The organism is Pelomicrobium sp. P1 (assembly GCF_052805615.1).
Genome location: NZ_JBRBEM010000018.1, coordinates 1 through 54,344 on the forward strand (window position 1 = coordinate 1; position 54,344 = coordinate 54,344).

58 protein-coding genes and 1 other RNA gene are annotated in these 54,344 nt (G+C 68.0%); 43 read left to right on the forward strand and 16 right to left on the reverse strand.

Translation table 11 applies throughout. The features are described 5' to 3' along the window. The first annotated feature begins 233 nt into the window (after window positions 1–233). Genes ACUVYZ_RS15435 through ACUVYZ_RS15445 form a run of 3 tightly spaced genes read left to right on the forward strand, consistent with a single transcriptional unit; the run spans window position 234 to window position 2,106 of the window. A complete protein-coding gene (locus tag ACUVYZ_RS15435; protein WP_439935336.1) occupies window positions 234–1,229 on the forward strand; it encodes a biotin--[acetyl-CoA-carboxylase] ligase in 996 nt (331 codons plus the stop codon). Next, window positions 1,226–1,963 (forward strand): type III pantothenate kinase, encoded by a 738-nt coding sequence (locus tag ACUVYZ_RS15440; protein WP_439935337.1) that lies wholly within the window; start codon window positions 1,226–1,228, stop codon window positions 1,961–1,963. Before ACUVYZ_RS15435 ends, ACUVYZ_RS15440 begins: the two co-directional genes overlap by 4 nt. After that, window positions 1,960–2,106 carry a hypothetical protein gene (locus tag ACUVYZ_RS15445; RefSeq protein ID WP_439935338.1) on the forward strand — a complete coding sequence of 49 codons (147 nt, stop codon included), beginning with the start codon at window positions 1,960–1,962 and terminating at the stop codon, window positions 2,104–2,106. The genes ACUVYZ_RS15440 and ACUVYZ_RS15445 overlap by 4 nt, the downstream gene beginning before the upstream one ends. Window positions 2,107–2,190: 84 nt before the next feature. On the opposite strand, the gene rfaE2 is transcribed toward ACUVYZ_RS15445, so the two are convergent. The 5 genes from rfaE2 to ACUVYZ_RS15470 form a co-directional block, all read right to left on the reverse strand. Then, a complete protein-coding gene (gene rfaE2, locus ACUVYZ_RS15450; RefSeq protein ID WP_439935339.1) occupies window positions 2,191–2,682 on the reverse strand; it encodes a D-glycero-beta-D-manno-heptose 1-phosphate adenylyltransferase in 492 nt (163 codons plus the stop codon). Window positions 2,683–2,709: 27 nt separating this feature from the next. Continuing rightward, on the reverse strand, window positions 2,710–3,276 hold the full coding sequence (locus tag ACUVYZ_RS15455; RefSeq protein WP_439935340.1) for a BON domain-containing protein: 567 nt from the start codon (window positions 3,274–3,276) through the stop codon (window positions 2,710–2,712). A 3-nt stretch (window positions 3,277–3,279) separates the two neighbouring features. Beyond that, a complete protein-coding gene (locus tag ACUVYZ_RS15460) occupies window positions 3,280–3,870 on the reverse strand; it encodes a phosphoheptose isomerase (RefSeq protein WP_439935341.1) in 591 nt (196 codons plus the stop codon). Between the two features lie 69 nt (window positions 3,871–3,939). Next, window positions 3,940–4,284: a YraN family protein gene (locus ACUVYZ_RS15465; RefSeq protein WP_439935342.1), complete on the reverse strand. Its 345-nt coding sequence runs from the start codon at window positions 4,282–4,284 to the stop codon at window positions 3,940–3,942. Next, entirely contained in the window at window positions 4,281–5,432 is a 1,152-nt protein-coding gene (locus tag ACUVYZ_RS15470) for a penicillin-binding protein activator (RefSeq protein WP_439935343.1), read from the reverse strand. The genes ACUVYZ_RS15465 and ACUVYZ_RS15470 overlap by 4 nt, the downstream gene beginning before the upstream one ends. Between ACUVYZ_RS15470 and rsmI the strand changes: the two genes are divergently transcribed. Together rsmI and pyrC are read left to right on the forward strand one after the other, a co-directional pair. Continuing rightward, complete coding sequence (rsmI, locus tag ACUVYZ_RS15475; protein ID WP_439935344.1) at window positions 5,427–6,299, forward strand: 16S rRNA (cytidine(1402)-2'-O)-methyltransferase; 873 nt, start codon at window positions 5,427–5,429, stop codon at window positions 6,297–6,299. The genes ACUVYZ_RS15470 and rsmI overlap by 6 nt on opposite strands. 70 nt (window positions 6,300–6,369) lie before the next feature. Then, the gene (gene pyrC / locus ACUVYZ_RS15480; protein ID WP_439935345.1) at window positions 6,370–7,410 is read left to right on the forward strand and encodes a dihydroorotase; all 1,041 of its coding nucleotides are present in this window, start codon (window positions 6,370–6,372) and stop codon (window positions 7,408–7,410) included. A gap of 44 nt (window positions 7,411–7,454) precedes the next feature. On the opposite strand, the gene ACUVYZ_RS15485 is transcribed toward pyrC, so the two are convergent. Next, window positions 7,455–7,967 (reverse strand): DUF1269 domain-containing protein, encoded by a 513-nt coding sequence (locus tag ACUVYZ_RS15485; RefSeq protein ID WP_439935346.1) that lies wholly within the window; start codon window positions 7,965–7,967, stop codon window positions 7,455–7,457. Between the two features lie 120 nt (window positions 7,968–8,087). Between ACUVYZ_RS15485 and rnpB the strand changes: the two genes are divergently transcribed. The 19 genes from rnpB (at window position 8,088) to ACUVYZ_RS15580 (ending at window position 28,223) form a co-directional block, all read left to right on the forward strand. After that, window positions 8,088–8,655: RNase P RNA component class A (gene rnpB / locus ACUVYZ_RS15490), an RNA gene on the forward strand. A gap of 252 nt (window positions 8,656–8,907) precedes the next feature. Next, complete coding sequence (mraZ, locus tag ACUVYZ_RS15495; RefSeq protein ID WP_439935347.1) at window positions 8,908–9,354, forward strand: division/cell wall cluster transcriptional repressor MraZ; 447 nt, start codon at window positions 8,908–8,910, stop codon at window positions 9,352–9,354. Then, entirely contained in the window at window positions 9,351–10,280 is a 930-nt protein-coding gene (rsmH, locus tag ACUVYZ_RS15500; RefSeq protein WP_439935348.1) for a 16S rRNA (cytosine(1402)-N(4))-methyltransferase RsmH, read from the forward strand. The genes mraZ and rsmH overlap by 4 nt, the downstream gene beginning before the upstream one ends. A 97-nt stretch (window positions 10,281–10,377) precedes the next feature. Beyond that, entirely contained in the window at window positions 10,378–10,665 is a 288-nt protein-coding gene (ftsL, locus tag ACUVYZ_RS15505) for a cell division protein FtsL (RefSeq protein WP_439935349.1), read from the forward strand. Further along, window positions 10,662–12,398 carry a peptidoglycan D,D-transpeptidase FtsI family protein gene (locus ACUVYZ_RS15510; protein ID WP_439935350.1) on the forward strand — a complete coding sequence of 579 codons (1,737 nt, stop codon included), beginning with the start codon at window positions 10,662–10,664 and terminating at the stop codon, window positions 12,396–12,398. Before ftsL ends, ACUVYZ_RS15510 begins: the two co-directional genes overlap by 4 nt. Continuing rightward, window positions 12,395–13,954: a UDP-N-acetylmuramoyl-L-alanyl-D-glutamate--2,6-diaminopimelate ligase gene (locus tag ACUVYZ_RS15515; protein ID WP_439935351.1), complete on the forward strand. Its 1,560-nt coding sequence runs from the start codon at window positions 12,395–12,397 to the stop codon at window positions 13,952–13,954. Before ACUVYZ_RS15510 ends, ACUVYZ_RS15515 begins: the two co-directional genes overlap by 4 nt. Beyond that, the gene (locus ACUVYZ_RS15520; RefSeq protein WP_439935352.1) at window positions 13,951–15,330 is read left to right on the forward strand and encodes a UDP-N-acetylmuramoyl-tripeptide--D-alanyl-D-alanine ligase; all 1,380 of its coding nucleotides are present in this window, start codon (window positions 13,951–13,953) and stop codon (window positions 15,328–15,330) included. Before ACUVYZ_RS15515 ends, ACUVYZ_RS15520 begins: the two co-directional genes overlap by 4 nt. Window positions 15,331–15,332: 2 nt before the next feature. Next, window positions 15,333–16,418: a phospho-N-acetylmuramoyl-pentapeptide-transferase gene (mraY, locus tag ACUVYZ_RS15525; protein WP_439935353.1), complete on the forward strand. Its 1,086-nt coding sequence runs from the start codon at window positions 15,333–15,335 to the stop codon at window positions 16,416–16,418. Between the two features lie 324 nt (window positions 16,419–16,742). Then, the gene (gene murD / locus ACUVYZ_RS15530; RefSeq protein ID WP_439935354.1) at window positions 16,743–18,134 is read left to right on the forward strand and encodes a UDP-N-acetylmuramoyl-L-alanine--D-glutamate ligase; all 1,392 of its coding nucleotides are present in this window, start codon (window positions 16,743–16,745) and stop codon (window positions 18,132–18,134) included. Continuing rightward, window positions 18,131–19,294 (forward strand): putative lipid II flippase FtsW, encoded by a 1,164-nt coding sequence (ftsW, locus tag ACUVYZ_RS15535; RefSeq protein ID WP_439935355.1) that lies wholly within the window; start codon window positions 18,131–18,133, stop codon window positions 19,292–19,294. The genes murD and ftsW overlap by 4 nt, the downstream gene beginning before the upstream one ends. Further along, complete coding sequence (gene murG / locus ACUVYZ_RS15540) at window positions 19,291–20,403, forward strand: undecaprenyldiphospho-muramoylpentapeptide beta-N-acetylglucosaminyltransferase (protein ID WP_439935356.1); 1,113 nt, start codon at window positions 19,291–19,293, stop codon at window positions 20,401–20,403. The genes ftsW and murG overlap by 4 nt, the downstream gene beginning before the upstream one ends. Beyond that, entirely contained in the window at window positions 20,400–21,821 is a 1,422-nt protein-coding gene (gene murC, locus ACUVYZ_RS15545; RefSeq protein ID WP_439935357.1) for a UDP-N-acetylmuramate--L-alanine ligase, read from the forward strand. Before murG ends, murC begins: the two co-directional genes overlap by 4 nt. A gap of 13 nt (window positions 21,822–21,834) precedes the next feature. Continuing rightward, window positions 21,835–22,776, forward strand: a complete 942-nt coding sequence (gene murB, locus ACUVYZ_RS15550) for a UDP-N-acetylmuramate dehydrogenase (protein ID WP_439935358.1) — start codon at window positions 21,835–21,837, stop codon at window positions 22,774–22,776. A gap of 17 nt (window positions 22,777–22,793) precedes the next feature. Further along, window positions 22,794–23,711 (forward strand): D-alanine--D-alanine ligase, encoded by a 918-nt coding sequence (locus ACUVYZ_RS15555; RefSeq protein ID WP_439935359.1) that lies wholly within the window; start codon window positions 22,794–22,796, stop codon window positions 23,709–23,711. Then, window positions 23,701–24,420 carry a cell division protein FtsQ/DivIB gene (locus ACUVYZ_RS15560; protein WP_439935360.1) on the forward strand — a complete coding sequence of 240 codons (720 nt, stop codon included), beginning with the start codon at window positions 23,701–23,703 and terminating at the stop codon, window positions 24,418–24,420. The genes ACUVYZ_RS15555 and ACUVYZ_RS15560 overlap by 11 nt, the downstream gene beginning before the upstream one ends. Window positions 24,421–24,450: 30 nt before the next feature. Next, entirely contained in the window at window positions 24,451–25,752 is a 1,302-nt protein-coding gene (ftsA, locus tag ACUVYZ_RS15565; protein ID WP_439935361.1) for a cell division protein FtsA, read from the forward strand. A gap of 86 nt (window positions 25,753–25,838) precedes the next feature. Further along, on the forward strand, window positions 25,839–26,993 hold the full coding sequence (ftsZ, locus tag ACUVYZ_RS15570) for a cell division protein FtsZ (RefSeq protein ID WP_439935362.1): 1,155 nt from the start codon (window positions 25,839–25,841) through the stop codon (window positions 26,991–26,993). 93 nt (window positions 26,994–27,086) lie between these two features. Next, entirely contained in the window at window positions 27,087–27,998 is a 912-nt protein-coding gene (lpxC, locus tag ACUVYZ_RS15575; protein ID WP_439935363.1) for a UDP-3-O-acyl-N-acetylglucosamine deacetylase, read from the forward strand. A 39-nt stretch (window positions 27,999–28,037) separates the two neighbouring features. Next, window positions 28,038–28,223, forward strand: coding sequence for a hypothetical protein (locus ACUVYZ_RS15580; protein WP_439935365.1), 186 nt, complete (start codon window positions 28,038–28,040; stop codon window positions 28,221–28,223). A 37-nt stretch (window positions 28,224–28,260) separates the two neighbouring features. Here the strand turns inward: ACUVYZ_RS15580 and ACUVYZ_RS15585 are convergent, their stop codons facing one another. Further along, window positions 28,261–28,707 carry a DciA family protein gene (locus ACUVYZ_RS15585; RefSeq protein ID WP_439935366.1) on the reverse strand — a complete coding sequence of 149 codons (447 nt, stop codon included), beginning with the start codon at window positions 28,705–28,707 and terminating at the stop codon, window positions 28,261–28,263. An 18-nt stretch (window positions 28,708–28,725) separates the two neighbouring features. Between ACUVYZ_RS15585 and ACUVYZ_RS15590 the strand changes: the two genes are divergently transcribed. The 4 genes from ACUVYZ_RS15590 (at window position 28,726) to ACUVYZ_RS15605 (ending at window position 34,674) form a co-directional block, all read left to right on the forward strand. Further along, window positions 28,726–29,640, forward strand: coding sequence for a M23 family metallopeptidase (locus ACUVYZ_RS15590; RefSeq protein ID WP_439935367.1), 915 nt, complete (start codon window positions 28,726–28,728; stop codon window positions 29,638–29,640). A 112-nt stretch (window positions 29,641–29,752) separates the two neighbouring features. Beyond that, window positions 29,753–32,509: a preprotein translocase subunit SecA gene (gene secA / locus ACUVYZ_RS15595; RefSeq protein ID WP_439935368.1), complete on the forward strand. Its 2,757-nt coding sequence runs from the start codon at window positions 29,753–29,755 to the stop codon at window positions 32,507–32,509. 51 nt (window positions 32,510–32,560) lie between these two features. Further along, complete coding sequence (gene argJ / locus ACUVYZ_RS15600; protein WP_439935369.1) at window positions 32,561–33,784, forward strand: bifunctional glutamate N-acetyltransferase/amino-acid acetyltransferase ArgJ; 1,224 nt, start codon at window positions 32,561–32,563, stop codon at window positions 33,782–33,784. Between the two features lie 8 nt (window positions 33,785–33,792). Further along, on the forward strand, window positions 33,793–34,674 hold the full coding sequence (locus tag ACUVYZ_RS15605; RefSeq protein WP_439935370.1) for an ATP-binding protein: 882 nt from the start codon (window positions 33,793–33,795) through the stop codon (window positions 34,672–34,674). On the opposite strand, the gene ACUVYZ_RS15610 is transcribed toward ACUVYZ_RS15605, so the two are convergent. The 8 genes from ACUVYZ_RS15610 to ACUVYZ_RS15645 all read right to left on the reverse strand — a co-directional run bounded on the left by ACUVYZ_RS15610 (window position 34,655) and on the right by ACUVYZ_RS15645 (window position 41,870). Continuing rightward, entirely contained in the window at window positions 34,655–35,656 is a 1,002-nt protein-coding gene (locus tag ACUVYZ_RS15610) for a Nudix family hydrolase (protein WP_439935409.1), read from the reverse strand. The genes ACUVYZ_RS15605 and ACUVYZ_RS15610 overlap by 20 nt on opposite strands. 20 nt (window positions 35,657–35,676) lie before the next feature. Beyond that, a complete protein-coding gene (locus ACUVYZ_RS15615; RefSeq protein ID WP_439935371.1) occupies window positions 35,677–35,880 on the reverse strand; it encodes a DNA gyrase inhibitor YacG in 204 nt (67 codons plus the stop codon). A gap of 15 nt (window positions 35,881–35,895) precedes the next feature. Then, window positions 35,896–36,651 carry a cell division protein ZapD gene (gene zapD / locus ACUVYZ_RS15620; RefSeq protein ID WP_439935372.1) on the reverse strand — a complete coding sequence of 252 codons (756 nt, stop codon included), beginning with the start codon at window positions 36,649–36,651 and terminating at the stop codon, window positions 35,896–35,898. A gap of 50 nt (window positions 36,652–36,701) precedes the next feature. After that, the gene (gene coaE, locus ACUVYZ_RS15625) at window positions 36,702–37,325 is read right to left on the reverse strand and encodes a dephospho-CoA kinase (protein ID WP_439935410.1); all 624 of its coding nucleotides are present in this window, start codon (window positions 37,323–37,325) and stop codon (window positions 36,702–36,704) included. Beyond that, the gene (locus tag ACUVYZ_RS15630) at window positions 37,322–38,176 is read right to left on the reverse strand and encodes a prepilin peptidase (RefSeq protein ID WP_439935373.1); all 855 of its coding nucleotides are present in this window, start codon (window positions 38,174–38,176) and stop codon (window positions 37,322–37,324) included. The genes coaE and ACUVYZ_RS15630 overlap by 4 nt, the downstream gene beginning before the upstream one ends. A 66-nt stretch (window positions 38,177–38,242) precedes the next feature. Next, the gene (locus tag ACUVYZ_RS15635) at window positions 38,243–39,469 is read right to left on the reverse strand and encodes a type II secretion system F family protein (RefSeq protein ID WP_439935374.1); all 1,227 of its coding nucleotides are present in this window, start codon (window positions 39,467–39,469) and stop codon (window positions 38,243–38,245) included. Between the two features lie 151 nt (window positions 39,470–39,620). Continuing rightward, window positions 39,621–40,943 carry an HlyC/CorC family transporter gene (locus ACUVYZ_RS15640; RefSeq protein WP_439935375.1) on the reverse strand — a complete coding sequence of 441 codons (1,323 nt, stop codon included), beginning with the start codon at window positions 40,941–40,943 and terminating at the stop codon, window positions 39,621–39,623. Window positions 40,944–41,039: 96 nt separating this feature from the next. Continuing rightward, window positions 41,040–41,870: a cytochrome C assembly family protein gene (locus ACUVYZ_RS15645; protein ID WP_439935376.1), complete on the reverse strand. Its 831-nt coding sequence runs from the start codon at window positions 41,868–41,870 to the stop codon at window positions 41,040–41,042. A gap of 82 nt (window positions 41,871–41,952) precedes the next feature. Between ACUVYZ_RS15645 and ffh the strand changes: the two genes are divergently transcribed. The 5 genes from ffh to rplS all read left to right on the forward strand — a co-directional run bounded on the left by ffh (window position 41,953) and on the right by rplS (window position 45,360). Next, window positions 41,953–43,299 (forward strand): signal recognition particle protein, encoded by a 1,347-nt coding sequence (gene ffh / locus ACUVYZ_RS15650; RefSeq protein ID WP_439935377.1) that lies wholly within the window; start codon window positions 41,953–41,955, stop codon window positions 43,297–43,299. Window positions 43,300–43,388: 89 nt separating this feature from the next. Beyond that, a complete protein-coding gene (gene rpsP / locus ACUVYZ_RS15655) occupies window positions 43,389–43,646 on the forward strand; it encodes a 30S ribosomal protein S16 (RefSeq protein WP_439935378.1) in 258 nt (85 codons plus the stop codon). Further along, entirely contained in the window at window positions 43,624–44,148 is a 525-nt protein-coding gene (gene rimM / locus ACUVYZ_RS15660) for a ribosome maturation factor RimM (RefSeq protein ID WP_439935379.1), read from the forward strand. Before rpsP ends, rimM begins: the two co-directional genes overlap by 23 nt. 52 nt (window positions 44,149–44,200) lie before the next feature. Further along, window positions 44,201–44,977: a tRNA (guanosine(37)-N1)-methyltransferase TrmD gene (trmD, locus tag ACUVYZ_RS15665; RefSeq protein WP_439935380.1), complete on the forward strand. Its 777-nt coding sequence runs from the start codon at window positions 44,201–44,203 to the stop codon at window positions 44,975–44,977. Window positions 44,978–44,979: 2 nt separating this feature from the next. Further along, a complete protein-coding gene (gene rplS, locus ACUVYZ_RS15670; protein WP_439935381.1) occupies window positions 44,980–45,360 on the forward strand; it encodes a 50S ribosomal protein L19 in 381 nt (126 codons plus the stop codon). Between the two features lie 112 nt (window positions 45,361–45,472). Here the strand turns inward: rplS and ACUVYZ_RS15675 are convergent, their stop codons facing one another. Further along, window positions 45,473–46,228, reverse strand: a complete 756-nt coding sequence (locus ACUVYZ_RS15675) for a GntR family transcriptional regulator (RefSeq protein ID WP_439935382.1) — start codon at window positions 46,226–46,228, stop codon at window positions 45,473–45,475. A 186-nt stretch (window positions 46,229–46,414) separates the two neighbouring features. On the opposite strand from ACUVYZ_RS15675, the gene ACUVYZ_RS15680 reads away from it, so the two are divergent. The 10 genes from ACUVYZ_RS15680 (at window position 46,415) to ACUVYZ_RS15725 (ending at window position 54,303) form a co-directional block, all read left to right on the forward strand. After that, window positions 46,415–46,696 (forward strand): UxaA family hydrolase, encoded by a 282-nt coding sequence (locus tag ACUVYZ_RS15680; protein ID WP_439935383.1) that lies wholly within the window; start codon window positions 46,415–46,417, stop codon window positions 46,694–46,696. Between the two features lie 21 nt (window positions 46,697–46,717). Continuing rightward, the gene (locus ACUVYZ_RS15685) at window positions 46,718–47,893 is read left to right on the forward strand and encodes a UxaA family hydrolase (RefSeq protein ID WP_439935384.1); all 1,176 of its coding nucleotides are present in this window, start codon (window positions 46,718–46,720) and stop codon (window positions 47,891–47,893) included. A gap of 157 nt (window positions 47,894–48,050) precedes the next feature. Further along, window positions 48,051–49,013 (forward strand): tripartite tricarboxylate transporter substrate binding protein, encoded by a 963-nt coding sequence (locus tag ACUVYZ_RS15690; RefSeq protein WP_439935385.1) that lies wholly within the window; start codon window positions 48,051–48,053, stop codon window positions 49,011–49,013. A gap of 58 nt (window positions 49,014–49,071) precedes the next feature. After that, window positions 49,072–50,592: a tripartite tricarboxylate transporter permease gene (locus tag ACUVYZ_RS15695; RefSeq protein WP_439935386.1), complete on the forward strand. Its 1,521-nt coding sequence runs from the start codon at window positions 49,072–49,074 to the stop codon at window positions 50,590–50,592. Window positions 50,593–50,599: 7 nt separating this feature from the next. Further along, a complete protein-coding gene (locus tag ACUVYZ_RS15700; RefSeq protein WP_439935387.1) occupies window positions 50,600–51,046 on the forward strand; it encodes a tripartite tricarboxylate transporter TctB family protein in 447 nt (148 codons plus the stop codon). 53 nt (window positions 51,047–51,099) lie between these two features. After that, complete coding sequence (locus ACUVYZ_RS15705; protein ID WP_439935411.1) at window positions 51,100–51,816, forward strand: succinate dehydrogenase/fumarate reductase iron-sulfur subunit; 717 nt, start codon at window positions 51,100–51,102, stop codon at window positions 51,814–51,816. Continuing rightward, window positions 51,813–52,154 carry a succinate dehydrogenase gene (locus tag ACUVYZ_RS15710; protein ID WP_439935388.1) on the forward strand — a complete coding sequence of 114 codons (342 nt, stop codon included), beginning with the start codon at window positions 51,813–51,815 and terminating at the stop codon, window positions 52,152–52,154. The genes ACUVYZ_RS15705 and ACUVYZ_RS15710 overlap by 4 nt, the downstream gene beginning before the upstream one ends. A gap of 8 nt (window positions 52,155–52,162) precedes the next feature. After that, a complete protein-coding gene (gene sdhC, locus ACUVYZ_RS15715) occupies window positions 52,163–52,543 on the forward strand; it encodes a succinate dehydrogenase, cytochrome b556 subunit (protein WP_439935389.1) in 381 nt (126 codons plus the stop codon). After that, the gene (locus tag ACUVYZ_RS15720) at window positions 52,533–53,264 is read left to right on the forward strand and encodes a sulfite exporter TauE/SafE family protein (protein WP_439935390.1); all 732 of its coding nucleotides are present in this window, start codon (window positions 52,533–52,535) and stop codon (window positions 53,262–53,264) included. Before sdhC ends, ACUVYZ_RS15720 begins: the two co-directional genes overlap by 11 nt. Window positions 53,265–53,295: 31 nt before the next feature. Next, window positions 53,296–54,303 (forward strand): ABC transporter substrate-binding protein, encoded by a 1,008-nt coding sequence (locus tag ACUVYZ_RS15725; protein WP_439935391.1) that lies wholly within the window; start codon window positions 53,296–53,298, stop codon window positions 54,301–54,303. The last annotated feature ends 41 nt before the right edge of the window (window positions 54,304–54,344 follow it).

A 54,344-nucleotide genomic window follows, 5' to 3' on the forward strand; every position in this document is an offset into this window, starting at 1 on the left:
AGGGCCGTGAAACGGCGCCGCGCCGATGATAGTGGGGGGCTATCCCCCGCGAAAGTAGGTCACCGCCAGGCACCCCCACAAAGCGCCGAAGGCCCCTCACGGGGCCTTCGGCATTTTGAGCCGGGGCTGCGGCTTTACACGTCTTGCCCTCCCTCCCTAAGCTTAAGCCCGGATATTTCACGAAGACGCCCTGAGATGATGCCGAAGTGCCGGGGGAGCAACGGTTGGGGATCATGAAGCCCCTGAGCTTGCCCGTGTTGCGCCTGATGGCGGACGGGCGCTTTCATTCCGGTGAAGCCATCGCCCGCGAGCTGGGCGTCTCCCGCGGCACGGTGTGGAACGCCCTGCGGGACATGGACGTACTGGGGATCCAGGTCCATCGAGTGCCGGGGCACGGATATCAGTTGGCCGAGCCGATCCAATGGCTCGACGAGGAGATCATCGAACGCCTGCTGGCTGAGGCCGGCGTGCCGCTTACGCTGCAGGTGCTCGATTGCGTGGCTTCCACCAACACCGAGCTGCTTGCCCGGGCGGCTCTGGGAGCGCCCCACGGCTTGACCCTTGCCGCCGAGGTGCAGACGGCTGGACGGGGACGGGCGGGGCGCCCCTGGTACGGGGTGCTGGGGGGCTCTCTCGCTTTCTCCTTGCTGTGGCGGTTCGAGCGCGGCGCCGGTGCGCTCGGAGGCTTGAGTCTGGCGGTGGGGCTGGCCATCGCCCTGGCCTTGGAGGGACAGGGCGCCCGGGGGATCGAGCTCAAGTGGCCGAACGACCTCTTGCATCGCGGCAGGAAGCTGGCCGGCATCCTGATCGAAGTGCAGGGGGACGCTCTGGGGCCGACCGCGGCGGTCATCGGCGTCGGCCTCAACCTGCAAGTGCCCGCCGACCTGGCGGTGCGGGCCGGGCAGCCGGTGGCCGGCCTGGCGTCGGTCCTGGGCTTCAGGCCTGATCGCAACCGGCTGCTGGCGGCCCTGCTGATCGAGCTCAACTCGACCCTCGAGCGATTCGCGGCGGAAGGGTTCGCGCCCCGGCGCCGCGAATGGGAGGCCCTGCACGCGTATCACCGCCGGCCGGTACGGGTGACGATGCCGGACGGCCGGGCCGAAGAGGGGATCGTCTGGGGCGTGGGAGAGGGGGGCGAGCTCATCCTGGACACGGGCCGAGGGCGCCGGCGGCTTGCCGCCGGGGAGGTGAGCTTGCGGCCCGCGGTCGATGGGGAGGGACGCCCTTGATTCTCGCCATCGACGCGGGCAACACCCGCATCAAATGGGGGCTGCACGATGGCAGGCGCTGGGCAGCCTTGGGGTCCGGAGCTACGACGGATGCGGCGGCGGTGCTCGGCGAGCTGCCGGGACGGTTCACGCGCCCGGAGCGGGTGGCCATTTGCAACGTCGCCGGGCCCGAGACCGGAACGGCGGCGAGCCGGCTCGCCGACCACTGGGGCGCGGCGCTGATCGAGATCCTCCCGCGGCCGTTCCAGTGCGGGGTGAGCAACGGCTATGCCGATCCGGGACAACTGGGGGCGGACCGCTGGGCCGCGGTGATCGCCGCCTGGCGGCGGCGGGGACGTGCCTGCCTGGTGGTGAACGCCGGCACCGCGATGACGGTGGACATGCTGGACGACGAGGGCCATTTTCGCGGCGGGATGATCGTTCCGGGGCACGCCCTCATGCGCCAAGCCCTGGCGGAGCGCTCCGCCGCCCTCGACCGGGGGCCGGGCCGATTCGATTGGTATCCGAAGAATACGGCCAACGCGGTCTACAGCGGGGCGCTGGTTGCCCTGGTGGGGGCGGTGGAACACGTGGCGGCCCGATTCGAGGAGGACCTGGGGGCACCGCCTTCGATCCTGCTGGCCGGCGGAGACGGGGAGCTGGTTCGCGCCCATTTGAGGCTGCCCGTGGAGATCGTCGAGCACCTGGTCCTGGAAGGCGTGGTGTGCATCGCCCAGGAGGAGGCCGGCCCATGAGGTCCTTGTTCTGGTGGCTCCTCGCCGCCAACTTGGCGCTGGCCGGCTATCTGGTGCTGGGGCCGTCCGGCGGGGGAGGGGAGCCGGAACTGCTCCAGCAACAGCTCCACCCGGAGAGAATCCGCATTCTTCCTGTGTCGTGAAACTCGCCCGGGCCCCTGGGGATTTACCCGGTTCGGGGTAAAGGGCGCGGGCGGTCAGGAAGGCGCCGGTCGCCTTGCGGCCCGTCAGCGCCGGCCGCGGATGCGGTCGATGATGGCGGTGGTTGAGCGGTGGAAGTGGAACGGGATGGAGACCACTCGCCCGCCCCAGCCCAAAACTTCCCGTGCCCCCACGATGCCTTCCACCGGCCAGTCGCCCCCTTTCACCAGGACCTCGGGGCGGAGCCGCAGGATCAGGGCAAGGGGCGTGTCCTCGTCGAACCAGGTCACCAGGTCCACGCAACCCAGGGCGGCGATCACCGCCATACGGTCTTCCAGCGGGTTGATGGGACGCTCGTCCCCCTTGCCCAGGCGTCGCACCGACTCGTCCGTATTCAAGGCGACCAGCAGGCTCGCGCCCAAGGACTTGGCCTCGGCCAGGTAGGTGACGTGGCCCCGGTGCAGCAGGTCGAAGCACCCGTTGGTGAACACCAGCGGGCGGGGCATGGCGGCAAGCCGGGAAGGGAGCTCGTCTGGCCGGCAGATCTTGGCCTCGAAGCCGGGCGGGGCGGCGGACATGGGGGGGCCTGCGGCCGCTTTCTCGGGTCAGTCCAGGTATTCGAACACCTTGACCACCTTCCGCACTCCCCCGGTGGTGCGGGCGATTTCCACCGCCTTTTCCGCCTCTTTCCGGGTGACCAGCCCCATGAGATAGACCACCCCGTTTTCGGTGGTGACGTTCACATGCAGGGGATTGAACACGCCGTTGTCCACGAAGCGGGCCTTGACCTTGGAGGTGATGTAGGTGTCGTTGGAGCGGGAGGCGAAAGAGCTCGGGTTGGCGATGGCAATCTCGTTGGTGATCGCGCGCACGTTCTCCACTCCGCGCACGATGTTCTCGATTTCCTGGCGCAGCTCTTCCGTCGGCGCCTCCCCCGTGAGCAGGACGTGGCGGTTGAAGCTAGTCACGCTGACGTGCACCCGGTTGCCGAGCTTCTGGCTAATGCGGTTGGCGGCCTTGAGCTCGATGGCCTGGTCTTCGACCTGCACGCCGGTGGTGCGCCGGTCCACGGCCGAGTAGGCGGCGACCCCCGCGCCGGTGGCGATCACCGCCGGCGCGCAGGCCGAGACCAGGGGCAGGACAAGGGCGACGAGGATGAGGTTTTTATGCATCGGTTACTCCACTCCCAGTAAAAGACAGTCGATGGCGTCGCACAGGCAATGCAGCGCCAGGATGTGAACCTCCTGGATGCGGGCGGTGCTCTGGCTCGGGACGCAAAGGTGGATGTCGGAAGGGCGCAGAAGTTCCGCCATCTTGCCCCCGGAGCGCCCGGTGAGGGCCACCACGGCCATGTTCCGCTCGTGGGCGGCCTTGATCGCTTCGATCACGTTGGGCGAGTTGCCGCTGGTGGAGATGGCGAGCAGGATGTCGCCCGCACGCCCGAGGGCGCGCACCTGCTTCGAGAACACCTCGACGAAAGCGTAATCGTTGGCGATCGAGGTGAGGGTGGAAGAATCGGTGGTGAGGGCCACCGCGGCCAGCGCCGGCCGCTCCATCTCGAAGCGGTTGAGCAGCTCCGCGGAGAAGTGCTGGGCGTCGGCCGCCGAGCCGCCGTTGCCGCAGGCGAGGATCTTGCCGTCTCGGGTCAGGCACTGGGCCATGCGCTCGGCGGCGGCGGCGATGGGCGCCGCCAGCGCGTGCACCGCTTCCAGCTTGAGCCGGGCGCTCTCGGTGAAGTGACCGTTGATGCGCTTGATCAGGTCCATGGGGGCAAAGTCATAGAAAGGGAAGGGAATGTCGTCCGGAGGCGGGGCGGCGGCTCGAGGCGCACTCCTTTACTCGCCGTCGAACGCCGCCCGTATCCACTGGGGCTCTCCTTCGCCGTCCATCAGCACCGCGTCGAAGCGGCACGCCGGCGCTTGCGGGAGGCGCGACAGGTAATGGCGCGCCGCCCGCACGAGCTTCTCGCGCTTGCGCCGGTCGATGCTGGCCGCCGCTCCGCCATAGCCCGGCCGGGCGCGCATGCGCACCTCCACGAAGATGAGCTGCGCGCCCTCGCGCATGATGAGGTCGATCTCGCCGAAGCGGCAACGGTAATTGGATTCCACCAGGGCGAGCCCTTGGCCCTCGAGCCAGCGCGCGGCGCGGCGCTCGGCGTCCCGGCCGCGGCCCAGGGTCATGGCAGCCTCCGCAGCACCCGCACCTGGCCGCCGTCGAACTGGGCGGGCAGGAGCAGGCGTTCGAACTGGCGCTCCTCGTTGAGCCGCAGCTCGCCGCAGACCCCGGTGAGGCGGAGGGTGCCGGGCTCGGGCAGGCGAGCGATTTCCAGCGACAGCCGGTAGGCGTCTATCCCCAAGGCGTAGAGGCGCTCCAGGTCCACGCTCACCGCGGGATTGGGCCGGGGATAGGCCATAACCCCAGGATGCCCGGGGGTGAGCAGCCAGGGCATGTCCACGAACTGCACGCCGTTCAAGTCGAAATTCCCCACCGGGTCGTTGGCGCGGGCGTAGACCAGGGACGTGGCGAAAACCGGCATGGCCGGGTCCAGATAGGGGCGGATCAGCCGGGCTTTGTCGTGCTCCAGGGCGAGGAAGACGATGCCGTCGGGGGCGGCTGCGTGGCGGCGCAGCGCAGCCCAGGCCTCGGGGCCGCCGGAAAGCGGGAAGAACTCGCCCGCCACCGAGCCGCCTGCGGCAAGCCAGGCCCGCACGAAGGCCTCGTGCACGCGCCGGGCGAGCCCCGTGTCGGCGCTGATCACGAAAGCCCTGGAGCGCTGCGGCGTGAAGGCGAGCTGCACCACCTGCCGGGCCTCGCTCTCCACGTTGAGCCCGAAGAAATAAAGCTCCCGAGGCAGGGAGACGCCGGGCGCGTCGATGGTGTTGAGCGCCAGGGTGGGCACGCTTACTAGGCCGCTCGCCGCGAGGGTCCCGACCCCGTCCCGGGTGAGGGGGCCCACCACCGTCGCCGCGCCGTTGCGGACCGCGTCTTCGTAGGCGGTGAGGATGCTGCCGGTGTCCGCTCGGGTGGGATACACGCGCACGGGAAAGGCCGCCTTCTTGTCACTTTCCGCCGCCACCAGGAAGCCCAGGCGCACCATTTCCGCCGCCGGGGCGAAGTCGGCGGACTTGAGGGGCAGCAGCAGCGCCACGTGGGCGACCGTGCCCCAAGCGCCTGCCTGTCCACCGCCGTCGGTGCCCGCCGTGGCCTGGAGGATGCGGGGGGCGTTCCAGGGCGTTTCGAAGAAGGGGCGATGTTCGTTGGCGGGGGCGGCGGGGTTGCCGTATAGTCCGAGGACGAGCGCAGCAAGGAGCAGGAACAGACGTTGCATTCGAAGGACGCCGAGCCCGCGAAAGGCACATTATATGTGGTGGCCACCCCCGTGGGAAATCTTCGCGACCTGAGCTTTCGAGCGCTCGACGTGCTGACCGCGGTGGAGGCGGTGGCCGCCGAGGACACGCGGGTGACCGCCCGGTTGCTTGCGCATTACGGCCTGTCGAAGCGCTTGCTCGCGCTTCACGAGCACAACGAGCGGCGGGCCGCGCAAACGGTCTTGAGCCTGCTCGAAGCCGGCCATTCGGTGGCGCTGGTGAGCGACGCGGGCACGCCCGCCGTGAGCGATCCCGGTGCGCACCTGGTGGCGCAGGCGCGCCGCAGCGGTTACCCGGTCGTTCCGGTGCCGGGGGCGAACGCCGCGGTGTGCGCCCTTTCCGCCGCCGGCCTCTCGGATGGGCCGTTCCTCTTTTACGGGTTTCTTCCCGCCCGGCCCAAGGCGCGCCGGGAAGCCCTGGCCGCCCTGGCCCCGCTTCCTTTTGCCATCGTGTTCTACGAGGCGCCCCACCGCATCGTGGCGAGCCTTCGGGCCATCGGGGAAGTCCTGGGCCAGGAGCGCCCCATCACCCTGGCCAAGGAGCTGACCAAGGTCCATGAGGCGTTTCGCGAGGGCGCCGCGGGGGAGCTCGCGGCCTGGCTCGAGGCCGATCCGGCTCGTGTGCGCGGGGAGTTCGTCCTCATCGTCCACGGACGCGGGCCTCGGGAGGAGCCTTCGGTTCCCCTGGACGCCGCGCGCCTTCTCGCGGCCCTGGTGGAAGAGCTGCCCTTGAGTCGGGCCGCCGCGGTGGCGGCCAAATTGACGGGGAGTGACCGGCAGGCCCTGTACGTCCAGGCGAGGGCCATGAAGCGGGGGCGGGAGGCGTAGCTGCACCAGCCGCTGTGGCCGGCCGGCGCTCGACCGCCCGCCGTATAATGGCGCCGTCCTGTCCTTCAGAATGCCCGTGGATCGCCTGACCCTCACCCGCCCGGACGACTGGCACCTGCATCTGCGGGACGGGCCGTCGCTCGCGGCGGTGCTGCCCCATACCGTGCGCCGCTTCGCCCGCGCCATCGTGATGCCCAACCTGCAGCCCCCTGTTACCACGGCGGCCCAGGCCCTCGCCTACCGGGCGCGGATCCTGGCGGCGTGCCCCCCGGGGGTCGATTTCACTCCCCTCATGACGCTTTATCTCACCGAGGCCACCCGCGCCTCGGACATCCGGGAGGCCCGGGAGAGCGCAGCGGTGTACGCAGTGAAGCTCTATCCCGCCGGCGCCACCACCCACTCGGAAGCGGGGGTGAGCGATGTGCGCCGCTGCGAGGAAGCGCTGGAGGAGATGGCTCGCCTCAACATGCCGCTGCTGGTGCACGGGGAAGTGACGGACCCGGCGGTGGACGTGTTCGACCGGGAGGCGGTCTTCATCGACCGGGTGCTGGCGCCCCTGGTGGAACGCCATCCTCGGCTCAAGGTGGTGCTGGAGCACATCACCACGGAGGAGGCGGTGCGCTTCGTGCGCCAGGCGCCCCCCCGGGTGGCGGCCACCATCACGGCCCATCACCTGCTCATGAACCGCAACCGGCTGTTCGAAGGAGGATTGAGGCCCCACCACTATTGCTTGCCGGTGCTCAAGCGCGAACGCCACCGGCAGGCGCTCATCGCCGCGGCCGTGAGCGGGGAGCCCAAGTTCTTTCTCGGCACGGACAGCGCCCCCCATTCCCGCCGGGCCAAGGAGGCGGCGTGCGGCTGCGCCGGGATCTACACGGCCCACGCCGCCCTGGAGCTTTACGCGGAGGCGTTCGAGGCGGCGGGGGCGCTGGAGAGGCTAGAAGCCTTCGCCAGTTTCCACGGGCCCGCGTTCTATGGGCTGCCCAGAAACCCGAGCACCCTCACCCTGGTGCGGGAGCCCTGGAGCGTGCCCGAGGCTTACCCCCTGGGCGATGATGCGGTCATTCCCTTGCGGGCCGGCGAGCGGATCGCCTGGCGCATCGCCGATTGAGCCGGCTTCGGGCCTGCCAATGGGCAGGCCCGGGTTTCTTCGAATTACGGGAAGGCGGGGAAGGTGGGCTCGACTCCGTGGTCGCTCGCCTCGGGATGGGTGCGATGGACCAGCTCCATGATCTCGTGGGTGCGGCGGAAGGGCACGTCCACGATCATCAGGACCTTGCCCGCTTCGATGTCCTTTTCGAAGGGCTTCAAGCGGGAGTTGGGCACCGCCGAGGCGGCCAGGCTCGCCACCCAGGCGCCGAAAAGGGCGCCGAGCAGGGCCGTCACCAGGATGGTCACGAGCTGCAGGGACACGCCTTCGGGCGGGAAGAAGACCACCACTAGGCCCCCGAGCACCCCCGCCACGCCACCGATGGCCATGCCAAGCTCGGCGCCGTGCACCAGGTCGGTTTTCTGGAATACCGTCGCCTCGGGCAAATCGGGCGGAAGGGTGCCCCGCTTGGCAAGGAAACGGATATGGCGCTCTTCGATCCTGGCAAGGAGCAGATCGTCCAGCATCTTGCGGGCGGATGCCACGTCCGGCAGCACGAAATAGAGCCGTCGTCTCATCGGTTGCCTCCTTGGACCGTGTTCCAACGATCGGGGCGCGCCCAACGGGCGCGCCGTTCCTACTTCTTGGCTAGTTAAGCCTACTCAATTAGTCAAGAATTCGGTGGTATCATTTCATGGGAAGCTGGCCAGGCAGCCGCTGCCTGGGGGTTCCATCCCCGGGGAGAGGAAAGTCCGGGCTCCATAGGGCAGGATGCCGGCTAATGGCCGGAGGCCGTGAGGCCATGGAAAGTGTCGCGACCCTCGCGATACTTCGGCGCAGACGAGCCTGTGGGTGGACGTGGGGAAAAGGCTGGAGCAGCCCTTTGACCCCGAAGGTCGGTGGAGGAGGCGCCTTGAAGCGCCTTCGGGCCGGCAGGCTTCGTTCAGGCCGGAGTGCAACAGAGAACAAACCGCCCAAGCGTGAACCGATCCACGCCGGCAAGGGTGAAACGGTGCGCGTCGTCTCGACGAGGCGCGGCGGCCGGCGCGAGCCGGCCGCGGGTAAGAGCCCACCGCGTCCGTGGTAACACGGACGGCACGGCAAACCCCATCCGGAGCAAGGCCAAATAGGGGGACTCGAGCGTGGCCCGCGCTGTCGTTCCCGGGTAGGCCGCTAGAGCGTCGGGGCAACCCGGCGCCTAGAGGAATGGCTGCCCAGGGAGGAATCCCTCCCTGACAGAACCCGGCTTATCGGCCAGCTTCTCCTTTCCTTTCTTTCGCCCGCGATGCCCTAAGCATCGGCCGCCCCCCCGGATCCTTTCTATCCGCTTCAAATGGCAAGGAAATCCCCGTCGTGCGGGCATCCCCGGCGCAGCTTTAAGTGTTTGTCGAAAAAACAGAAACCCAGGGTCTTGCGCTTGACCGGGTATCTTTTTTCTCCTATAGTGCGGAGAAGTGGGAGAAAGTGGCGGAATCTGGGAAAAAGTGGGAGATTTCGCCATGGCGCAAAGGGGATGTCATGTTCCGCGGGGTTGCCCAGCTCAGCCTGGACGGCAAAGGGAGGCTCGCCATGCCCGCCCGTTACCGGGAGAGCCTGCTCGCCCAGTGCGACGGCAAGCTGGTCATCACCGCGGATCCGAGCCGCTGTCTTCTGATCTATCCCCTTCCCGAGTGGGAGCCCATCGAGCGCAAGCTGAACGGCCTGTCCAGCTTCAACCCCAAGACGCGCACGCTGCAGCGCCTGCTCGTGGGTAACGCCAACGACGCCGAGTTGGACTCGGCTGGCCGTTTCCTCGTACCACCGCCGCTGCGCCAATTCGCCGGTCTGGACAAGAACGTGGTGCTAGTGGGCCAGGGGAACAAATTCGAGCTGTGGGACGCCCAGCAGTGGGATCGGTTGATGGAGGAGGCGCTGGCTTTCAAGGACGGCGGGATTCCGCCGGAGCTGGATGGATTCTCCCTGTGAGCGAGGCCCCGGTCCATCGCCCCGTCCTGGTGGACGAGGCGATGGAGGCGTTACGCATCCGGCCGGCGGGCGTCTACGTGGACGCCACCTTCGGCCGCGGGGGGCACAGCAGGGCCATCCTCGCCCGCCTGGGATCCGAAGGGCGCCTGATCGCCCTGGACCGGGACCCCGAGGCGGTGCGGGCCGCGAAGGCCTTCCCGGATCCCCGGCTGGAAGCGGTCCACAGCCGGTTCTCGCGCCTCGCGGAAGCGGCGCGGGCGCTGGGGGTGGAGCGGGTGGATGGGGTGCTCTTCGACTTGGGGGTCTCTTCGCCCCAGCTGGAAGACGCGGCCCGGGGATTCAGCTTCCGGCTGGAGGGACCCCTGGACATGCGCATGGATCCAGGGGAAGGCATGAGCGCGGGGCAGTGGCTCGCCCGGGCAACGGAACGAGAAATCGGGGAGGTGGTGAAGCGCTATGGCGAAGAACGGTTTGCTAAACAGATTGCAAGAGCGATTGTTGCGGCTCGAGCACGCAGGCCCATCGCGACGACCCGGGAGCTCGCGGCCATCGTGGCCCAGGCTGTCCGGACGCGGGAGCCCGGTCAGGACCCCGCGACGCGGACTTTTCAGGCTTTACGGATTTTCATCAATCAGGAGCTTGAGGAGCTGCCGTTAGCACTGGAGCAGGCCCTCGAGCTCCTCAATCCCGGAGGACGGTTGGTGGTGATCAGCTTCCATTCCCTCGAAGACCGGATCGTCAAGCGCTTCCTGCAGACCGTCGCGCGCCCCGGCGGGATCCCGGCGCGGCTGCCCCTGCGCGCCGACGAGCTGCCCGCCCCCCGGGCGCGCATCGTCGGTCGGCCAGTGCGACCGAGCCCGGCGGAAGTGGCGGCCAACCCCCGCGCCCGCAGCGCGATCCTGCGGACCGCCGAGCGCCTGGGATGACCCTCCTGCCTTCGAATTCCATGCCGCGAAGGATCTCCAACATGGGAACGACGCGCCCTACGAGCCCAGCTTCGTTCGAGTCGGCCGGGGGCTCGCCTTGACCCGCTTGAATCTCATCCTGTTCGCGGTTCTCTTGGCCTGCGCGCTGGGTGTTGTGACCGGGCAACACAAGGCGCGCAAGCTGTTTGCGGAGCTGGAGAAGGAACGGCGGGAAGCTAAGCGCCTGGACGAGGAATGGGGCCAGCTCCAGCTCGAGCAGAGCACTTGGGCGACCCATGCCCGCATCGAGCGGCTGGCCGCCAAGAGCCTGGGCATGCAGCCGCCGCCGCCTTCCCGGGTGCGGGTCCTGCGCCTTGCCCCCGGGGCGGCCGAGGAGAGGCGATGACCCCGGAGAACCTGACCGGGTACGGGCTGCGGCTGCCGCGCTGGCGGGCCAGCCTGGTGCTCATGCTGTTTCTCGCCGCCTTCGCCGGGCTCGCCGGGCGGGCCGCCTACCTCCAGGCGGTGAAGACGGACTTCCTGCAGCAAAAGGGGGAGGCGCGCTTCCTGCGGGTGGTGGAGGTGAGCGCCCACCGGGGCCGGATCCTGGATCGCCACGGGGAGCCCCTGGCGGTGAGCACGCCGGTGGAATCGGTCTGGGCAAGCCCGGAGGATGTGCCCCAGGAGGGGAGCGTCCTGGGCAAGCTGGCCGCCATCCTGGAGATGGATCCCCGGGCGCTGCTCGCCCGGATCCGGGAAAACCCGGACCGGGGGTTCGTGTACTTGAAGCGACATCTCTCTCCGGAGGCCGCCGCTCGGGTGGCCGCGCTCCAGATCGAAGGGGTTTTCCTGCAGCGGGAGTACCGCCGCTACTACCCGTCCGGGGAGGCCGCGGCCCATCTGATCGGCTTCACCAACGTGGACGACGACGGCCAGGAGGGGATCGAGCTGGCCTACCAGGATCTGCTCAAGGGCGTGCCCGGCAGCCGGCGGGTGATCAAGGACCGGCTGGGCCGGGTGGTGGAGGACGTGCGGAGCCTGCGGGAGCCAAAGCCGGGGCAGGATCTCACCCTCTCGGTGGACCGGCGTATCCAGTACCTGGCGTACCGGGAGCTCAAGCAGGCGGTGGAGAAGCATCGGGCCCGGGCCGGCGGGATCGTGGTGCTGGACGGTGTGACCGGCGAGGTGCTGGCCCTGGCCAACGTGCCCAGCTACAACCCCAACGACCGGGCCCAGGCCAAGCCTTCCCGGGTGCGCAACCGGGCGGTGACTGACGCCTTCGAGCCGGGCTCGACGCTCAAGCCCTTCACCGTGGCGGCGGCCCTCGCCTCCGGCCGCTACCGGAGTGCGACCCCCATCGATACCCGGCCCGGATCCCTCACCATCGGCCCGGCCACGGTGCGGGACGCCCACCCCCACGGCATTCTCACCGTCGCCGAGGTGGTGCAGAAGTCGAGCAACGTGGGCGCGGCCAAGATGGCGCTGGCGTTGCCGGCCAAGGAATTGTGGAGCACCCTGGAACGGGTGGGTTTCGGCACCCCTTCGGGATCGGGTTTCCCGGGAGAAGTGAGCGGCCGGCTGCGCCCTTACCAGAGCTGGCGCCCCATCGAGCAGGCCACCCTATCCTACGGCCACGGCATCTCGGTGAGCCTCCTGCAGCTCGCCCGCGCCTATACGGTGTTTGCCACCGACGGCAGGCTCCTGCCCGTCTCCTTCCTCAAGGCGGAGGCGCCGGCGGCCGGGGAGCGGGTGTTTTCGCCCCAGGTGGCCCGGGCCGTGCGGGACATGCTGGAGCTGGCGGTCCAGCCCGGCGGCACGGCGCCGTCCGCCCGGGTGCTGGGCTACCGGGTGGCGGGGAAAACCGGCACCGCCCACAAGCTGGTGGACGGCCGCTACGCTCCCGACCTCTACGTGTCCTCGTTCGTGGGTTTCGCCCCGGCGAGCCGCCCCCGGCTGGTGGTGGCGGTGATGGTGGACGAGCCCCGGGCGGGGGGATATTACGGCGGGGTGGTGGCCGCCCCGATCTTCGCCCGGGTGGTGGAGGGGGCCCTGCGGATGCTGGACGTGCCGCCCGACGCCCCCATGGATCCAGGGCTGCTCGCCCCGGAGGAGCTGGTCCTCGTGCGGGAGGAAGTGTGAACTGCGCCCGGCTCAGCGCCGATGATCGCGGTCTCGCGGGGCTTCCGGCGCCCGTGCAGGAAGCCCTGCAGGGTCTCGGCGTGGAAGTGAAGAGCGTGTGCATCGACAGCCGGGCTCTCGAGCCGGGGGACACGTTTCTCGCCTATCCCGGCGAGCGCCAGGACGGTCGCCATTACATCCCCCAGGCGATCGCCCGGGGCGCGGCGGCGGTGTTGTGGGAAAGGGAGGGTTTCCGCTGGGACCCGGCGTGGCGGGTTCCCAACCGGGGTGTGCACGGCTTGCGGGGCATGGCGGGTTGGCTCGCGGCCCACGTCTACGGTCATCCGTCCCGGGTGCTCTCGGTGATCGGGGTGACCGGGACCAACGGCAAGACGTCCTGCACCCACTGGATCGCCCAGGCGTTGGCGGCGGCCGGGCGCCCGGCGGCGGTCATCGGCACCCTGGGCAGCGGTTTTCCCGGGGCGCTGGAGCCGGCGGCCACCACCACCCCCGATCCCGTCGCCGTGCAGCGGCTCCTGGCCCGGTTCCGGGACTCGGGCGCCCAGGCCGTGGCCATGGAGGTCTCCTCCCACGCCCTGGTCCAGGAACGGGTGAACGGGGTCGAGTTCTCCGTCGCCCTGTTCACTAACCTGTCCCGGGACCACCTGGACTACCACGGCACCATGGAGGCCTACGCCCGGGCGAAGCTGCGCCTGTTCCAATGGCCGGGCTTGAAGCGGGCCGTGCTCAACCTGGACGACCCCTTCGGCGGCCACATCGCCGAAGAGCTGCGGGGCGGGGAGGTTCCGGTGCTGGGCTACGGCTTGACCGACGATGGCGCCTGGAGCGCCGATCGCCTGGGGGTGCCCATGGTGCGAGGCCATCTGCTGGAACTTTCTGAGCGAGGGATCCGGCTCGAGGTGCGCCTGCCTAGCAGGCAGACAGGCGCCCCTTCCGGTGCCGGCGTGCTGGAGAGCCCTCTGCTCGGGCGCTTCAACGCGGAAAACCTTCTGGCGGTGGCCGCCACCCTCATCACCAGTGGGATAGCGCTTCCTCAAGCCTTGTCCGCCCTCGGGACGGTGCGCCCGGCCCCCGGGCGGCTGCAGCAGTTGGGAGGAGGCGATCGGCCCCTGGTGGTGATCGACTACGCCCACACCCCCGACGCCCTGGCCAAGGTGCTCGCCGCGTTGCGGGACATGATGGCCCGGCCCGCCGGGCGGCTCATCTGCGTGTTCGGCTGCGGCGGCGAGCGAGACCGGGGCAAGCGGCCCCTGATGGGCGCCGTGGCCACTCGCTACGCCGACGAGGTCATCGTGACCAGCGACAACCCCCGGGGCGAACCTCCGAGCCAGATCATCGCCGACATCGTGGGCGGGGCCGGGGCGAACCATCGGGTGATCGAGGACCGGGCCGGCGCCATCTTCGAGGCGGTCGGGCGGGCCCGTCCCGGGGACGTGGTGCTGATCGCCGGCAAGGGCCACGAGCAGTACCAGGAGGTGGGAGGCGAGCGGCGGCCGTTCAGCGACGCGGAAGTGGCGGGGCGGGCCCTGGCGGCATGGAGAGGCGGGAAGCCATGATGGATCTCCAGCAGGCGGCTCGGGCTGTCGACGGCGCCCTCAAAGGGGCCGACGTGCCCTTCACCGGCGTTTCCGCCGACAGCCGCACCGTGGCTCCGGGTGAGCTTTTCGTCGCCCTGCGGGGGCCGCGCTTCGACGGCCACGCCTTCGTTGTCGCCGCCGCCGAGCGGGGCGCCGCGGCGGCCCTGGTGGAGCAGGCCTGGACGGAGGGCGCCGGGGCGGCGCCCCTGCCGCTCCTGGTGGTGCAGGATACTCGCCTCGCCCTGGGACGGCTGGCCCGCGCCTGGCGGAAGCGGTTTTCCATTCCCCTGGTGGCCCTGACCGGCAGCAACGGCAAGACCACGGTCAAGGAGATGCTGGCCGCGGTGCTGGCCGAGGCGGCTTCGTCCGCCGAGGCGGTGCTGGCCACCCGGGGCAACCTGAACAACGACGTGGGCGTCCCCCTCACCCTGCTGCGGCTGCGGGAAGGGCACCGCTACGGGGTGGTGGAGATGGGCATGAACCATCCCGGGGAGATCGCCTACCTCACCCAGCTCGCCGAGCCCACGGTCGCCTTGGTGAACAACGCCGGGCGCGCCCACCTGGAAGGATTGGGGTCGGTGGAGGCGGTGGCCCGGGCGAAAGGGGAAATCTTCCAGGGCTTGCGGGCCGGGGGCGTCGCCGTGATCAACGCCGACGATCCCCATGCAGAGCTGTGGCGGGCGCTGGCCGGCCGGCACCGGATCATCGATTTTGGGCTGGACCATCCCGCGGCGGTGAGCGCCGAAGTGGCGCTGCAACCGGAGGCGATCGAACTGAAGCTCAGGCTCCCGAGCGGGCGCGTCCGGACCCGGCTGGCGGTGCCGGGCTTGCACAACGCGCGCAACGCCTTGGCTGCCGCCGCCGCGGCGGTCGCCCTGGAGGTGCCCCCCGAGGTCATCGGGCGGGGCCTCGCCCGCTTCCACGGCATCCCGGGGAGGCTCAAGCGCCTTCCCGCCATCCACGGGGCCACCTTGATCGACGACACCTACAACGCCAACCCGGATTCGGTGAAGGCGGCCCTGGCGGTGCTTTCGGCCGCCCCCGGCACCCGGCTCCTGGTGCTGGGGGACATGGGGGAGCTGGGCCAGAGCGCGGTGCCGCTGCACGAGGAGATCGGCCGTGCCGCCCGGAAGGCCCGCATCGAAGGGCTGTATGCCTTGGGAGAGCTCACCCGGCATGCGGTGCAGGCCTACGGCCCCGGCGCCCGGCACTTCGAGCGCATCGAAGAGCTGCTCGCGGAAGTGGAGAACCGGCTCGCCCCCGGCGTCACGGTGCTGGTCAAGGGGTCGCGCTTCATGCGCATGGAGCGGGTGGTGCAGGGCTTAAGCGCCGACGCCGGGACGGGCGGGAGGTAGACATGCTCCTCCTCCTCACTCAGTGGCTCGCCCAGGAGGTCCGGGCGTTCAACGTGTTCAGCTACATCACCCTGCGCACGGTGCTGGCGGCCCTCACCGCCCTCATCATCTCCTTCATCGTCGGCCCGGCCATGATCCGTAAGCTCACCGCCTACAAGATCGGCCAGGCGGTGCGGGACGACGGCCCCCAGACCCACCTCGCCAAGGCCGGCACGCCCACCATGGGGGGCGCGCTGATCCTGGTGTCCATCGCGGTCACCACCCTGCTGTGGGCGGACCTCACCAACCGCTACGTCTGGGCGGTGCTCCTCGCCACCCTGGGCTTCGGCCTGATCGGCTGGGTGGACGACTACCGCAAGGTAGTGCACCGCAACCCCAAGGGCCTTTCGGCCCGGGCGAAATATTTCTGGCAGTCCACGGTCGCCCTGGCGGTGGCGCTCTATCTCGCCTATTCGGCCACCCTGCCGGCTCAGACCGAGCTGATCGTCCCCTTCTTCAAGGAGGTGGCGATTCCCCTGGGCACGGTGGGGTTCGTGATCCTCGCCTATTTCGTGATCGTCGGCACGAGCAACGCGGTGAACCTGACCGACGGCCTGGACGGGCTGGCCATCATGCCCACGGTGATGATCGGCGGGGCGCTGGCCATCTTCGCCTACGTGGCCGGCCACTCGGTGTTCTCCCGTTACCTGGGCGTCCCCTACATTCCGGGGGCCGGGGAACTGGCGGTGTTCTGCGGGGCGCTGGGGGGCGCGGGGCTCGCGTTCCTGTGGTTCAACGCCTACCCGGCCGAGGTGTTCATGGGCGACGTGGGGGCGCTCGCCCTGGGCGCGGCGCTGGGGGTGATCGCGGTGATCGTGCGCCAGGAAATCGTGCTGTTCATCATGGGCGGGGTGTTCGTGGTGGAGACCCTGTCGGTGATGCTGCAGGTGGCCTCCTACAAGCTCACCGGAAAACGCATCTTCCGCATGGCGCCCCTGCACCACCACTACGAGCTCAAGGGTTGGAAGGAGAACCAGGTGGTCGTGCGCTTCTGGATCATCACGATGATGCTAGTGCTCTTTGGGTTGTCCACCTTGAAGCTGAGGTGAACGTGGGAGAAGCGCACGAGCGGGCAGGTTCGGGGGAGGCTCACGTGAGGGGAGCCGAACGTGAAGCGCGCGGGCGCGGCCGACACCAGAACCCGCCCGTGCGCTTCTGGATCATCACGATGATGCTAGTGCTCTTTGGGTTGTCCACCTTGAAGCTGAGGTGAACGTGGGAGAAGCGCACGAGCGGGCAGGTTCGGGGGAGGCTCACGTGAGGGGAGCCGAGCGTGAAGCGCGCGGGCGCGGCCGACACCAGAACCCGCCCGTGCGCTTCTGGATCATCACGATGATGCTAGTGCTCTTTGGGTTGTCCACCTTGAAGCTGCGATGAATGAAGCGGCCATGGAGCTTGCCGGCAGGCGGGTGCTGGTGGTGGGCGCGGGCCTTACCGGGCGCTCGGCGGTGCGCTATCTCCACCGCTTGGGCGCTCGCCTTCGCGTCGCCGACACCCGACCCGAGCCGCCCCTGGCGAGGGAGATCGCTCAGTGGGTCCCAGGGGCGGAGCTCAGGTTCGGCCCGTTCGAGGAACGGACTTTCAGCGGAGTCGATCTGGTGGTGGTGAGCCCGGGCGTACCGTTGAGCGAGCCCCACCTGCGGCGGGTGCGGGAAGCCGGGGTGCCGGTGGTGGGCGACGTGGAGCTCTTCGCCCGGGCCCTCGCTGCGCTGCCTCCCCCCAGGCCCAAGGTGCTCGCGATCACCGGCTCCAACGGCAAAAGCACGGTGACCGCCATGGCCGGCGCCATGGGGGAGGGCGCGGGCCTCGCGACGGTGGTGGCGGGCAACATCGGCCTGCCGGTGCTGGACGCCCTGCCGGAGGTTTCCGGCGCGGGACACCCCGACTTGTACGTGCTGGAGCTTTCCAGCTTTCAACTGGAAACCACCGAAAGCCTGCGGCCCGACGCCGCGGCGGTGCTCAACCTGAGCGAGGATCACCTGGACCGGTATCGCGACCTGGAGGAGTACGCCGTCGCCAAGGCGCGCATCTTCGCGGGCGAAGGCGTGCAGGTCCTGAACCGCCAGGATCCCCGGACCCTAGCCATGGCCCTTCCCGGGCGCACGGTGGTGACCTTCGGGCTCGACGCGCCGCCTGCGGACGAGGCCTACGGACTCATGGCCGTGGACGGCCGCCGTTTCCTCGCCCGGGGCGCAAAGCGGCTGTTGCCCATGGACGAGCTGCCCCTCAAGGGCGCCCACAACGCCGCCAACGGGCTCGCCGCCTGGGCCCTGGCGGCGGCCATCGGGCTGCCGGACGCGCCCCTGGCCCAGGCGCTCACCCGTTTCCGGGGGCTGCCCCACCGCATGCAGCCGGTGGCGGAGATCGGCGGCGTGGTCTTCTACGACGACTCCAAGGGGACCAACGTGGGAGCCACGGTGGCGGCCCTCTCCGGCATGGACCGGCCGGCGGTCCTGATCGCCGGCGGGGATGGGAAGGGCCAGGACTTCGCGCCCCTGGCGGCACCGGTGGCCCGGCACGCCCGAGCGGTGGTGTTGCTCGGGCGGGACAAGGAGCGGCTCGCCCAGGCCCTGGCGGGCTGCACGGTGCCCCTGCTGCGGGTGGAAACGATGGAGGAGGCGGTGCGCACCGCCTACCGGGAAGCCCGCCCAGGGGATGCCGTGCTGCTCTCCCCCGCCTGCGCGAGCCTGGACATGTTCCGCAACTACGAGCACCGGGCGGAAGTCTTTGCCGCCGCAGTGCGGGCGCTGGAGGGGCGTCCATGAGGCTCTACGCCGAAAGCCAGCTCGTGCGGCCGAGCCCCGAGTACGACGCCTCCCTCCTCTGGAGCGCGCTGCTGCTGGCGGGAATGGGGCTGGTGATGGTCTATTCCGCGTCCATCGCCACCGCGGAAGCCTCCCGGGCGACCGGCCATCAGGCCCACTATTACCTAGTGCGCCACGCCCTCTATCTGGCGGTTGGGCTCACGGCCGGCGCCGTCGCCTTCCAGATTCCCCTGAAGCTGTGGCAGCGCTCGGCCCCTTACCTGTTCCTGGCGGGCCTGGCCCTCCTCGTCCTGGTGCTGTTGCCCGGCGTGGGGCGCGAGGTGAACGGCAGTCGGCGCTGGCTCGCGATCCCCTTTTTCAGCGTGCAGCCCTCGGAGTTCATGAAGCTGTTCGTGGTGCTCTACGCCGCCGACTATACGGTGCGCAGAGCGCGCCATCTCGGCAGCCTCGCCCGCGGCTTCCTGCCCATGTTCGCCGTGATGCTGGCGACCGGGGCGTTGCTCCTGGCCGAGCCGGACTTCGGCGCCTTCGCCGTGATCACCGTCATCGCCATGGCGATCCTGTTCCTGGGGGGTGTGAGCACGCGCCTGTTCGCGGGGCTGGCGGCGCTGCTCGCCGCCGGCTTCCTGCTGCTCATTTGGAGCTCTCCCTATCGCATGCAGCGCATCGTGGGCTTCATGGACCCCTGGTCCGACCCCTTCGGCAAGGGCTATCAGCTCTCCCACGCCCTCATCGCCTTCGGACGGGGCGAGTGGTTCGGCGTGGGGCTGGGGGCGAGCGTGGAGAAGCTCCTGTATCTGCCCGAGGCCCACACCGACTTCCTTCTGGCGGTGATCGCCGAGGAACTGGGCTTCGTGGGGGTAGCCTTGGTGATCGCCCTGTTCGCCTGGCTCACCCTGCGGGCCTTCGCCGTGGGGCGCGCCGCGGCCCTGGAGGAGCGGCCCTTCGCCGCCTTGGTGGCCCAGGGCATCGGGGTGTGGCTGGCGGCCCAGGCCCTTATCAACCTGGGCGTGAACATGGGGGTGCTCCCCACCAAGGGGCTGACCCTCCCTCTCATGAGCTACGGGGGCAGCAGCCTAGTGGCCACTTGTGTGGCCCTCGCCCTCCTGCTGCGGGTGGACTGGGAGGTCCGTCGAATCGCGAGGGGAAGCCGGGCATGAGCCGGACCATTCTCATCATGGCCGGTGGAACGGGAGGGCATATCTTCCCGGGACTGGCGGTGGCCGACCGGCTCCGGACCCAGGGCTGGAACGTGGTCTGGCTGGGCACCCGGGGCGGAATGGAGGGCGAGATCGTCCCCAAGCGGGGCTATCCCATGGAGTGGATCCGCTTCTCCGGCGTGCGCCGCAAGGGCCCGCTGCGGTGGGCGGGGCTACCCCTGTTCCTGGTCCTCGCCTGCCTGCAGAGCGCCCGGGTGCTGGCCCGGCGGCGCCCCGACGTGGTCCTGGGCATGGGGGGCTTCGCCACGTTTCCCGGCGGCCTCATGGCCGCCCTGCTCAACCGGCCCCTGGTGATCCACGAGCAGAACGCCATCGCGGGGCTTGCCAACCGGGTGCTGGCGGCCGTGGCCGATCGGGTTCTCGTGGGATTCCCCGACGCCTTCGACGCCACTCCCGGGCGCGCCAACGCCCTCGCTCGGCTGTTCAAGCCAGCGAGGAAGCCCGAGTGGACCGGCAACCCAGTGCGGGAGGAGATCGCGGCCCTGCCGCCGCCGGGCGAGCGCTACGGCCGCCGCCAGGGGCCGCTGCGCCTGCTGGTGCTGGGCGGAAGCCGGGGCGCGCGGGCCTTCAACGAAACGCTGCCCCGGGCGATCGCCGCCATTGCGCCCTCGGAACGGCCCAGGATCGTGCATCAGGCCGGGGCCGGGGACGCGGAAGCGGTGGCGCGGGCCTACCGGGAGGCGGGGGTGGAGGCGGAGGTGCATCCCTTCATCGACGACATGGCGCGCCGCTACGCGGAAGCCGACCTGGTGATCTGCCGCGCCGGGGCGCTGACCATCGGGGAGCTCGCCGCGGCCGGGGTGGCGAGCCTGCTGGTGCCCTACCCCTACGCGGTGGATGACCACCAGACCGCCAACGCCCGTTTCTTGAGCGAGCGCCACGCGGCGGTACTCCTGCCCCAGCGGGAGTTGAGCCCCGAGGGCCTGGCCGAGCGGCTGCGCGCCCTCACCCGGGAGGCGCTGCTCGCCATGGCGGAGCGGGCCCGGGCGCTGGCCCAGCCGGAGGCGACGCGCCGGGTGGCCGAAGCCTGCATGGAGGCCGCGGGATGAGACACAAAGTGCGGCACATCCATTTTGTCGGCATCGGCGGCGCCGGCATGAGCGGTATCGCGGAGGTGCTGCTCAACCTGGGCTACCAGGTGAGCGGCTCCGACCTCCACGGGAGCCCCGTCACCGAGCGCTTGGCGGCCCTGGGCGCCCGGGTGGCACTCGGCCACGCGGCAGAGAACGTGGCGTCGGCGGACGTGGTGGTGGTGTCCTCGGCCGTGAAGAACGGCAATCCGGAGACGGAAGCCGCGCGGGCGGCCCGCATCCCCGTGGTGCCCCGGGCCCTTATGCTGGCGGAGTTGATGCGGCTCAAACAGGGCATCGCCGTCGCCGGCACCCACGGCAAGACCACCACCACCAGCCTGGTGGCGAGCGTGCTGGCGGAAGCCGGCATGGATCCCACCTTCGTCATCGGCGGTCGGCTGGAGGCGGCGGGGGCCCACGCGCGCCTGGGGGCGGGGGAGTTCATCGTGGTGGAGGCGGACGAATCGGACGCCTCCTTCCTGCTCCTGCAGCCGGTGCTGGCGGTGGTGACCAACATCGACGCGGACCACATGGAAACCTACGGTCACGACTTCGAGCGGCTCAGGCAGGCTTTCGTCGATTTCCTCCAGCACCTGCCCTTCTACGGCATGGCCATCCTGTGCGCCGACGACCCCCAGGTGCGCGCCATCATGCCGCGGGTGTCCAAGCCCATCACCACCTACGGCACGCTGGACGGCGCCAACGTCCAGGCGGTGGACATCCGCGTCGAGGGGCGGCGCATGCGCTTCACCGTGAAGCGGCACCCCGAGCCGCGGCGCCACCAGTGGCCGGCGAGGGACCTGGAGATCACCCTCAATCTCCCGGGCCGGCACAACGTGTTGAACGCCCTGGCGGCGGTGGCGGTCGGGCTCGAGGTGGGCGCCACCGACCAGGCGATCGCCAAGGCTTTGTCCGAGTTCCGCGGCGTGGGGCGGCGCTTCCAGAGCTATGGCGAGCTCTCCCTCCCTTCCGGTGGCACGTTCGCTTTGGTGGACGACTACGGCCACCACCCGGCGGAAATCGCCGCCACCTTGGCGGCGGCGCGCAGCGCTTACCCGGGGCAGCGGCTGGTGCTGGCCTTCCAGCCCCACCGCTACACTCGCACCCGGGATCTGTTCGAGGACTTCGCGAAAGTGCTGCGCTCCGCCGACGTGCTGCTCCTCACCGAGGTCTATCCCGCGGGAGAGGCGCCCATCGTGGCGGCGGACGGGCGCTCCCTCGCCCGGGCGGTTCGGGTGCAGGGGGGCGTGGAGCCCATCTTCGTCGAAACAGTGGCGGAGCTTCCCCGGGCGATCCTGGCAGTGGCGCGGGACGGAGACGTGGTGCTCACCATGGGGGCGGGTTCCATCGGGACCGTGCCGGCGGCCCTGGTGAAACAACTCGCTTCCGACGCTTGATGGGTCGGTGCGGATGAACATGGCGGATCTGGAACCGGGAACGAGGGAGGGACTCCAGGGCGAGCTGCGGCTCGCCGAGCCCATGCACCGGCATACAAGCTGGAAGGTGGGCGGTATCGCCGATCGGGTCTACGTCCCGGCCGATCTCCAAGACCTGGGGGCTTTTCTGCGCTCGCTGCCGCCGGAAGAGCCGGTGCTGGCGGTGGGGCTGGGCAGCAACCTGCTGGTGCGGGACGGGGGCTTTCGGGGCACGGTGATCCTCCTGCACCGGGCGTTGAACGCCCTGGCCCTGGAGGCCCGGGACCCGCAGCAGGGCTTGGTGTACGCGGAGGCCGGCGTGGCGAGCCCCAAGGTGGCACGCTTCGCCGCCCTGCACGACCTGGAAGGAGCCGAGTTCCTGGCCGGGATTCCAGGTACGGTGGGCGGGGCGCTGGCCATGAACGCCGGCTGCTACGGGGCGGAGACCTGGGAGGTGGTGGAGCGGGTGACCACCATCGACCGGGCCGGCCGGGTGCGGCAGCGCCGGCCCGCGGACTACCAGATCGGCTACCGCCATGTGGCGCTGAAAGCTAGGGACGAGGGAGCGGGAGAGGAGTGGTTCGTCTCCGCCTGCCTGCGGCTCAACCGCGGGGACGGGGAGCGCTCGCGCCAGACCATCAAGCGGCTGCTGGCGCGGCGGGTGGCTACCCAGCCCCTCAACCTCCCCAACGCGGGCTCGGTGTTCCGCAATCCCCCCGGGGACCACGCGGCGCGGCTGATCGAGGGCTGCGGGCTCAAGGGTTACCGGATCGGCAACGCCATGGTCTCCGACAAGCACGCCAACTTCATTGTCAACCTGGGCGGGGCGAAGGCGCGGGATATCGAGACCATCATCGAGACCGTGGAGCGCACGGTGGCGCAGCAGACCGGAGTGGGCCTGGTGCGGGAGGTCCGCGTGGTCGGCGAGCCCGCTTGAGCCTAGAGGTATTGAAGATGAATCCGCGCGATTTCGGGAAGGTGGCGGTCCTCATGGGGGGGCGCTCCGCCGAGCGGGAGATCTCTCTCATGTCGGGAAAAAACGTGCTGGAAGGGCTGCTGCGGGCGGGCGTGGACGCCCACCCGTTCGATCCGGCGGAGAAAAGCGTGTTCGCGCTGAAGGAGCAGGGCTTCGACCGGGTCTTCATCGCCCTGCACGGCCGTTACGGCGAGGACGGCACGGTGCAAGGGGCGCTGGAGCTCATGGACATCCCCTACACCGGCAGCGGCGTCATGGCCTCGGCCCTGTGCATGGACAAGCTGCGCACCAAGTACGTATGGGCGGGCTGCGGCCTGCCGACCCCCCGCTGGGAAGTGCTCCATGCGGCGGCCGACTGGCAGGGGGTGACAGCGCGCCTGGGCCTGCCCCTCATCGTGAAGCCGGCCCACGAGGGATCCACCCTGGGGCTCACCAAGGTGGCGAGGCTGGAGCGGTTGCCGGAAGCGTACGCGGTGGCTGCGCGCTACGACTCCCTGGTGCTGGCCGAGGAGTTCGTCGAGGGGGAGGAGCTGACCGCCGGCTTCGTGGGCGAGGAGCCCCTGCCCCTTATCCGCATCGAGGCGCCCGGCGGCAATTACGACTACCAGAGCAAGTATTTCAGCGACGAGACCCGCTACCACTGCCCGTGCGGGCTGCCGCGGGAGGAAGAGCAGGCTATCCAGGCCCTCGTCATGCGGGCGGTGGAGGTGCTGGGCTGCCGCGGCTGGGGGCGCGCGGACCTGATCCGCCGCGCCGACGGCGCGGTGAGCCTTCTGGAGATGAACACCGCTCCCGGCATGACCGGCCACAGCCTGGTGCCCATGGCGGCCAAGGCGGCCGGCATGAGCTTCGAAACGCTGGTGGTGAGAATTCTGGAGCTCGCCCGTGTGGGATAGCCCGAGGGCGCTCAATGCGTTGGCCAACCTGCTTTTCACGCTGGGGCTCGCCGGATTGCTGGCGGCCGCCGCGCTGGCGGCCGCGGGAAGCAGCGCGTTCGCCCTGCGGGCCGTGGAGCTGGCGGCGCCGCCCCAGCGGGTGACGGTGGAACAAGTGCAAGCGGTGGTGGCGCGGGAGCTGCGGGGCACCTTTTTCACCGCGAATCTGGAGCGGGTGCGCGACGCCTTCGAGAAGCTGCCGTGGGTGCGCAAGGCGAGCCTCGCGCGCCGCTGGCCCGCCACCCTGGTGGTGACGCTGGAGGAGCACGAGGCGCTCGCTCGCTGGGGCGAGGACGCCCTGATCGACCGCTACGGGGAGCGCTTCGATGCGGCGTTCGATGGCCCGCTTCCCCTGCTCTCCGGCCCTGACGGAGCCGAGCGGGAGGTGGCCGAGCGCTACCTGCGCTTCCGGGATCTGCTGGCGCAGGCCGGGCTCGGGTTGCAGGCCCTGCGGCTCTCGGCGCGGGGCGCCTGGGAGCTCGAGCTCGACCAGGGAACGGTGGTGAAGCTGGGCCGCAGCCACATGGAGGAGCGGCTCGCCCGGTTCGTCGCCGCCTACGGCGAGAGCCTGGCGCGGCTCGGCGTGCCCGTCGATTACGTGGATCTGCGCTACCCCCACGGCTTCGCCCTGCGCTTGCCCCGGGAGGCGCGGGCGCCCCGGGGGACGTGAATGGACCAAGCTTAGTTCCAGGAGGAAAGCATGGACAGGATCCTGCCGTCCGGTCTACAGCCGCCCGTGGAAGGGGAGCGTTCGTGGACGCGTAAGCTGAAGCCCAAGGAATCGAAGAACCTGATCGTCGGGCTGGACATCGGCACGTCCAAGATCGTGGTGCTAGTGGCGGAGGTGCTGCCCGACGGCGGGTTCGACCTGATCGGCATGGGCAGCCAGCCCTCGCGTGGCCTCAAAAAGGGCGTGGTGGTCAACATCGAGTCCACCGTGAACGCGATCCAGCGGGCGGTGGAGGAGGCCGAGCTCATGGCCGACTGCAAGATCCGGGAGGTGTACACGGGCATCGCCGGAGGCCACATCAAGAGCTTCAACTCCCACGGTATGGTGGCGGTGAAGGACAAGGAGGTGACCCAGGCCGACGTGGACCGGGTGATCGAGACGGCCAAGGCGGTCAACATTCCGACCGATCAGCAGATCCTCCACATCCTGAACCAGGAGTTCATCATCGACGGCCAAGAGGATGTACGCGAGCCCCTGGGCATGAGCGGGCTGCGCCTGGAGGTGAAGGTTCACATCGTCACGGGGGCGGTATCGGCGGCGCAGAACATCGTCAAGTGCGTGCGCCGCTGCGGGCTGGAAGTGCGCGACCTGGTGCTGCAGCCTCTCGCCTCCGCCCTGGCGGTGGTCTCCGAGGACGAAAAGGAGCTGGGCGTGTGCCTGGCCGACATCGGCGGCGGCACCACCGACATCACGGTTTTCACCCAGGGCGCCATCCGCCACACGGCGGTGATCCCCATCGCCGGCGACCAGATCACCAACGACATCGCCATGGCGCTGCGTACCCCCACCAAGGAGGCGGAAAATCTCAAAGTGCGCTACGGCTGCGCCCTGCGCCAGCTCGCCGACGCCCAGGAAATGGTGGAGGTGCCGGGCATCGGCGACCGGGGGCTGCGGCAGCTGTCGCGCCAGACCTTGGCGGAGGTGATCGAGCCCCGTGTGGAGGAGCTCTATTCACTGGTCCAGGCGGAACTGCGGCGCAGCGGCTTCGAGGACCTGCTCTCCTCCGGCATCGTCATCACCGGTGGCAGCAGCGCCATGCAGGGCATGGTGGAGCTGGGCGAGGAAGTGTTCCACATGCCGGTCCGGGTGGGGGTGCCCCACTACCGGGGAAGCCTGGCCGAGGTGGTGCGCAGCCCCCGCTACGCCACCGGCATCGGACTGCTCATGGCGGGCCTCGAGCAGCAGCAGCGCCAGCAGATGCAGCGCCTGCAGGGCGGCTCGTTGCGGCAGATCTTCGAGCGCATGAAAAGCTGGTTCCAGGGGAACTTCTGATCGAGGACAAGAGGCCCGGCCGCGTCCGTCGGGCGGGCCGAAGAAGCGGGTGATCGTCGACGAGGCATCTTTTCAAGGAGGTTGACATGTTCGAAGTGATGGATACCCAGACACCGGAGGCCGTGATCAAGGTGATCGGCATCGGCGGCTGCGGCGGCAACGCCGTGGACCACATGATCGAGCAGGGCGTGCAGGGGGTGGAGTTCATCTGCGCCAACACCGACGCCCAGGCGCTCAAGCGCAACCAGGCCAAGACCCTGCTGCAGCTCGGCGCCGGCGTCACCAAGGGCCTCGGGGCCGGCGCCAACCCGGAGGTGGGCCGGGAGGCGGCGCTGGAGGACCGGGAACGGCTGGCCGAGCTGATCCAGGGAGCCGACATGCTGTTCATCACCGCCGGCATGGGCGGCGGCACCGGCACCGGCGCCGCGCCGGTGGTGGCCCAGATCGCCAAGGAGCTGGGCATCCTCACCGTGGCGGTGGTCACCAAGCCGTTCAGCTTCGAGGGCAAGCGGCTCAAGGTGGCCCAGGCGGGCATCGAGGCCCTGTCCCAGTACGTGGACTCGGTCATCGTGATCCCCAACGACAAACTGATGAGCGTGCTGGGAGAGGAGGTGAGCATGCTGGACGCCTTCAAGGCGGCCAACAGCGTGCTGCATGGGGCCGTGGCGGGCATCGCCGAGGTCATCAACTGCCCCGGCCTGGTGAACGTGGACTTCGCCGATGTGCGCACGGTGATGTCGGAAATGGGCATGGCGATGATGGGCTCGGCCTACGCCTCCGGGGTGGACCGGGCGCGGCTGGCCGCGGAGCAGGCGGTGGCGAGCCCCCTGCTGGAGGACGTGAACCTGTCCGGGGCCCGGGGCGTGCTGGTCAACATCACCGCCAGCATGGGCCTCAAGATGAAGGAAGTGCACGACGTGATGAACACCATCCGCGACTTCACCGCCGAGGACGCCACCGTCATCGTCGGCACGGTGATCGACGAATCCATGGAGGACAACCTGCGGGTGACCATCGTCGCCACCGGCCTGGGGTTGCCCGCCCGGGCGCAGCCGAAGCCCCTGTCGGTGGTGAAGACCGGCACCGACGCCGCGCCCTTCGACACGGTGAACTACGAGGCCCTGGACACCCCCACCGTGATGCGCACCGGGCGCCGGCGGGAGACCACGGTGGAGGCCATGCGGCAGTCGGGGATCGACCTCCTGGACATCCCGGCGTTCCTGCGCAAGCAGGCCGACTGACGGGATGCCGGGCGGGGCGGCGCCCGGGGGAAGGCCGTCGCGTGTGATATACTGCCCCGTTTTTTAAGGACTTGGCTCGGCGAAAGGACCTGGATGGTCAAGCAGAGAACCCTCAAGAACGTCATCGGCGCCACGGGCGTCGGGCTGCACACCGGCGAGAAGGTCTACATGACCCTGCGGCCGGCTGCGCCCAACACCGGCATCGTGTTCCGCCGCGTCGACCTGCCCCGGCCCGTGGAGATCAAGGCGGACGCCTACAGCGTGCGGGACACGCGGCTCTGCTCCTGCCTGGAGCGGGACGGGGTGCGCGTTTCCACCGTCGAGCATCTCATGTCCGCCTTCGCCGGGCTGGGCGTGGACAACGCTTACGTGGACCTCTCCGGGGGCGAGGTCCCCATCATGGACGGATCGGCCTCCCCGTTCGTGTTCCTGCTGCAGTCGGCCGGGCTGGAAGAACAGCCGGCGCCGAAGAAGTTCATCCGCATCCGCCGCCGCGTGGAGGTCGAGGACGGGGACAAGTGGGTCCGCTTCGAGCCCTACGACGGGTTCAAGGTGGAGTTCAGCATCGCCTTCGACCATCCCATCTTCGACAAGACCCGCCAGCGGGTATGCATCGATTTCGGCAAGACCTCCTTCGTCAAGGAGGTGAGCCGGGCGCGCACCTTCGGCTTCGTCCAGGACGTGGAGAACATGCGGGCCCAGGGACTGGCCCTGGGAGGCAGTTTGGACAATGCCATCGTGATGGACGAGTTCCGGGTGCTCAACAGCGACGGCTTGCGCTACGAGGACGAGTTCGTCAAGCACAAGGTGCTGGACGCCATCGGCGACCTGTACCTGCTGGGGCACCCGATCATCGGCGCTTTCCTGGCCTACAAGTCGGGCCATGCCCTCAACAACGCCCTAGCCCGGGCCTTGCTCGCCGACGCCCGGGCCTGGGAATTCGTCACCTTCGATGACCCCGAGGAGGCGCCGGCCTTCCTGCGTTTCCAGATGCAGAGCGCCTGAGGGTTCCGCGGCGCCGAGATCCGCTAGGCGAGGCGCGGCGTGGTCCTGATCCGCCTGGCGGGCTTTCTCCTGCTCCTCGTCCTCGGCGCCTGCCTGGGGCTCTATCTCTATACCCGGGACCGCCGCTACCTGCGCTATGCGGGGGCCACCCTCAAGTTCGGCCTGGTGCTGGCAGCGGTCTTCGCCGCGCTGTACTTGCTCGAGCGGTTGATCCTAGTGATTTGACCGGGAGCCCGGCCCGGAGTCCCGCGTGGGCAATGATCTAGCGGGTCCGCCGCCCTCCCCGGGCGATCAGTGCTCGCAACGCTGCGCGCAACGGCGAGGGCGGCAGGCGTCCCGCCAGCGCCTCCAGGCTCTCCACCGCCTTCGGGCTCAAGCGCCGAGGGGGTGTCCCGGGGCCTGGGGGGCTCGGCTGGGACGCTTGAACCAGGGCCTGGATTGAAGTAACCTCGAAACCCCGCTCCCGCAACGCCTGAATCAGGCGGGGGCTCATGTGCCTGAGCTTGGCCGCCGCTGCGCCGCTGGTGGCACGGATCTTGATCGTACCGTCCCGGTAGGAGACGATCCCGCTCAGGGGGCGAAGCTCGCGCGGTGCCACCTCTCGGTAGGTCCGGTCGAGCTCGGCGAGCAGCCGGGCCTCGGCAAGAGGGCTTCTAGTCCCTTCTAAGCTTCTGAAATAGAAGCTGATCGGTCGGGCAGGCACCGCCATCGCAAGAACGGTGGAGACATGAACATCATCGTTGTATCCGGCAAGCTTGCCCAGGCCCGCACCATCACCCTGACCCGGACACAAATCGTCACTTTGTTCGCGCTTTTGGTCATCCTGGGGATGGCGGCCGCGTCAGCCATCGCCTATTTCGCAGTGCGCCACGCCTCGGCACTGGCTCCCCTCCTGGGGATGCAGGCAACCGACCAGGGCACCTCTGGGGGCCAGGAGGCCCAGGCCTATATGCAGGAGACGATCCACGCGCTAGCGGTGCGCATGGGTCAGATGCAAGCCCAGCTTCTGCGGCTGGACGGCTTGGGCGAGCGCCTGGCCCAGCTGGCGGGGATCAAGCCCCAGGAATTCTCCTTCGACCAGCCCCCTGGGCGGGGCGGAGCCATCACCCATCTTCCCCAGCATACCCTCAGCGTCGGTCAGCTTGCTGACCAGCTCAACGAATTGACCCGCCTGCTCAGCCACCGCTCGGACCAGCTCCACATTCTCGAATCGGTGCTACTGGAGAGCCAGCTCGTGCGCCAACTGGTCCCCTCCATGAGGCCCGTGGACGGGGGCTGGCTCTCGTCGGGGTTCGGCTGGCGCATCGATCCCTTCACGGGCCAGCGGGCGATTCACGAAGGGGTGGATTTCGTGGCGCCCGTGGGCACGCCGATACTGGCCGCCGCCGGTGGGGTGGTGGTGACCTCGGAGCACCATCCCGAGTATGGTAATATGATCGAAATCGACCACGGCAACAACCTAGTCACCCGCTACGCCCATGCCTCCAAGCGGCTGGTGGAAGTCGGGGCCATCGTGTTGCGTGGCCAGAAAATCGGCGAGGTGGGCAATACCGGCCGGTCCACGGGACCTCACCTGCACTTCGAAGTGCGTCGTAACGGGGTCGCGCTCAATCCCGCTCGCTTCCTGAAGGCCCAAGGATAGCTTGCCGTTTCGAGGTGTCTGATGGGGGGTGAGGCCGGAAAGCCTCACTCCCATTTCGTTTGGTGAACCGATCCTTACGACTCATCCGCGGCCCTGACCGCGCTCGATCCGGATGATTGCCAACTTTCTCACCAAGATTTTCGGCAGCCGCAACGAGCGGTTGCTCAAGCGCTACAAGGAGACGGTGCGCGCGATCAACGCGCTCGAGCCCGAGGTAGCCCGTTTGCCCGACGAGGCGTTGAAGGCGAAGACCGCCGAGTTCAAGGCGCGCATCGCGGAGCGCCTGGAGGGCGCCGCGCCGGACAAGGTGCCGGCGCTGGAGGCCGCCGTCCTGGACGAGCTCCTGCCGGAAGCCTTCGCCGTGGTGCGCGAGGCGGCCAAGCGCACCCTGGAGATGCGCCACTTCGACGTCCAACTGATCGGGGGCATCGTGCTCCACCAGGGGAAGATCGCCGAGATGCGCACCGGCGAGGGCAAGACCTTGGTGGCGACGCTTCCCGCCTACCTGAACGCCCTCACCGGCCGGGGGGTGCACGTGGTCACGGTGAACGACTACCTGGCCAAGCGGGACGCCGAGTGGATGGGCAGGATCTACAACTTCCTCGGGCTGTCGGTCGGGGTGATCCTCACCCAGATGAACCATGCCGACAAGCAGGCTGCCTACGCCGCCGACATCACCTACGGCACCAACAACGAGTTCGGCTTCGACTACCTGCGCGACAACATGGCCACCCACCCCTCGGAGCGCTACCAGCGGCCTCTGAACTACGCTATCGTGGACGAGGTGGACTCGATCCTGATCGACGAGGCGCGCACGCCCCTCATCATCTCGGGCCAGGCCGAGGACACCACCGAGCTGTACGTCAAGGTGAACGCCCTGGTGCCCCATCTCAAGCGCCAGGAGCGGGAGGGCGGTCCGGGAGACTATACCGTGGACGAGAAGGCCCACCAGGTCCTGCTCACGGAGGAAGGCCACGAGCACGCCGAGGAGCTGATGGCCAAGGCGGGGCTTCTGCCCGAGGGCACCAGCCTCTATGATCCCCAGAACATCCTGCTGATCCACCACCTCAACGCCGCGCTGCGAGCCCATGCCCTGTTCCACCGGGACCAGCATTACGTGGTGCAGAACAACGAGGTGATCATCGTCGACGAATTCACCGGGCGGCTCATGCCCGGCCGGCGCTGGTCGGAGGGGCTGCACCAGGCGGTGGAGGCGAAGGAAGGGGTGCCGATCCAGAAGGAGAACCAGACCCTCGCCTCCATCACCTTCCAGAACTATTTCCGCCTGTACCGCAAGCTCGCCGGCATGACCGGCACGGCGGACACCGAGGCCTATGAGTTCCAGCAGATCTACGGCCTGGAGGTGGTGGTGATTCCCACCCACAAGCCGATGATTCGCCAGGACCTGCACGATCAGGTGTTCCGCACGGCGCGGGAGAAATACCAGGCGGTCATCAACGACATCAAGGACTGCTACGCCCGAGGGCAGCCGGTGCTGGTGGGTACCACCTCCATCGAGAACAACGAGTTCCTCTCGGCTTTGCTCAAGAAGGAGGGCGTGCCCCACCAGGTGCTCAACGCCAAGCAGCACGCCCGGGAGGCGGAGATCGTGGCCCAGGCGGGGCGGCCCAAGATGGTCACCATCGCCACCAACATGGCGGGCCGCGGCACCGATATTGTGCTGGGGGGCAACCCGAACCCGGAGATCAACCGCATCCTGGCCGACGAGACCCTGGACGAGGCGGCCAAGCAGAAGCGCATCGCCGCAGTGAAGGCCGAGTGGCAGAAGCTCCACGACCAAGTGGTTTCCCTGGGCGGCTTGCACATCGTCGGCACCGAGCGCCACGAGTCCCGGCGCATCGACAATCAGCTCCGGGGCCGCGCCGGACGCCAGGGCGATCCCGGTTCGAGCCGCTTCTATCTCTCCCTGGAGGACCCCCTGCTTCGCATCTTTGCCTCGGAGCGGGTCGCCGCCATCATGGAGCGGCTCAAGCTCCCCGAGGGGGAACCCATCGAGCATCCCTGGGTGTCCCGGGCCATCGAGAACGCCCAGCGCAAGGTGGAGGCGCGCAACTTCGACATCCGCAAGCAGCTTCTCGAGTACGATGACGTGGCCAACGAGCAGCGGCAGAAGATCTACCACGACCGTAACGCCCTGCTCGACGCGGCGGACGTCTCGGACGAGATCCGCGCCTACCGGGAGGAGGTGATCGGGGCGCTTGTCGAGGAGTACGTGCCCCCGGGAAGCGTGGAGGAACAGTGGGACGCGGCTGGGCTGGAGCGGGCCCTCGCCGCCGAGTACCAGTTGAAGCTCCCCATCCGCCAGTGGCTGGAGGCGGAGCCCGAGCTGCACGAGGAGCGGCTGCGCGAGCGCATCCTGGAGGCGGCAGCCGAGCACTACCAGGCCAAGGTGGATCTGGTGGGGGAGGAGGTGATGAAGCACTACGAGCGGGCCGTCATGCTGCACGCCCTGGACACCCACTGGCGCGAGCACCTGGCGGCCCTGGATCACCTGCGCCAGGGCATCCACCTGCGGGGTTACGCCCAGAAAAACCCCAAGCAGGAATACAAGCGCGAGGCCTTTCAGCTCTTCGCCGACATGCTCTCCCGCATCAAGCGGGACGTGGTGCAGCTTCTGATGACGGTGCAGATCCGCAGCGAAGAGCAGGTACAGGCGGTGGAGACAGCCGCCGCGGCGCCCACCAACGTGCGCTATCACCACGCCGACTACGACCAGGCCCTGGCGGAAGCGAACGCCCCCCAGCCGACCCAGCCCTTCGTACGCCAGGGCCAGAAGATAGGCCGCAACGACCCTTGTCCCTGCGGCTCCGGCAAGAAGTACAAGCATTGCCACGGCAAGCTGGCATGAAGCGCGTCGTGCTCGAGGGCGGTGCCGCCGGGGCGCCCGGGGTTGCGACCCGTGGCGGTTAATCTTTCCCGGCCCGAGGCGGGAAGCCTCTGGCCTGTCGCCGGTGTGCGCTTGGGTGCCGCCCAGGCAGGCATCAAGAAGCCGGGGCGCTACGACCTGCTGCTGATCGAGCTGGCTCCGGGGAGCGAAGTGGCCGCCGTGTTCACCCGTAATCGCTTCTGCGCAGCCCCGGTCACCGTGGCTCGGGAACACCTGGCCAGCGGGAGCATCCGGGCGCTGGTGGTGAACACCGGCAACGCCAACGCTGGCACCGGCGGGGAAGGCATCCGCCGGGCGCGGGAGACTTGTGCCGCTGCGGCGCGTCTGCTCGGCTGCGCGCCCGAGCAGGTGCTTCCCTTCTCCACCGGCGTGATCATGGAGCCGCTTCCCCTGGAACGGCTTGTCGAGGGGCTCCCCCGGTGCGCCGCCTCCCTGACGCCGGACGGCTGGCTCCTCGCCGCCGAGGCCATCATGACCACGGACACCGTGCCCAAGGCCTGCTCCGAGCGCTTGGACATCGCGGGAACGCCGGTGACGGTCACCGGCATCGCCAAGGGCGCCGGCATGATCCATCCCGACATGGCGACCCTGCTGGGTTTCGTCGCCACCGACGCGGCCATCGCCCCGCCGCTCCTCGCCCGCCTCGTGCGCCGGGTGGCGGACGCTTCCTTCCACTGCATCACGGTGGACGGGGACACCTCCACCAACGACGCCCTGGCCCTCATGGCGACAGGGGCCGCCGGCGTTCGCTTCGCAACGGAGGGCGAGCCCGGCTTCGCTGCCCTGGAAGAGGCCTTGACCCGGGTCGCTCGCAGCCTCGCCCAGGCCGTCGTGCGCGACGGCGAAGGGGCGACCAAGTTCATCACCGTGACCGTGGAGGAAGGGCGCGACCAGGAGGAGTGCCGCCGGGTGGCCTACGCCATCGCCCGCTCGCCCTTGGTGAAGACCGCCTTCTTCGCCTCCGACCCTAACCTGGGGCGCATCCTGGCGGCCATCGGCGCCGCCGGGATCGGGGACCTGGACGTGGAGCGGGTGCGCCTCTACCTGGGAGATCTGCGGGTGGCGGAGAACGGAGGTCGGGCGGCGGGCTACCAGGAAGCGGAAGCGCTGCGGATCATGCGCGAGCCGGAGATCACGGTGCGTGTCATCCTGGGCCGGGGGAGCGCCGCCGCCACCGTCTGGACCTGCGATTTCTCGTACGATTACGTGCGCATCAACGCCGAATACCGTACTTGAAGGGAACCATGGCCCGGGAGTTGGACCACCTCGTCGATCGCGCCCATGCCCTGCTCGCGCGGCTGGAGGCGATCGTGCCGGCCCCGCCGCCGGCGGTGGACTGGCGGGCCTCGATCGCCTTCCGCTGGCGCAAGCGGAACACCCAGGGTTACCCGCAGCCAGTCACCCACGTCCATCGTATCGCGCTCGAGGACCTGCAAGGCATCGAGCGCCAGAAGGCCCTGGTGGAGCAGAACACCAGGCAGTTCGTGAACCGGGTGCCGGCGAACAACGTGCTGCTCACCGGCGCCCGGGGCACGGGCAAGTCTTCCCTGGTGAAAGCGGTGCTCAACAAGTACGCCCCTAAGGGCTTGCGGCTGATCGAAGTGGAAAAGCAGGACCTCATGGACCTGCCGGAGATCGTGGACCTGGTGAGCGGGCGCCCCGAGCGTTTCATCCTGTTCTGCGACGATCTGTCCTTCGAGGCGGAGGAGTCGGGCTACAAGGCGCTCAAGGCGGTGCTGGACGGCTCGGTGGCGGCCCCCTCGGAGAACATCCTGGTCTACGCCACCTCGAACCGGCGCCACCTCATGCCCGAGTTCATGCAGGAGAACCTGGAAGCGCGGCGGGTCGGCGACGAGATCCACCCGGGAGAGACGGTGGAGGAGAAAGTCTCCCTATCCGAGCGCTTCGGCCTGTGGGTTTCCTTCTACCCCTTTGACCAGGAGGAGTACTTGAACATCGTTTTTTACTGGCTCGGCTATTTCCAGGCCCCCGTCCCCGACCGGGAGCGGGCGCGCCAGGAGGCGTTGCAATGGGCGCTCCAGCGGGGCTCCCGCAGCGGCCGGGTCGCCTGGCAGTTCGCCCGGGACTGGGCCGGACGGCAGCGGCTCAAGCGGGTGAAGGGCTAGGGTCAGGCTGGCGCCAGGCGGCGCGCATGCAAGCGATGCCGTGGGCGCCGTGTTCCCAGGCGGTCTCCAGATGGGCGGGCTCCATTCCGCCCAGGGCATAGACGGGCAGGGGATAGTCCCGGATCAGCTCGGCGAAACGCCGCCATCCGAGGGTTTCCCCACCGGGATGGCTCAGGGTAGGCAGCACCGGGCCCAGGACCACGAAGTCCACCCCCAGCTCGGCCGCCCGGGCGAGCTCCCCTTCGTCGTGGCACGACGCGCCGCACCAGGCCACGGGGGGCCGAGACGGGAGGGCCATTAGGGCGCGGGCGCTGAGATGGACGCCGTCGGCGCCGAGCGCCTCCGCCGTCGCTGCGTCTCCGTTTACCAGCACCCGGGCGCCCCAGGCCCGGGCGCGGGCGAGCACTTCCCGCGCGAAGGCGCGCAGCTCCCCCGGCGGCATGGACTTTTCCCGGATCTGGACGAGGCGCATGCCCCGCTCGAGAGCCGCTTCCAGCCGATCGAGAAACGGGCCTAGCCCCAGCCCTTCAGCATGGGTGATGGCGTATTCGGAGGGAAGCTCCAAGGACTTGAGCACCGGTCCGTTGGCCGGCAGCATGGGGGCGAGGGCGGCCTCGCCCGGGCGGTGCCAGGCGAGGGCTTCGTGCTCCCGGTCTTTAAGCGTCCCGCGCCAGCGGACCACGCGGAAGAAACGCAGCCGCACCGTCCCGTGGGGATAGGCGAAAGTGCGGGTGATCCAGGGATAGGCCCGCTCCAGGGTGAGCGCCAGCTCCTCGTGAAGCTCCCGCGCCAGGGCCTCCAGGGTGGACTCGCCGGGCTCTACCTTGCCGCCGGGAAACTCCCAGTAGCCAGCGTACACCTTGCCGGCGGGCCGGCGCCCCAGGAGGAACCGTCCGTCGGCACGCTGGATCACCGCCACGGCGACTTCCTGCGTCTTGCGGGAAGCGGCCAGTGGAGAGAGGACAGGCAGTGGACCGGCCATGGCGGGGGTAGGAAGGCGGGTCACTGCTGGGGCGGCTCGCCGCCATCCAAGGGCGCCGTTTCTCCAGGCACGCGGTAGCCCTCGTTCGCCCACTGGCCCAGATCGATCAGCTTGCAGCGCTCGGAGCAGAAGGGCCGGAAGCGGTTCTCCGGCGTCCATTCCACGAGCTTTCCGCACTGGGGGCAGCGGACGAGACGGCGTCCTCGGGACGGGGAGCGCTCCATGAATGTATGTCCCGGTTAGAGGTTGTAGAAGGTGAGTTCGAATTCCACGTCGCCCTCGAAGGTCTTTGGACGCTCGTCCACCGCGGGGGTGATGAAGCGGATGTTGAGGGCGTACTTGTTGGCGCTGATTTCGGGGCTGCAGGGTACGTCACCGTTCAGCTTCAAGCTCAACATCTGGACCACCCGCCCGGCCAGCATCTGCTGGAATACCCCCTGCTGGGCCACCTGGCGGCTGCTGCGGCCGGTTTCCCGCAACAGCCGCAGCACCACGGCCAGAGCGTCGCGAATGGGCAGCAGCGGCCACAGCCATTCCGCCAGGTGCCGGCGCCGTGCGTCGGCCTCCAAGTGCAGCCAGTAGTGATAGGAAGGCAGGTCGAACTCGCACACGCCGCCGGGGATGGAAGTGCGCTGCTTGATGCTCATGAGCCATTCGTTGTCCCGCAGGTGCTGGCCGGCCTTGCTGCTCATGCGGGTGAGACCCTGGCTCGCCGCTTCCAACTGACCGACCACTTCGTCCAGTTTGTCGGCGGCCACGTTGGGGTTGCCCCGCAGCGCCTCCAGGGTGGCCCGCTGGCGCTCGAGCTCCTGGTAGAGGTCGGATTTCAAGTCCTGCCGGCTCGCGACGTCCAGGATTTCGAACAGGGTTACCAGGGCGACGTGATGGTCGTAGCCGTCGTGGCGGGCGGAGAAATGGAGGGCGCGATCGAACAGATCTTCCAGTCGCAGGAGGGTGCGGATGCGCTCGCTTAAGGGGTACTCGTACTGGATCACTGGGGAGCCATGGGCGTTGCGCTCCTAATTTTGAAGGATCGTGCTCGAGATTACAAATCGCCCCCCCGCCCCGCTTTGCCCGACAGGGCCAGGTATTTGCGGTGCAGCGCCTCGACTTGGGGCCCCAGGGCCTTCTCGGGACCGCTGTTGTCGATCACATCGTCGGCCCGGGCCAGGCGCTCGGCCCGGGAGACCTGGGCCGCCAGAATCGCCTTCACCGCGGCCTCGTCCAGCCCGCTGCGCAGCATGGTGCGGCGGATCTGCTGCTCTTCGGGGCAATCCACCACCAGGATGCGATCCACCCGGCTGGCATAGGCTCCCGTCTCCAGCAACAGGGGCACCACCAGCACCACGTACGGGCCGGTCGCCCGGACGATGGCCTCTTCGGCCCGGGCCCGGATCCGGGGATGGAGGACGGCCTCCAGCCGTTCTTTAGCCAGAGGGTCGGCGAAGACCAGGGAGCGCATCCGGGCCCGGTCGAGGGCGCCTGCGGGGGTGATATAAGCGTCCCCGAAGGCTTCCCGCAAGGCGGGAATCGCCTCCCCTCCCGTCCCCGTGAGGGCGTGGGCGATGGCATCGGTGTCCACGATGGATGCTCCCAGGGCCTCGAAGTGCCGGGCGACCGTGGATTTGCCGCTGCCGATCCCGCCTGTGAGGCCCACCACGAGGGTCATAGCCACTCGAGGTAGGCCTGGGTGAGGCTGCGTCCCCAGAACAGGGCAATGAGTCCCCCGCCGGCCAGGTAGGGGCCGAAGGGAATGGGGAGATTGCGGTCGCGCCCCAGGACGACGATCAGGCAGAGGCCCACCACGGCGCCCACCGCTGACGCGAGGAGAATCACCGCGGGAAGCTGCTGCCAGCCCAGCCAGGCGCCGATGGCGGCGAGGAGCTTGAAGTCCCCGTGGCCCATTCCCTCCTTGCCGGTAACGAGCTTGAACAACCAGAATACCGACCAGAGGGCGAGGTAGCCGGCGACCGCCCCGATTACCGCCGAATTCAGGTCCGTATAGAGGCTGGCGCTGTTGGCGAGCAGCCCGAGCCACAGCAGGGGCAGGGTGATGTCGTCGGGCAGGAGCTGGGTCTCGAGGTCGATGAAAGCGGCCGCAATCAGCGCCCAGCAGAAGACGAGGGCTCCGATCCCGGCCGGGCTCAGCCCGAAGCGCCACGCCACGTAGCCGGAGACGAGGCCGGAGAGGGCCTCCACCACCGGGTAGCGGGCGCTGATGCTGGCGCCGCAGCAGCTTGCCCGCCCCCGCAGGGAGAACCAGCTCACGAGGGGGATGTTGTAAAGCGCGCCGATCGGGCTCCCGCAGGCGGGGCAACGGGAGCGGGGAAAGAAGAGATTGAAGCGCTCCTCCCCGGGGAGCGCCTCGCCCCGAAGCTCGGCGCACTGGCGCCGCCATTCCCGCTCCAGCATGAGGGGCAGGCGGTGGATCACCACGTTCAAAAAGCTGCCCACTAGCAGGCCGAGCACCGTGGCGAGCGACACCAGAAGCACGGGAGAGGCCGTGAGGGCCGAGATCATGGGCTCAGCGGGTCGCCGCCACAGGCACGGCGAGCGGACGCCGTCTCGGCGGGGAAAGACGCTCTTTCAGACCACCGCCCCCAACTTGAAGATGGGGAGGTACATGGAGATCACCAGTCCGCCGATCAGCACCCCCAGCACCACCATGATCATGGGCTCCATGAGGCTGGAGAGGGCCTCGACAGCGTTGTCCACCTCCTCCTCGAAGAAGTCCGCCACTTTGCCGAGCATGGCGTCGAGGGAGCCCGATTCCTCGCCGATCGCCGTCATCTGGATCACCATGCTGGGGAAGACGTTGGTGTTCTGCATGGCCACGGTAAGGCTGGTTCCGGTGGAGACCTCCGCCTGGATCTGCTTGGTCGCTTCCCAGTAGACGTAGTTGCCGGAGGCGCCGCCCACCGAGTCCAGCGCCTCCACCAGCGGCACCCCGGCGGCGAACATGGTGGAAAGGGTGCGGGCCCACCGGGCGATGGTGGCTTTGCGAATCACCTCCCCGAACACCGGCAGCCGCAGGAAAAGGCGGTCCAGCGCCTGCTGCATCTTGAGGGAGCGCTTCCAGGTGAAGAAAAAGAACCATATCGTGAAGCCGATGCCGCCGAAAATGGCCCACCACCAGTCGACGAAGAAATTGGAGATGGCAATGACCACCAGCGTGGGGGTCGGTAGGTCGGCGCCGAAACTGGTGAACAGCTCCTTGAACGCCGGGATCACGAAGATCATGATCACCGCGGTGATGATGAAGGCCACCACGATGATGGAAAGGGGATAGAACAGGGCCGACTTGATCTTGCCTTTGACCGCGAGGATCTTTTCCTTGTAGGTCGCCAGCCGATCCAGCAGGTTGTCCAGGATACCCGCCGCTTCGCCCGCCTCCACCAGATTGCAGAACAGCTGGTCGAAATAGACCGGATGCTTGCGGAAAGCCTGGTGCAGCGCGCTTCCCGTTTCCACCTCGGTGCGGATCTCGTTGAGCAGCTTGGTGACCGCGGGATTGGCGTGGCCTCGGGCCACGATATCGAACGCTTGGAGCAACGGCACGCCCGCCTTCATCATGGTAGCGAGCTGCCGGGTGAACAGGGCGATGTCCTTCTCGGTGATTTTCTTGCCGATGCGGGAGCGCTGCCGGCGGACCTTGATGACGTTGATGCCCTGGCGGCGCAGGGTGGCCGACACCAACGCCTCTCCGGAAGCCCGCATCTCGCCTTTGATCAACTTGCCGCTTTTGTCGCGGCCTTCCCAGGCATAGACGTATTCCTTGACTCGCTTGTCGGCGCTTGCAGCGATGGTGGCCATGACACCCTCTCCCTGTTGAGCCTCAATCCCGACCCCGCGCCAGCGGGCACCCACTGCCCGGGCGGCGGGCCGGAAGGCCGGGTTCGTAACCCCATCGTATCATAATATTGAACTTTCAATAACAGATATAGCTTTTTGATTCGAAAAGAACTCAATTGACGGACCTCACGGCCCTGAGCTCCCGGCGAGGGGTTTCGGTATGTTGCGGCGCACGAACCGGGGGGAAAAGTCTCACCCGTTTGATGGCCCGGTCCTGGACCTGGACGATTTCCATCGGCTGGCCGGCGATCTTCAAGCTCGTCCCGGCCTCTGGAATATCTTGAAAATGCTCAAGAATCAGCCCATTCAAGGTGCGCGGGCCGTCGGTGGGGAAACGATAGCCCAGCTTGCGGTTGAGTTCCCGCAGGGGAGTGCCTCCCTCCACCAGATAGCTGCCGTCCTCCTGGGGAACGTAGCCGGTGGGTTCCAGGGGGGAGTGGGTGGTGAACTCGCCCACGATCTCCTCTAGGATGTCCTCCACGGTCACCAGGCCCAGGAGCTCGCCGTACTCGTCCACCACCAGCCCCAGCCGCTGGTGGTTCTCCTGGAACTGGTGAAGCTGGGTGAGTAGGGGAGTTCCGCTCGGCACGAAATAGGGCGGTTGAATCAGCGGCTTCAGGTCTTCGATGCTCACCCCGGGATCGCTTACGAAGTTGAGCACGCGCCGCGCGTGCAGGATGCCGACCACGTTGTCCAGATCGCCGCTGTAGACTACCAGCCGGGTGTGGTAGGCGGTCGCCAACTGGTTCTTGAGGGTCTCCAGGGGGGCTTCCAAGTCCACGGCCTCGATCTGACTGCGGGGCACCATCACGTCGTCCACCCGGATGTCCTGGAGCTCGAACAGGTTGAGCAGGATGGTGTGATGCTTGGGCGGAATGTAGTGCCCGGCTTCCAGCACCAGGGTGCGCAGCTCCTCCATGGACAGGCGCACCGGCCCCTCCGCGGCGGGGCGGATCCGCAGCAGCTTCAGGAGCGCGCCCACGAACAGGTTCACGAACCACACCACCGGGTACATGAGCCTCAGGACCGGGGTGAGGGCGTAGCTCGCGGTGAAGGCGATGGGCTCCGGATGGGCGGCGGCGATCACCTTGGGCGTGATCTCGCAGAACACCAGCACGACGAAGGTGAGCAGCAGGGTGGCGGCGCTCAGGGCCAGCTCCCCGTCGCCGAAGAGCCGGATGGTGATCACCGTCACCAGGGCGGCGGCCGCCATGTTGACTAGGTTATTGCCGAGCAGGATCACGCCCAGCAGCTTGTCCGTGTTGGCGAGCAACCGTGCGGCGAGCCGGGCGCCCCGATGCCCTTTCTGCGCCAGATGCCTCAACCGGTAACGGTTGAGCGCCATCATGGCGGTTTCCGAGATGGAGAAGAGCGCCGAGAGGACCAGGAGTACCGCAAGGGCACCGAACAGGGCGCCGGTGGGGATGCGATCCAACGCGTGTTACCTAGGGGCTGCCGCCGGTAGAAATCCAGTATCCGGTCGCCGCCTTCGCGTTGTCAAGGCGGGGAGCCTGGCGGAGGTGGCAAGCGTTCAACGCCCGAGGATCACTTCCAGCACGAACTTGCTTCCCACGTAGGCGAGCAGCAGGGCGATGAAACCCGCCAGCGTCCAGCGCACCGCCACCCGCCCGCGCCAGCCGTATAGCCGGCGCCCGCCCAGCAGCGCGCCGTAGATGGCCCAGGAGACGATCCCGAACAGGGTCTTGTGGGTGAATTGCAGGGGCGTGCCGAATACCTCCTCCGAGAACACGATCCCAGAGGCGAGGGTGAGGGTGAGCAGCACAAAGCCCGCGCCGATGATGCGAAACAGCAGTCGCTCCATGGTGAGCAGGGGCGGGAAGTCGGAGAACAGGGCGGAACGGGCCGCCTGGTGCAGCCGCCTTTCCATGAAGGCCATGAGCACCGCGTGCAGCGCGGCGATGGTGAACAGGCTGTAGGCGAGCAGGGCCAATAGCAGATGGAACTTGAAGGCCGGGGCGTCGGTGTTGGGAAGGGGATGGGAGGCCGGGAGGACGGCGGGCAGGAGGGAGGCCACCGCGGCCACCGGCGCGAGCAGGGTGTGCAGGGCGGCCATGCTGTAGAGGCGGCTGCCGGCCCAGTACACCAGGATGGCGAGGAACACGATGGCGGAGACGGCGCCCCCCACGCCCAGATACAAGCCGTCGGCGCCGAACAAGCTCCCCGCCAGGGAAACCCCGTGCACGGTGAGGGGCAGCAGGATCGCATGGGGCCGCCAGGCGGGGACCGGCGGGGGAACAGCGGGCGCCGAGACAGGGGTGGGAACGGCACGGGTGCTCCAGTAATAGGCGGCGACCCCCGCGTAGAGCAGCGCCGATAGGAGATAGGCTAGAATTCCATCCATGGGTTGTCCGACGCCGGCGGCTTGCCGGTCAGCGGACAAGTTTACCCGACTTCCCTCCACTTCCGAGGTTTCCGCACCTTCCATGTTCGAAAACCTGACCGAGCGCCTGTCCCGGGTGGTAAAGACCCTGCGCGGCGAGGCGCGGCTTACCGAAGCCAATATTCAGGAGGCGCTGCGGGAGGTGCGCATCGCCCTGCTGGAAGCCGATGTGGCGCTGCCCGTGGTGAAGGAGTTCGTCGCCCAGGTCAAAGAAAAGGCCCTGGGGCAGGAGGTGCAGGGCAGCCTCACCCCTGGCCAGACCCTGGTGGGAGTGGTGCACCGGGAGCTGGCGCGCTTGATGGGCGCTCACCACGAGTCCCTGAACCTTGCCACCACGCCACCCGCCGTCGTGCTGTTAGCCGGCCTCCAGGGAACCGGCAAGACCACCACCGCAGGGAAGTTGGCGCGCCTGCTTAAAGAGAGCAAAAAGAAGGTGCTGCTCGTCTCCTGCGACGTGTACCGACCCGCCGCCATCGAGCAACTGCGCACCCTGGCGCAGCAGGTGGGTTGCGACTTCTTCGCCCCCGATCCGGGAGAAGCGCCGGAAGCGATCGCTCGCCGGGCCTTGGATCACGCCCGGCGCCATTTCTTCGACGTGGTGCTGGTGGACACGGCTGGACGGCTCACCATCGACCAGGAAATGATGGCGGAGGTGCGCCGCCTGCACGAAGTGTTGAGGCCCGTCGAGACCCTGCTGGTGGTGGACGCGATGCAGGGCCAGGACGCGGTCAACACGGCCCGGGCCTTCGGCGAGGCGCTGCCCTTGACCGGCCTGATTCTCACCAAGCTCGACGGGGACGCCCGGGGCGGGGCGGCCCTGTCGGTGCGGCAGGTGACGGGCAAGCCGATCAAATTCGTCGGCGTGAGCGAAAAGCTCGCCGGGCTGGAGCCCTTTCACCCGGAGCGGATGGCCTCTCGCATCCTGGGCATGGGCGACGTGCTCTCCCTGGTGGAGGAGGTGCAGCGCAGCGTGGATCGGGCGGAGGCGGAAAAGCTTGCCCGCAAGGTCAAATCGGGCAAGGGCTTCGACCTGGAGGATTTCAAGGCCCAGATCCAGCAGATGCGCAAAATGGGGGGGCTCTCCGCCCTGCTAGACAAGCTCCCGGCGCAGTTTTCCCAGGCGGTGCAGGGGGCGCCGGTGGACGACCGAGCGTTCCGGCGCATCGAGGGCATCATCAACGCCATGACGCCCCTCGAGCGGGCCAGGCCCGAGCTCATCAAGGCTTCCCGCAAGCGCCGCATCGCCGCCGGCGCGGGGGTGAGCGTCCAGGAAGTGAACCGGCTGCTGACCCAGTTCGAGCAGACGCAGAAGATGATGAAAATGGTTTCCAAGGGGGGCATGCAGAAGTTTCTCCGGGGGATGCGCGGGGTGTTCCCGGGGGGACGCTAGAAGCGCCGCGCCGCAGGCTTCGCCTTGCGACCAAGCCAAAAAATGCTTTAGAATCCCTGCCTTTTTGTGACAGGCAAGGTCAGAGACCCATGGTAGTGATACGGCTTGCCCGAGGGGGCGCCAAGAAGCGGCCCTTCTACAACATGGTGGTCACCGATTCGCGCAATCCCCGCGACGGGCGCTTCATCGAGCGCATTGGCTTCTACAATCCCATGGCGGCCGAAAGCGAAGAGGCGCTGCGGGTGCGGCTGGATCGGCTGGCCTACTGGCAGGACCGGGGGGCGAAGCTCTCCGATACGGTTGCGCGGCTGGTCAAGCAATTCCGTGGCGCCGGGGCCCGGGTCTGAGCTCGGGGAGTCCTGGGTCGTCCTGGGGCTGATCAGCGCCCCCTACGGCGTGCGGGGCTGGGTGCGGGTCAAGTCCTATACCCAGGACCCGGAGGGACTGGCGCAGTACGCCACCTGGTGGGTGGAAGCCCAGGGCCAATGGCGTCCGGTGCGGATCGAAGAGTACCGGCTCCACGGGCGGGGGAGCATCGCCAAGTTGGAAGGATGCGCTGACCGTACCAGCGCCGAAACCTACGCCGGGTGCCGGGTGGCGGTGCCCCGCAGTGCCCTGCCGGAACCGGGCGACGGGGAGTTTTACTGGATAGACCTGATCGGGCTTCGGGTGGAGAACCTGGAGGGCGTCCAGCTCGGCGAAGTCAGCGCAATCCTGGAGACGGGCGCCCACCCGGTCCTCCAGGTGGCGGCCGAACGGGAGCGGCTGATCCCCCTGGTCGATCCGATCGTGAGGGACGTGGACCTAGAACGGCGGGTGGTACGGGTCGATTGGGGCCCGGATTACTGACGAGGCTCGTGGGCGGCGCAGGGACGCCGTTTCCCGGAGCGAGGAGCGGGCCGTGCGCTTCGACGTGATCACCCTGTTCCCCGATATGTTCGACGCCGTGCTGCGCTTCGGCGTGACGGGGCGGGCGCGGGAGCGGGGCTTCTTCCGGGTCCGGCTCTGGAATCCCCGGGATTTCACCCGGGATGTCCACCGGACGGTGGACGACCGTCCCTACGGGGGCGGGCCGGGGATGGTGATGCTGGCCGAGCCCCTGGATAAGGCGATCGCGGCGGTGGAGGAGGACCAGGCGGCGGCGGGGCTTGCCCGCGGGCCGGTGATTTACCTCTCGCCCCAGGGCCGGCCGCTGGACCACCGTCGGGTGGTGGCGCTGGCGGCGCTTCCGGCGCTGACCTTGCTCGCCGGGCGCTACGAGGGGATCGACGAGCGGCTGCTCAAGCGTCGGGTGGACGAGGAACTCTCCATCGGCGATTACGTGCTCTCGGGCGGGGAGCTGGCGGCCATGGTGGTGATGGATTGCGTAGTGCGCCAGCTTCCGGGCGTGCTGGGGGATGAACAGTCGGCCAGCCAGGATTCTTTTGCCGAAGACCTGCTGGATTGCCCCCACTACACCCGGCCCGAGGTCTATCGGGGCGATGGGGTGCCCGCCGTGCTGCTCTCCGGCCACCATGCCGAGATCCAGCGCTGGCGGCTCAAGCAGGCTCTCGGGCGGACCTGGCTGCGCCGCCCGGATCTACTCCGGCGCCGGGGCTTGAGCGCCGCGGAGCAAAAGCTCCTGGAGGAGTTCCTGGCGGAGCAGGCAATGGACAAAGAAGTTGGGAAGGAGCGCTGAAAGTGGACCTGATCAGACAATTGGAAAACGAGGAAATCGCCCGCTTGGGCAAGCAGATCCCCGATTTCGCCCCGGGCGACACGGTGGTGGTGCAGGTCAAGGTGAAGGAGGGCAACCGGGAGCGCCTGCAGGCCTACGAGGGCGTGGTGATCGCCAAGCGCAACCGGGGCCTCAATTCCTCTTTCATCGTGCGCAAGATTTCCTCTGGGGAGGGGGTGGAGCGGACCTTCCAGACCTATTCCCCCCTGGTCGCCCACATCGAGGTGAAGCGCCGGGGACGGGTGCGGCGCGCCAAGCTCTATTACTTGCGCGGCCGCACGGGCAAGTCGGCCCGCATCCGGGAAAAGCTCGCCTCGACGGGGGATAAGCAGGCCGAGTCCTGATCCCGCCCGATCCCGGCGCGGATTTCTCCGCGATCTTTTCTTGAGCCGGGGGGCGGTACCCCCGGCGTGACCCCTTCCTTTTGCCCGGCTTGCCGGGAACGATGCCCTTGCCTCAGCGGGCGAGGCCCTTTCCCAGATCGTTCAGGTAGTCGTGGTGCTCGGTGTTGACCCTGGACAGGCGCACTTCCACCGGCACGTCGTTGTAGGTGTAAGCCACCCGGTGGATCTCCAGGATAGGGGCGCCGGGGGCGAGGCCCAGGATTGACGCCGCCTCCGGATCGCAGGGCCGGGCCCGCAGCCGCTCCTGGGCCCGGATGACGTTGATCCCGTAGCGGGACTGGTAAAGGGCGTAAATGGTGCTTTCCCGGTGGCGCAGCGTAGGCTCGTCCAGGTCCGGGAACAGGGCCTGGGGAACGGTGATGTGGTCGAGGACCACCGGACGCTCTTGCAGTTTCAACAGGTTGCGAAACCACAACACGGGGGCGCCCCGGGGGATGCCCAGGCGCTCCGCCAGCGCGCCGCCCGCCCGGGCTTTGCCGAAGTCCAGCAGCTCGCTGGTGGGGAAGCGCTTGAGGCCGTCGGGGCCCACCAGGTGGAAAAAGTAATAAAGGGTCCGGTCTTCGTTGTGCACGGCCACGAAGGTGCCCTTGCCCTGGTGGCGCACCAGGATCTTTTCCGCCACCAGCTCGTCGATGGCCTTGCGCACCGTGCCGATGCTCACTTCGAAGCGCTCCGCGAGCCGTGCTTCGCTCGGCAGCGCCTCGCCGCTCGCCCACTCGCCCGCGGTCAAGCTCTGCAAGAGGCGGTTTTTGACGATCTTGTAGAGGGGGGCCTGCCCGAATCCCCTGGATACGACAGCGTTTTCCATAGCCTTTTTGCCTTGAGCGGATCGCAAGTATACCCGGTCAAAAAGGAAACTCATATATATCATCTATGTGATATAGTTGACCTGATGTCGAGGGTGGTCTATAGTGGGAAGCCATTCGCGATTCGAAAATCCCGGAGAGACCGTGCTCCGAAATCTCAATAACCCGCTGCCTTGTTGGAGAAAAGCATGATTCATTTCGTTGTGCACGACGAGCATGACTCCGTCGGCGTCGTGGTAGTGGAGGGGGTCAAAGCAGGCGACGAGCTGACCGGCTGGATCATGGATCAAGACAAGACCCTTAAGTTCAAGGCGGTCAACGACATCCCGATCGGGCATAAGCTGGCGATCAAGCCCATCAAGAAGGGCGATACCGTCATCAAGTACGGCGTGGACATCGGGCGGGCGGTGGCCGACATCGGGGTGGGCGAGCATGCCCACGTGCACAACATCAAGACCAAGCGCTGGTAGCGGGACGCAGGAGGTACAGACATGGCAATCGATCTGAGCAAGGCGACATTTTGGGGTTACCGGCGCGAAAACGGCCGCGTGGGGGTGCGCAATCACGTGATCATCCTGCCGGTGGACGATCTGTCCAACGCCGCGACCCAGGCGGTGGAGCACAACATCAAGGGGACGCTGGCCCTGCCCCATCCCTACGGCAGGCTCCAGTTCGGCGCGGACCTGGAACTGCATTTCCGCACCCTGATCGGGGCGGGCTCCAACCCCAACGTGGCGGCGGTGGTGGTGATCGGGATCGAGGAAGGCTGGACCAAGCGGGTGGTGGACGGCATCGCCAAAACCGGCAAGCCGGTGACTGGCTTCGGCATCGAGGGCTACGGCGACCACGACACGATCAAGCGGGCTTCAAAGGTGGCGAAGGAATACGTGCAGTGGGCCTCGGAGCTCAAGCGCGAGGAGGCGCCGCTCAAGGAGCTGTGGGTGTCCACCAAGTGCGGCGAGTCCGACACCACCTCCGGACTGGGGGCGAATCCCGCCGTGGGCAACGCGTTCGACAAGCTGTACGAGCACGGCGTGACGCTTGTGTTCGGAGAGACCTCGGAGCTCACCGGCGGCGAGCACCTGGTGGCGGCGCGCTGCCGCGACGACCAGGTACGCGAGAAGTTCATGTTCATGTTCAATCGCTATCAGGACATGATCAACCGCCATAAGACCGACGACCTGTCGGAGTCGCAGCCGACCAAGGGCAACATCGCCGGGGGGCTCACCACCATCGAGGAAAAGGCGCTCGGCAACATCCAGAAGATCGGCAAGAAGTGCAAAGTCGACGGCGTGCTGGACAAGGCGGAGACGCCCACCGGGCCGGGGCTGTGGTTCATGGATTCCTCGTCGGCGGCGGCGGAGATGGTGACCTTGTGCGCCGCAGCCGGTTTCGTGGTGCACTTCTTCCCCACGGGGCAGGGCAACGTCATCGGCAACCCGATCCTGCCGGTGATCAAGATCTGCGCCAATCCACGCACGGTGCGCACCATGAGCGAGCACATCGACGTGGACGTTTCGGGCCTGCTGCGGCGGGAGATCAACATGGACCAAGCAGGCGATAGGCTCCTCGAGGCCATGTTCCGCACCGCCAACGGTCGGCTCACCGCGGCGGAAGCCCTGGGGCATCGGGAGTTCGTGCTCACCCGGCTGTACGAGAGCGCCTGAGGTAAGCGGCTGTCCCCGCGCGGGTTTTCACCGCGCGGGGATTGATGCACACTATGCCCTGCCCGCCGTGAGGGCGCATGCTCTTCACGGCGCGGGGCGCAGCACCGCCCGCCAGCGGTGCGCGAATTTGAATAACTCGAAACCTGGAGGAAGTCGAATGAAACGCTTCGTTAAGCTTTTCGCCGTAGGGACTGCCTTGCTTGCGGCGGCCGCCGGTGGAATCGCCTTTGCTGCCTATCCGGAAAAGACCATCAACTACATCATCGCCTTCGGCCCGGGTGGGGAATCGGACATCTCGGCCCGGCTCCAGGAGCCGTTCTTCAAGAAATACACCGGCCAGACGGTGGCGATCCAGTACAAGCCCGGGGCGGGCGGCGCCGCGGCGTGGTCCCAACTCAATAACATGCCGGGGGACGGCTACACCATCATGGGCACCAACTTGCCCCACATCATCCTGCAGCCGCTGGAGAAGGACGTCGGCTACAAGACCGACGACATCACCAACGTCTACTGGTTTCATTACACTCCCGACGCCATCCTGGTACCCGCCGACAGCCCGTACAAGACCCTGAAGGACCTGGTGGAGGCGGCCAAGAAGACGCCCGGCGCCCTCACCTTCTCGGGCTCCGGGACCAACACCGCCAACCATCTCGCCCAGCAGCGCTTCGACAAGATGGCCGGCATCAAGACCACCTACGTCCCGTTCAAGGGCACGGGCGCGTCCAACACGGCGCTCCTCGGCAAGCAGGTGACCGGCTCGTGGGGCTACACCACGGTGCAGATGCAGCTCGGCAAGCAGGTGCGCTGCCTCGCCGTGGCCATGGAGAAGCGGCATCCCCAGATTCCCGATTGCCCCACGTTCAGGGAGCAGGGCTACGACCTGGTGAGCGGCGCCTATCGCGGCATCGCGGTGCCCAAGTCCACCCCCAAGGACATCCAAAGGGCCGTGTCTGATCTCATCGGCAAGATCAACAGGGATCCAGAGTTCATCAAGAAGATGGAAGAAAACGGCTTCGCCATGATCGACATCGGCCTGGACCAGATGCAGACGTTCATGGACCAGAAGAAAAGCGAATACGAGGCCATCGCCCGGGAAATGGGCATCGTCAAAACTAAGTAGTAGAACGCACCCCGGGGGCTGATCCCTGGGCGGCAGTTCGGAGGCGGCAAGGCACTCCATGCCCGGTATCGAGTTTCTGGTCGACGCCCTGACCCCGTTCAACATCCTCCTGGCCATCGCCGGCGTGGTGTTCGGGGCGGTGATCGGGGCGCTGCCGGGATTGACCGCCACCATGGCGGTGGCGGTGCTGGTGCCCTTCACTTTCGGCATGAACCCGGCCTCCGCCCTGATCGCCCTGGGCGCTATCTATACCGGCGCCATCTATGGCGGCGCCTACGCCGCCATCCTGCTGAAGACACCGGGCACGCCCTCGTCGATCGCCACCACCTTCGACGGCTACCCCATGGCCAAGCGAGGCGACGGGGATCTCGCCCTGACGCTCGCGTGCCTCGCCTCGGTGACCGGCGGCCTCGTCGGCGCCGTCGCGCTGCTGATGCTGGCGCCGCCGCTGGCCCAGGTGGCCCTCAAGTTCGGCCCGGTGGAGTACTTCTGGCTGGCGGTGTTCGGTCTTACCCTGATCGCCTCCCTGGGCGAGGGCAGCGTGCTAAAGGGCTTGGTCGGCGGCTGCTTTGGCCTGCTGCTGTCCATGGTGGGCGTGGCCGAGGTGGGGGGCGATATCCGCTACACGGGCGACTTGCAGGTCCTCCTGGGTGGCATCGACGTGGTGGCGGCGCTGATCGGGCTGTACTGCATTCCCGTGTTGATCGACCTGGTCGCCACCCCCGACCCTCACCTCAAGGTCACCGAGCGCCTCGCCAGCTATCGCCTGAAGGAGGCCCTTGGTATTTGCTGGAATTCCAAGGGCAACCTGGCCAGGAGCTCCATCATTGGCACCGTGGTCGGCATCCTGCCGGGCGCGGGGGGGTCCATCGCCTCCCTGGTCTCCTACGGGGAGGCGCGCCGCGCCTCCAAGCATCCGGAGAACTTCGGCAAGGGGGAGCCGGACGGCATTCTAGCCACCGAATCCTCCAACAACGCCACCGTGGGCGGGGGTTTCATCCCGACGCTGGTGCTGGGCATTCCAGGGACACCGCCGGATGCGGTCATTCTCGGGGCGCTCCTGGTGCAGGGCATCCGCACCGGCCCGTCGCTGTTCGGCGAGCAAAGCCAGATCGTTTATACCTTCATCTACGGGCTGATTCTCGCCACACTTCTCATGCTGCCGATCGGCCTGGTGATCGGCCGCTACGCCTTCAAGTCCATCGTCGCGATCCCCAAGGCGGTGCTGGTGCCCTCGGTGGCGTTTCTCACCATCATCGGCAGCTACGCCATCCACAACAATCCCCATGAGGTGCTGCAGATGGTGGGGCTCGGCATCATCGCGTGGGTTCTCTCCCGCTTCGGCTTCACGCCGTCGCCGATCGTTCTTGGATTGATTCTCGGCGCCATCGCGGAGGCAGGCTTCGTCCAGGGGTACCTGATCGGCAACGCCAAGCAGAACGTCCTGGGCGAGTTCTTCGGCCGGCCCATCTCCATCGGCATCATCGCCTTCATCGTGCTTGGGCTGCTCTATCCTGTGCTGATGAAGCGGTTCCGCGGCCCGGCCGTACCCGCCCAGGTGGCGAGCAGCAATGAGTGAGGTTCGAATGGCGCGCGACGTTCCGGGAATCATCGGCTCGCTGATCTTCATCGCCGTAGGGCTTCTTGCGCTGTATTACTCCCGCGAGTTCACGCCCCTTGGATCGGTGTTCCCCCGCACGATCGCCAGCGCGATGGTCCTGTTGTCCGTCGTCTACATCGCCGTCGCGTGGCTGCGGCCCAAGGCCCCGGCCTCTCATCAGCCCGGCTCGGTGTGGCGGCGCGCGGCGCTGGTCGCCGTCATGGTGGCCTGGGCGCTGCTTCTGGACCGGCTCGGCTTCCTCACCACCAGCGTGATCTGCTTCGCCACCCTCCTGGTGATTTCCAACTACGATCGCTGGACACCGGCAATGGCCGTGGCTTACGTGGCCGCCGGAGCGGCGGTTCTCGGCAGTCTTTATTCCATCTTCCGTTTCGTGCTCAAAGTCCCCCTTCCGCCGGGGGTATTGATCTAGGCGTCGATCGGCCGAATCGCAGCCAACGCAGAGGGAAGCCTGCCTCAATGAACATGATGCAAACGCTTACAGTGAACGTATGGCGGGGCCGGGAAGATGGCCATCTCCAGCATTTCGAGGTGCCGCGCTACCCGAGCCAGACGGTGCTGGACGTGGTGACCTACATTCAGCGCCACCTGGACGCGACTCTGTCCTACCGCTTCGCCTGCCGCGTGGGCATGTGCGGCTCCTGCGCCATGGTGGTGAACGGTCGGGCCCGCTGGACCTGCCGCACCCACGTGGACAAGGTGGCGCGGGAGGGGCGGCTGGAGATCGTCCCACTCAGGAACCTCCCCATCGTCAAGGACCTGGTCAGCGACATGACCGAGTTCTTCGACAAATGGACCAGGGCGCGCGGTTACTTCGTTCCCACCCGCACGCGCCAGGAGCCCTTCGCCCGGGTGCGACCGGATTCCAAGGAGCGGCAAGCGGCCGACGCGGGCATCGAATGCATCGGCTGCGGCGTGTGCTATTCCTCCTGTGACGTGGTGAGCTGGAACCGGGACTACCTGGGCCCGGCGGCGTTGAACCGGGCCTGGACCCTGGTGAACGACGTGCGCGACGGTGCCCAGGTCGAGCGGCTGCGGGCAGTGGCCGGCGACGCCGGTTGCCTCGCCTGCCACACCCACTTGAGCTGCACCGAGCGCTGTCCCAAGCATCTGGCGCCCACCGCCTCCATCGCCGGGCTCAAGCGCGCCACCGCCCTCGCCGCCTTGAAGGGGGAGCTGTGAGCCCGCGCGGCGAAACCTTGCTGTGGCTGGCCCAGCGAGCGACCGGGGCGCTCTTGGCGGTACTGGTACTGGTCCATTTGGCGACCATGATATATGCGGTGCAAAACGGCCTCACCGCCAGCGAGATCCTGGGCCGCACCCGGGGCAGCCCCGGCTGGGGGGCGTTCTACGGCCTGTTCGTAGCGGCAGCGGCGGTCCATGCGCCCATCGGGCTGCGCAATGTGATCGCCGAGTGGACGTCTTGGCGGGGCCGCTCTCTGGGTTGGGCCATGCTGGGGCTAGCAGTTCTGCTGGCGCTTCTCGGCTTTCGAGCCACCTGGGCTGTGGTGGCAGGATAGAGGGGAACATGGAAGCACAGGGTACAGGCACCACGGTGCCACTGCGCAACGACCTGCGATCGCGCAATCACCCGGCCTTTTGGGCGTTTGTGGTGCACCGGGTCTCCGGCGTGCTGCTTACCCTGTTCCTGCCGTTGCACTTCTGGGCGCTCGGGCAGGCGCTGGCGGGCGAGGCGGCGCTGGACGCTTTCCTGCGCTGGACCGAACAGCCCCTGGTGAAATTCGCCGAGACCGGCCTGGTGCTGCTGCTGGCGGCCCATCTCGGCGGGGGCGTGCGACTTCTGCTCCTGGAGCTCGCCGCCTGGCGCGGCTGGCAGCAGAGCCTGCTCGCCTGGGCTGCGGCCTTCTCGGTGGCCGCGGCGCTGGCGTTCGGCCTGAATGTGGTTTGAGTATGCGATCCTGTTCGTCGGCGGCTTCGCCGGTGCGGTGGTCATCGGCAGCGCGGGCTTCGCCTTCGCGCTGGTGGCGACCGCCGTGTGGCTGCAGGCGCTGCCGCCGGCACGCGTCGTGCCGCTGGTAACCGTGTGCGCCATCGTGCTCAACGGGATTCTGGTGTGGCGCTTCCGGCGCGCGGTGAAGCTGGGGCTGCTCGGACGCTTTCTGGCGGGCGCCTTGCCGGGCGTTCCCCTCGGGGTCTTGGCGCTGACGCACGTCGACCCGGAGGCGATCCGGGCCCTCGTGGGAGTGGTGCTGATGGGCTACAGTGGATACCTGCTGGCCCGCGCCAGGCCGCCGGTGCTGTCGCTGCCTCGGCGCTGGGCGCCCCTGGCCGACGCCTCGGTGGGCTGGATCGGCGGGGTCATGGGCGGTGCGACCGGCCTGAACGGCGTCGTGCCAGCGCTCTGGGGCCAGTTGCGCGGGTTCAACAAGCTGGAACAGCGGGGCGTGTTGCAGCCGTTCTTCTTTCTGGTCCACCTCTATACCCTGACCTGGCTGGGGGGCGCCGGGGTCCTCAGCCGCGGCCTGGTGGAAGACCTGCTGCTTTGCCTGCCTGCCATGCTGGCGGGAACCCTGGTAGGGCTGCGGCTGTTCGAATACGTGAGCGAGGCCGGCTTCCGGCGCGTGGTGCTGACGTTGTTCGTGGTGATGGGAGCGATGCTGCTTTTTTGAGTTGATCAAGCCGACCGAAGAGGAGGAAGCGATGAAATCACAAAAGTTCTTGTGCCTGGTTGTGGCGGCCGCGCTGCTTGTGTTCGGATCTGTTGCTAGATCCGAGGTGGTGGAGGTGCGAGTGGCCAAGCAGCTCGGCGTAAGTTACTTGCCCCTTATGTACATGGAGAACCTAGGACTGTTTGAGAAGCACGCCAAAGCGCAAGGGGTCGCGGAGCTCAAGGTGGCTTGGTCCACTTTCACCGGCGGCGGGCCTATGAACGACGCCCTCATCTCGGGCAACCTGCATTTCGCATCCGGCGGGGTCGGCCCCTTCGCCACCCTGTGGGACCGCACCCGCGGCAGCATCGCGGTAAAGGGCGTGACGGCCATGAACTCCATGCCCCTTTACTTGAACACGCGCAATCCCAACGTGAAGACCATCAAGGACTTCACGCCCAAGGACAAGATCGCGCTGCCGTCGGTCAAGGTCTCCATCCAGGCGGTGACGCTGCAAATGGCGGCGGAGCAGGCCTTCGGCGAGGGCAATCACACCAAGCTGGATGCCCTGACGGTGTCCATGGGCCACGTGGACGGCATGACCGCGCTCCTCTCCGGCGCGGGGGAGATCACCGCCCACTTCACTTCACCCCCCTACCAGTATCAGGAACTGGCCCAACCCGGCATCCGCAGAGTGCTGAGCTCCTACGAGGTGCTAGGCGGGCCCGCCACCTTCAACGTGGTGTGGACCACCACCAAGTTCCGGGAGTCGAATCCCAAGGTGTACAAGGCGTTCCTGGCCGCGTTCGAGGAAGCGGTCGAGCTCATCAACAAGGACAAGCGCGCGGCCGCGGAGAACTACCTCAAGTGGAGCAAGGAAAAGGACACCGTGGAAAACATTTTCAAGATCCTCAACGACCCGGAGATCGAGTACACCATGACGCCCAAAAACGTCATGAAGTACGTGGACTTCCTGCACAAGGTGGGCACGTTGAAGGCGAAGCCGGCCTCCTGGAAGGAGATGTTCTTTCCCGAGGTACATCATCTGCCCGGCAGCTGAGGGGGTCGAAGAGCCGTGCCGCGCATAGCCGCCGCGCCGTC

Excerpts from the sequence above, each read along its gene's own strand:
- ACUVYZ_RS15435 (WP_439935336.1), top strand. The coding sequence starts at position 234 with ATGAAGCCCCTGAGCTTGCCCGTGTTGCGCCTGATGGCGGACGGGCGC.
- ACUVYZ_RS15445 (WP_439935338.1), top strand. The coding sequence starts at position 1,960 with ATGAGGTCCTTGTTCTGGTGGCTCCTCGCCGCCAACTTGGCGCTGGCC.
- rfaE2 (WP_439935339.1), bottom strand. The coding sequence starts at position 2,682 with ATGTCCGCCGCCCCGCCCGGCTTCGAGGCCAAGATCTGCCGGCCAGAC.
- ACUVYZ_RS15455 (WP_439935340.1), bottom strand. The coding sequence starts at position 3,276 with ATGCATAAAAACCTCATCCTCGTCGCCCTTGTCCTGCCCCTGGTCTCG.
- ACUVYZ_RS15460 (WP_439935341.1), bottom strand. The coding sequence starts at position 3,870 with ATGGACCTGATCAAGCGCATCAACGGTCACTTCACCGAGAGCGCCCGG.
- ACUVYZ_RS15465 (WP_439935342.1), bottom strand. The coding sequence starts at position 4,284 with ATGACCCTGGGCCGCGGCCGGGACGCCGAGCGCCGCGCCGCGCGCTGG.
- ACUVYZ_RS15470 (WP_439935343.1), bottom strand. The coding sequence starts at position 5,432 with ATGCAACGTCTGTTCCTGCTCCTTGCTGCGCTCGTCCTCGGACTATAC.
- pyrC (WP_439935345.1), top strand. The coding sequence starts at position 6,370 with ATGCCCGTGGATCGCCTGACCCTCACCCGCCCGGACGACTGGCACCTG.
- ACUVYZ_RS15485 (WP_439935346.1), bottom strand. The coding sequence starts at position 7,967 with ATGAGACGACGGCTCTATTTCGTGCTGCCGGACGTGGCATCCGCCCGC.
- mraZ (WP_439935347.1), top strand. The coding sequence starts at position 8,908 with ATGTTCCGCGGGGTTGCCCAGCTCAGCCTGGACGGCAAAGGGAGGCTC.
- ACUVYZ_RS15510 (WP_439935350.1), top strand. The coding sequence starts at position 10,662 with ATGACCCCGGAGAACCTGACCGGGTACGGGCTGCGGCTGCCGCGCTGG.
- ACUVYZ_RS15520 (WP_439935352.1), top strand. The coding sequence starts at position 13,951 with ATGATGGATCTCCAGCAGGCGGCTCGGGCTGTCGACGGCGCCCTCAAA.
- mraY (WP_439935353.1), top strand. The coding sequence starts at position 15,333 with ATGCTCCTCCTCCTCACTCAGTGGCTCGCCCAGGAGGTCCGGGCGTTC.
- murD (WP_439935354.1), top strand. The coding sequence starts at position 16,743 with ATGAATGAAGCGGCCATGGAGCTTGCCGGCAGGCGGGTGCTGGTGGTG.
- ftsW (WP_439935355.1), top strand. The coding sequence starts at position 18,131 with ATGAGGCTCTACGCCGAAAGCCAGCTCGTGCGGCCGAGCCCCGAGTAC.
- murG (WP_439935356.1), top strand. The coding sequence starts at position 19,291 with ATGAGCCGGACCATTCTCATCATGGCCGGTGGAACGGGAGGGCATATC.
- murC (WP_439935357.1), top strand. The coding sequence starts at position 20,400 with ATGAGACACAAAGTGCGGCACATCCATTTTGTCGGCATCGGCGGCGCC.
- murB (WP_439935358.1), top strand. The coding sequence starts at position 21,835 with ATGAACATGGCGGATCTGGAACCGGGAACGAGGGAGGGACTCCAGGGC.
- ACUVYZ_RS15555 (WP_439935359.1), top strand. The coding sequence starts at position 22,794 with ATGAATCCGCGCGATTTCGGGAAGGTGGCGGTCCTCATGGGGGGGCGC.
- ftsA (WP_439935361.1), top strand. The coding sequence starts at position 24,451 with ATGGACAGGATCCTGCCGTCCGGTCTACAGCCGCCCGTGGAAGGGGAG.
- ftsZ (WP_439935362.1), top strand. The coding sequence starts at position 25,839 with ATGTTCGAAGTGATGGATACCCAGACACCGGAGGCCGTGATCAAGGTG.
- lpxC (WP_439935363.1), top strand. The coding sequence starts at position 27,087 with ATGGTCAAGCAGAGAACCCTCAAGAACGTCATCGGCGCCACGGGCGTC.
- ACUVYZ_RS15585 (WP_439935366.1), bottom strand. The coding sequence starts at position 28,707 with ATGGCGGTGCCTGCCCGACCGATCAGCTTCTATTTCAGAAGCTTAGAA.
- ACUVYZ_RS15590 (WP_439935367.1), top strand. The coding sequence starts at position 28,726 with ATGAACATCATCGTTGTATCCGGCAAGCTTGCCCAGGCCCGCACCATC.
- secA (WP_439935368.1), top strand. The coding sequence starts at position 29,753 with ATGATTGCCAACTTTCTCACCAAGATTTTCGGCAGCCGCAACGAGCGG.
- ACUVYZ_RS15605 (WP_439935370.1), top strand. The coding sequence starts at position 33,793 with ATGGCCCGGGAGTTGGACCACCTCGTCGATCGCGCCCATGCCCTGCTC.
- ACUVYZ_RS15610 (WP_439935409.1), bottom strand. The coding sequence starts at position 35,656 with ATGGCCGGTCCACTGCCTGTCCTCTCTCCACTGGCCGCTTCCCGCAAG.
- ACUVYZ_RS15615 (WP_439935371.1), bottom strand. The coding sequence starts at position 35,880 with ATGGAGCGCTCCCCGTCCCGAGGACGCCGTCTCGTCCGCTGCCCCCAG.
- coaE (WP_439935410.1), bottom strand. The coding sequence starts at position 37,325 with ATGACCCTCGTGGTGGGCCTCACAGGCGGGATCGGCAGCGGCAAATCC.
- ACUVYZ_RS15630 (WP_439935373.1), bottom strand. The coding sequence starts at position 38,176 with ATGATCTCGGCCCTCACGGCCTCTCCCGTGCTTCTGGTGTCGCTCGCC.
- ACUVYZ_RS15635 (WP_439935374.1), bottom strand. The coding sequence starts at position 39,469 with ATGGCCACCATCGCTGCAAGCGCCGACAAGCGAGTCAAGGAATACGTC.
- ACUVYZ_RS15645 (WP_439935376.1), bottom strand. The coding sequence starts at position 41,870 with ATGGATGGAATTCTAGCCTATCTCCTATCGGCGCTGCTCTACGCGGGG.
- ffh (WP_439935377.1), top strand. The coding sequence starts at position 41,953 with ATGTTCGAAAACCTGACCGAGCGCCTGTCCCGGGTGGTAAAGACCCTG.
- rpsP (WP_439935378.1), top strand. The coding sequence starts at position 43,389 with ATGGTAGTGATACGGCTTGCCCGAGGGGGCGCCAAGAAGCGGCCCTTC.
- ACUVYZ_RS15675 (WP_439935382.1), bottom strand. The coding sequence starts at position 46,228 with ATGGAAAACGCTGTCGTATCCAGGGGATTCGGGCAGGCCCCCCTCTAC.
- ACUVYZ_RS15680 (WP_439935383.1), top strand. The coding sequence starts at position 46,415 with ATGATTCATTTCGTTGTGCACGACGAGCATGACTCCGTCGGCGTCGTG.
- ACUVYZ_RS15685 (WP_439935384.1), top strand. The coding sequence starts at position 46,718 with ATGGCAATCGATCTGAGCAAGGCGACATTTTGGGGTTACCGGCGCGAA.
- ACUVYZ_RS15690 (WP_439935385.1), top strand. The coding sequence starts at position 48,051 with ATGAAACGCTTCGTTAAGCTTTTCGCCGTAGGGACTGCCTTGCTTGCG.
- ACUVYZ_RS15695 (WP_439935386.1), top strand. The coding sequence starts at position 49,072 with ATGCCCGGTATCGAGTTTCTGGTCGACGCCCTGACCCCGTTCAACATC.
- ACUVYZ_RS15700 (WP_439935387.1), top strand. The coding sequence starts at position 50,600 with ATGGCGCGCGACGTTCCGGGAATCATCGGCTCGCTGATCTTCATCGCC.
- ACUVYZ_RS15705 (WP_439935411.1), top strand. The coding sequence starts at position 51,100 with ATGATGCAAACGCTTACAGTGAACGTATGGCGGGGCCGGGAAGATGGC.
- sdhC (WP_439935389.1), top strand. The coding sequence starts at position 52,163 with ATGGAAGCACAGGGTACAGGCACCACGGTGCCACTGCGCAACGACCTG.
- ACUVYZ_RS15720 (WP_439935390.1), top strand. The coding sequence starts at position 52,533 with ATGTGGTTTGAGTATGCGATCCTGTTCGTCGGCGGCTTCGCCGGTGCG.
- ACUVYZ_RS15725 (WP_439935391.1), top strand. The coding sequence starts at position 53,296 with ATGAAATCACAAAAGTTCTTGTGCCTGGTTGTGGCGGCCGCGCTGCTT.